This is a genomic window from Stenotrophomonas sp. A3_2, from assembly GCF_036624925.1.
Taxonomy (GTDB): Bacteria; Pseudomonadota; Gammaproteobacteria; order Xanthomonadales; family Xanthomonadaceae; genus Stenotrophomonas; species Stenotrophomonas hibiscicola.
Genome location: NZ_JAZKVY010000380.1, coordinates 1 through 55,116 on the forward strand (window position 1 = coordinate 1; position 55,116 = coordinate 55,116).

Consider the following 55,116-nt stretch of genomic DNA (forward strand, 5'->3'; position numbering starts at 1 on the left):
CACGCGCGCTCTCTCCAGTCGGCGGGTTGTAAGGACGTCCCGTCGGCTGGAGGGGACCGGTCGATTCTCCCTGATCGCAGGCCGCTGCGGTAGCGCGGTCGTGGGGGGGCCCGGCCCAGCCCCGCGGGGGGGCCGGCCCCCCGCCCCCCACGACAGCGCTACCGCAGCGGCCTTCGATCAGGGAGAATCGACCGGTCCCCTCCAGCCGACGGGACGTCCTTACAACCCGCCGACTGGAGAGAGCGCGCGTGGAAGCAACCGTACACTTCATCAACAGCATCATCTGGAGCAAGGCACTGATCTTCGTGTGCCTGGGCGCCGGCCTGTTCTTCAGCCTGCGCACGCGCTTCATGCAGATCCGTGGCTTCTTCGAAATGTGCCGCCTCACCGTCAGGGGTGAGAAATCCGACGCCGGCGTGTCCTCGTTCCAGGCCCTGGCCATGTCGATGGCCGGCCGCATGGGCATCGGCAATATCGCCGGCGTGGCCACCGCCATCGCCTTCGGCGGCCCCGGGGCGATCTTCTGGATGTGGGTGATGGGCTTCCTCGGCGCGTCCACCTCGTACGTGGAATGCACCCTGGCGCAGATCTACAAGACCAAGGACGCCGAAGGCCGCTACCGCGGTGGCCCGGCGTACTACATCGAGAAGGCGATGGGCCTGAAGTGGTATGCGCTGGCCTTCGCCATCGCCACGATCATCGCCGCAGGTTTCCTGATGCCGGGCGTGCAGGCCAATGCCATCGCCGACAGCATCATCAACGCCTGCCGTGGCACCGCGCTGTGCGGGCCGCTCGACGGCCAGGCCTTCGGCATGGAATCGGTGCAGGCGCTGAAGCTGGGCATCGGCATCGTGGTCGCGCTGCTGCTGGGCGTGGTGATCTTCGGTGGCGTCAAACGCATCGCCAACTTCGCCGAAGTGGTGGTGCCGTTCATGGCTGCCGGTTTCATCCTGATGGCCATCATCATCATGGTCATCAACTACGACCGCGTGCCGGAAATGTTCGGCATCATCTTCCAGAGTGCCTTCGGCACGCATGCCGCATTCGGCGCCATGATGGGCCTGGCCGTGGAGTGGGGCATCAAGCGCGGCATCTACGCCAACGAAGCCGGCCAGGGTTCGGGCCCGCATGCAGCGGCCGCCTCGGAAGTCTCGCACCCGGCCAAGCAGGGCTATGTGCAGGCCTTCGCCATCTACTTCGACACCATGATGGTGTGCACCGCCACCGCGTTCCTGATCCTGGCCAGCGGCACCTACAACGTGTACTCGCCGGCAGGTGCCAGCGCACCGCCGATCTTCCAGGGCCTGGCCGGTATTCCCGAAGGCGCCGGTTACGCCCAGGCCGGCGTGGAAGCGGTGCTGCCGGGCTGGGGTTCGGCATTCGTGTCCATCGCCATCTTCTTCTTCGCCTTCACTACCATCATGGCGTACTACTACATGGCCGAGACCAACCTCAGCTATGTAAACCACAACAGGAAGCGCCCGCTGACGGTGCTGGTGCTGCGCCTGGGCATCATCGGCATGGTGGTGTTCGGCGCGTTCCACAATGCCACCCTGGCCTGGGCGCTTGGCGACATCGGCGTGGGCCTGATGGCCTGGCTGAACATCATTGCCATCCTCATCATCCAGAAGCCGGCGATGCTGGCCCTGCGTGACTACGAACGACAGAAGAAGCTGGGCCTGGATCCGGTGTTCGACCCTGATGCCCTGGGCATCAAGGACGCCGATTTCTGGCGCCAGCGCAAGCAGGAGAGTGTGTAAGTGAACAACCCTTGGAACAACCGCCGCCCGTCCGCCCGTCCGCCGCGCGCAACGCCGTTGCCGCGCCCGGAGGTGCCGGCCACGGGCGGTGGTGGGCGCGGTGGCAGCGATGAGCTGCGTCTGTACGGCCTGAATGCCGTGCTGGCTGCGTTCGAAGCGCGGCCGCAGGCGCTGCGCAAGCTGTACCTGCTGGAAGCACGCATTCCGCGCCTGCAGCCGTTGTTGAAGTGGTGCGTGGCCAACCGCGTGGGCTACCGCGTGGTCGAGGATGGCGATCTGAACAAGCTGGCCGGCACCACCCATCACGAAGGCGTGGTGGCCGACATGCTGCGCGCACCGGCACTGCCGCTGGCGCAGTGGCTGCAGCAGGTCGGTGACGGCCCGGCGCTGGCGCTGTGGCTGGATGGCGTGGGCAACCCGCACAACCTCGGCGCGATCCTGCGCTCGGCCGCGCACTTCGGTGCCAAGGCGCTGCTGTTGCCGGCCGGCAGCACGCTGGCCCTGTCCGGCGCCGCCGCGCGCGTGGCCGAAGGCGGCGCCGAAGCGGTGCCGCTGGTGCAGCTGCCGGAGACCGCTCAGGCAATGGCACAACTGCGCGCAGCCGGTTTCGGCCTGGCCGCGACCCTGGTCGAGGGCGGTGATGACGTGTTCCGCGCGTCGTTGCCGGCCCGCCTGGTCTACGTGATGGGCGCGGAAGGTGAAGGCATGGATCGCGGTTTGGCCAGTCAGTGTGACCAGCAGCTGTCGATTCCGGGCAGCGGCGCGGTGGAAAGCCTGAATGTCGCTTCCGCCACGGCCGTGCTGCTGGCGCAGTGGGCGAGCCGCCGCGGCTGAGTGACGCCCGGTGGGTGCGAACCCTGGTTCGCACCGCTCGTGCCGCTGCGCTTGCCGGGCATTGGCCCGACGCTACCGATGCGGGATCTGGCTTGGTGGGTGCGAACCCTGGTTCGCACCGCTCTTCCCGCCGCAAACGCCGGGCATGGCCCGGCGCTACCGCATCATTCGTTCGGCGGCGTGGTCGCCTTGGCCTCGCTGCCGAAGCTGCCATCGGCTTCCGCCGCCAGGTAGGCGAACACAGTGTAGGCGGCCACGTTCTGTGCCAGCGCCTTCGGGTCGATCTTGTCCAGCGTGTCGTCGGCGGTGTGGTGCAGGTGGAAGTAGTCCGAGCCGTCCTGCGCCAGCCACGCCCACGCACCCCCCTTGGCAGCCAGCGGGCCGACGTCCGGGCCCGGGCCACCCTTGTCGGCCTGGTACTCGATGCCCAGCGGCTTCATTACTTCGGCAATCTGCTTCGTCGCTTCGCGCGAGCCTTCCGGATTCGGCGAACCGGTATTGAAGGCGTAGATGCGGCCCGCGCCGAAGTCGCTCTCGGCGGCCAGCTGGTGCAGGGCCACGTCCTTCGCGTGCGCTTCGGCATAGGCCTTGCCGCCATACAGGCCCTGTTCCTCGTTGGCGAAGGCGATCACGCGGATGGTGCGCTTCGGTGCCTGCTTCAGCTGGCCGATCAGGTGGCCTGCGGCCATGGTGATGCCCACGCCCGCGCCGTCATCCACCGCGCCGGTGCCCAAGTCCCACGAATCCAGATGCCCGCCGATCACCACTACTTCCTTCGGCAGGCTGCGGCCGGTGATCTCGCCGATCACGTTGTACGAGGTCGCCGTACCATCCCAGCCGCAGTCCAGCGCCACCTTCACCGTGGTGCTGCCACGGGCCAGCAGGCGGGCCAGCTGGTCGGCATCGGGCACCGACAGTGCCGCAGACGGCACCGGGGTCAGGCCGTCATCGAAACGGGTGATGCCGGTGTGCGGCACGCGGTGCGAGTCGGTGCCGGCCGAACGCATCAGGAAACCGACCGCGCCCTTGCGGATCGCCTCGGATGGGCCCTTGCTGCGGATCGCGCCGCCGCGGCCGTAGTCGCGGCCATCGCGGAACGGCAGCATCTGGTAATCGACGAAGGCGATCTTGCCCTTGAGCGAACCGGCCGGCGCCGCCTGCAGTGCGGCCAGGTCGGTGAAGCGCACCACCTCGGCTTCAACGGTGCCGCCCGGGCTGCCGCCCAGTGCGGTGATCTGCAGCGGCTGCGGATTTTTGCCGGTCACGGCAGCGTGTTCACTGCGGCGCTCCCACTTCGGGAAGGTCACCGGTTCCTTCCACACCTTGTCGAAGCCCAGTGCCTTGAACTTGGCTTCGGCCCAGGCCACGGCGCGGGCGTCAGCCTCGCTGCCGGCGATGCGCGGGCCGATCTCGGTGGTGAGCGATTCGACCACCTTCCAGCCGGTGTCATCGGCCAAGGCCTGGTCGCGCAGCTGTGCGGCGGTGGCCAGCGACGCCGGGGGCAGGGTAGTGGTGTGCGGCGCCGCGAAGGCCGGGGCGGCCAGCAGGGCGAGGGAGGATGCGATGGCAAGAACGCGGCGACGCATGGACAACTCCGGGAAGGGACCTAAGCCTTGGAGCTTAACAGTCGTTCAGCCCGGCGCATGGGCGGGAGGTCATGGCTGGCGCGGATGCTGTTTCCCGCCAGATGCAGCAAAGCGAAAGCCCCGCCGGGGCGGGGCTTTCGCCTGCTTCTGTAGAGCCGCGCCAATGCTCGGCTGCCTGTTGCAGATCAGCCGAGCGTGGGCTCGGCTCTACAGGTGGGAGGGGCGCCCGTCGGCGCCCGATACCTTATTTCTTCAGGCTGTCGCGGATCTCGCGCAGCAGCACCACTTCCTCGGCCGGTGCGGCCGGTGCAGCTTCCTTCTTGCGAGACAGGCGGTTGATCGCCTTGACCACGATGAAGATCGCGAAGGCCACGATCACGAACTGGATCAGGGTGTTGATGAAATCACCGTAGCCGATCACCACCGCCGGAATCTCCTTGCCGTCCGGGCCGATCCGTGCCGGCGACAGCGTCCACGCCAGCTGCGAGAAGTCCACCTTGCCGATCAGCAGGCCCAGCGGCGGCATGATGATCTTCTCGACCAGCGCCGTCACGATCTTGCCGAAGGCCGCGCCGATCACCACGCCGACGGCGAGGTCGATGACGTTGCCGCGCATGGCGAATTCCTTGAACTCGGTGAGCATTCCCATTGTTGTTTTTCTCCGGTGGGGAAGTGGACAGCGCGCAGGGTAGCGCAGGTGACGTCAGCCGGCGATCACGCCGTGGCGCTCGGCCACGTTTTCCAGGCGGGCACTGAAGCGGTCGCCGGGCTTCAGCGCAGCCACCCCGGACGGGGTGCCCATGAACACCAGGTCACCGGCACGCAGCTGCCACAGCTTGGACAGCTCATGCAGGATCTCCGGCACGTTCCAGATCATCTGGTCGAGCAGTGCCTGCTGGCGCACCTCGCCGTTGACCTCCAGCGACAGGTTCAGCGCAGCCAGGTCGCCGACTTCTTCGGCGTGCACGATTTCGCTGATCGGCGCGGAGGCATCGAACCCCTTCGCGGCATCCCAAGGATGGCCCTTGTCCTTGGCTGCGGCCTGCAGATCGCGGCGGGTCAGGTCCAGGCCGACGGCGTAGCCGTAGACCAGCGCATCGGCGTCGGCGACGGCCAGCTCGCCGGCGGGCGCATCGCGACCGATCGCCACCACCAGTTCCACTTCGTGGTGCAGGTTGGCGGTTGCTGGCGGATAGGGGATGGCATCGTCGTGGCCGACCACGATGGCGTCGGCCGGCTTGCTGAAGAACATCGGGCGGCCGCGGTCATCGGCCGCCGGCACCGCCGCGCCCATTTCGCGGGCGTGGTCGGCGAAGTTGCGGCCGACGCAGTAGATACGGTGCACGGGGAAGCTGCCGCCACCGGCTACCGGTACACGCGGCAGGGCTACGGCAGGGATCACATCGGAGACATCGGACATGCGGGCATCCAGGAAGGGCGTGCCCGCAGTCTAGAACGCATGGCGCCCGCCGTCAGCGGGCGCGGAAGGCCTGGATCAGCGCGAGGCCGGCAACACCGGCTTGCGCACCACGCGGTACTCGCCCTCGACCACGGTCGGGTCCACCGGACGCGCGGCGCCCGGCCTGCGCGAGGCCAGCAGCTTCCATGCCAAGCCAACCAGGATCATCGCGGCACCGACGAACACACCGATGAACACCATCGCGGCCAGGATCGCCAGGCCGAGCAGGCCCACGGCAACGCGCACCAGCGGATGGCGCGGCTTGCGCGGCGCGAACAGGGTGCGGAACTGGTTGAAGGCGGATGCGCGATTGAACATGGCGGCTCGATAGGCTGGGATCAGCGAAACCAGAGTATCGGGAGGCGCCACTGTCATTGAGTGAAAAACTCGTTAAATATAGCCTGTGCTTATTACGGATCAATGACTTGTGTTCATGTCGCAGCCAGTCACCTGAGCAGGCATGCGACAATTCCGGTTTACCGTCCGAGCTTTCGCCATGACTATCGCTGCTGCCCTGATCGCCCTTGATGCCATTGCCGATGGCGCGTTTGCCGAGGTCGAAGCGGTGATCGATGGCGATGCCGAATCGCTGGTGCTGTACCGCGACGGCGCGCAGGTGCGCGCATTCCTGAACATCTGCCCGCACGCCGGCCGTCGCCTGGACTGGGCCCCGGGCCAGTTCCTGAAGAGCCGCGAGGGCCACCTGGTGTGCGCCGCGCATGGCGCCTCGTTCACGCTGGACAGCGGCGACTGCATTGCCGGCCCGTGCAAGGGCGACCGCCTGCGTGCGGTGCCGGTCGATATCCGCGATGGGCAGGTCTATCTGGCCTGAGGCCGGAAGCAGTCGAGCACGGCTCGATTCTACAAAGGCTCCACGCATGGCGTGGACCCACCCCGCCATCCCACGGAATGCACGCTGTTGCTGTTGCTGTTGCTGTTGCTTCGGCTTCTGCGGGTGCAGGGCGCAGCCCTGCCAACAAACCCAACCCTCAGAACATCAGGTTGATCATCAACACCACCACGCAGGTGTAGATCAGCGACAACGGTCCGCCGACCCGCCACATCTCGCGCGGGGTGTAATTGGCCGGGCCGGTGATCATCGAAATCACCGGGTTGGAGGCCGTCATCAGGTTGTTGGACGCCGACAGCGCCACGATCAGCGCGAACGCGGTCGGGTTGCCGCCCGCCGCCAGTGCCAGGTTCACCGCGATCGGTACCATCACGATGGTCGCGCCCACATGGCTGATCACCAGCGAGAACGCCGTGGTCAGCAGTGCCAGCGCCACCTCCAGCACCCACACCGGGATGCCGGTGGGCAGCTTGTCGATGGTGTGGCCGGCCACCCATGCCGCCGCACCACTGGAGTCCATCGCCCATCCGAGCGGGATCAGCCCGGCCATCATGAACACCGTTTTCCAGTTGATCGAGGCATACGCCTCGTCCATGCGCAGCACGCCGGTCAGCAGCATGCCGGCCACGCCGGTCATCAGCGTCAGCGCCACCGGCAGCTTGCTGGTCAGCGCGATCAGGATGGTCAGCGCGAAGATCGCCATCGCAATCTTGAACTTGTGCGGGCGCTGCTCGCCGGTCGGATAGTCGGTCACCACCACGAAGTCGCGGCTCTTGGCCGCCTGTGCCAGGTCAGTCCAGATGCTGTGGAAGACCAGCATGTCGCCTGCACGCAACTGCACGTCGCGCACGTCCTCGCGGATCACCTGCTTGTCGCGGTTGATCGCCAGCAGGCTGATGCCACGCTCCTTGCGCAGGCGCAGGTCGGCCGCGCTCTTGCCGATCACGTTCGAGGTCGGCGGTACCACCGCCTCGGAAATACCGGCGCGGCTCGGGTTGAACAGGTCACCCAGGTGCTTCAGGCGCGAAGACATGCGCAGGAACTGGTTCTGCGCGAAATCGTTGATCTGCTGGCGCGGGCCCATCGCACCGAGCACGCTGCCTACCCAGATGCGCATCTCCGCCGGCGGCGCCAGGCGGGTGTCATTACCGGTTTTCAGGGCCAGCAGCAACGGGGCGTCGTGCAGGTTCTCGGCCTCGCCCAGGGTCATGCCCACCAGCGGACTTTCCGCGCTGACCACCAGCTCGAACACATCGCCTTCGATGCCATAGGTCTTGGCGAAATAGCTCTCGGTGCGTGCTGGGGTGACCCCGTCGTTGACCAGGGTTTCTTCCTCGATCAGCTTGCGGTCGCCGTAGTAGCGGAAGTACAGCAGCGAGGCGATCAGCAGTGCCACGCCAATCGGCAGCGGCGCGAACATGCGCAGCGGCTCGATGGTGGCCAGGCCGGAAGGCAGGTTGTTGTTGGCCGAGGCCAGCAGATCGTTCAGCAGGATCAGCGGCGAATTGCCGACCATGGTCAGCGCACCGCCCATCACGATCGCCGCCGAGATCGGCAGCAGCAGGCGCTGCATCGTCAGCCCGGTGCGCGCTGCCAGTCGCGAGGCGACCGGCAGATACAAGGCCATCACCGACGGGTTCTGCATGAAGGACGAGTTCAGGCCGGCGATGGCGGTGGTCATCATCAGCAGCCGCTGTTCGACGCCGTGGCCGCGCCGCAGCAGCCATGCGGCCAGCCGGTTCAGCGCCCCGGTGCGGTCCAGGCCCGCACCGAGGATGGTGGTGGCGATGATGCTCATCACCGCGTTACCGGAGAAACCGCCGAAGATCTCCTCCGGCGCGATCAGGCCGGTGACACCGAGTACCACCAGCACCACCAGCGCGACCACGTCGGCGCGGATGCGCTCGAACAGGAACATCGCCATCGTGAAGCCGACCAGCCCGAGCACGAGCTTCATGTCGTTGGTCAGCGTCAGCGCGGTATCCATGTGGGGCGCGGCGTCCTCAGGCGATCGTCAGGTGCGGTCGTACAGCAGGTCCCAGACGCCGTGGCCGAGTTTCTGGCCGCGGGTCTCGAAGTGGGTCTGCGGGCGCCAGTCCGGACGCGGCACGCTGCCACGCGGGCCGGCGCGGTTGACCAGGCCGGCAGTCGCGTCAAGCACGTCCCACATCTGCTCGGCGTAGTCTTCCCAGTCGGTGGCGCAGTGCAGGCGGCCACCCGGGCGCAGCTTGCGCACCAGCAGCTCGGCAAATGCCGGCTGCAGCAGGCGGCGCTTGTTGTGGCGCTTCTTGTGCCACGGGTCCGGGAAGTAGATGCGCACTTCATCGAGCGCGCCATCGGCGATCTCGTTCTGCAGCACTTCCACCGCGTCATGGTGGTACAGGCGCACGTGGTCGGCATTGTCCTCAGCCAGCGCGTTCAGCAACCGGCCCACGCCGGGGGCGTGCACTTCGATGCCGATGTAGTCGCGCGACGGATCGTGCTGGGCGGCGAAGCGCAGCGCGGCACCGTTGCCGAAGCCGATTTCCAGCACCTTGTGTGCCGGGCGGCCGAAGGTGGCATCCAGGTCACGCGGCTGGCCGGTGTAGTCGAGGCCGAAGCGCGGCCAGCGTTCGTCGAACGCGCGCTGCTGGGCGGGGGTGAAACGTCCCTGGCGCAACACGAAGCTGCGCACCTCGCGGCGGCCCTCGCTTACGGTGAAGGGCTTGGGTGGGGCCTTGGAGCCGGCGCTTTCAAAAGGATTGGTCATCAGCCGATCAGCCCGTCCACCGGAGAGGATGCGCTGGCGTAGCGCTTGCGCGGGATGCGCCCGGCCAGGAAAGCCTCGCGGCCGGCCTCGACTGCCTTGCGCATGGCAGTGGCCATCAGCACCGGGTTGCGCGCACCGGCAATGGCGGTGTTCATCAACACGCCGTCGCAGCCCAGTTCCATCGCGATCGCCGCATCCGACGCGGTGCCCACGCCGGCATCAACAATGATCGGCACCTTGGCGTCTTCGATGATCTGCAGCAGGTTGTACTTGTTCTGGATGCCCAGGCCCGAACCGATCGGCGCGGCCAGCGGCATCACTGCGGCGCAGCCGATCTCTTCCAGGCGCTTGGCCAGGATCGGGTCGTCGGAGGTGTAGACCATCACCTCGAAGCCGTCCTTGACCAGCTGCTCGGCGGCCTTGAGGGTCTGCACCACGTCCGGGTACAGGGTCTTCTGGTCGCCCAGCACTTCCAGCTTGGTCAGGTTGTGGCCGTCCAGCAGCTCACGGGCCAGGCGGCAGGTACGCACCGCGTCTTCGGCGGTGTAGCAGCCAGCGGTGTTGGGCAGGATGGTGAAGCGCTCCGGTGGCAGCACGTCCAGCAGGTTCGGCTCGCCCCGGTTCTGCCCGATGTTGGTGCGGCGGATGGCCACGGTGACGATCTGGGCGCCAGCAGCCTCGGTGGCCAGGCGGGTTTCTTCCAGGTCCTTGAACTTGCCGGTGCCGGTGAGCAGCCGCGAGCCATAGGTCTTGCCGGCGATCACCAGCGAATCGGGGGAGACATGAACGTTCATGGCGCGATTATCGCCTATCCGCCTGAAGATGGGATCACGCAATGGCGTGCCGGCCGTGGATCGGCATGGGTAGTGCCGGCCGCTGGCCGGCAAACCCGGACAGGCCTCAGCCCCCACCCAGCGCGTGCACGATCTCGACAATGTCGCCTTCAGCCAGGACATGCTCGCGATGGCGGCTGCGGCTGACGATCTCGCCGTTGACCTCCACTGCCACCCGGCGCTGCAGCAGCTGCTCGGCCTCGAGCAGGTCGTGAAGGGTCGCCGAGGCGGGCAGGGTGCGGGGTTCGCCGTTGAGCTGGATGTTCATTCCTGCATTGTCGCTTATAGCCCTTCGTGATCGGAACGTTTGCAATTTGATCGGGGCGCCAGCTCCAGCACAGCAGGCTTCGGCGTGCTCAGGCGACAATCCATGCGGCGGCGCAGCGTGAGCAAACGGCGGCCCGGTGAAACCATTGACCGTGCGCCGGCGTACGTGTGCCGGATTCCAACCTATTTACCCCACAGGAGTTCCTAGATGCAGCTCAGCAAACACCCGATCCGCTCCCTGATGGCGGCTGCGATCGCACTCGCCGCGCTGCCGGCCATGGCAGGCGAAAGTCCGTATTCCAAGGCCGTGTTCTTCGGCGACAGCCTCACCGACGCCGGCTATTTCCGGCCGCTGCTCGATCCGGGCGTGCAGCCGGTCACCGGCCAGTTCACCACCAACCCGGGTTGGGTGTGGGCACAGCAGGTCGCCAACTACTACGGCCTCAACGGGGGTGCCAACGGCAACGGCCAGAGTGGCGACAACTACGCCGTGGGCGGTGCCCGGGTATCGGTGGACGAGGCCGGTGGCCTGGGCGTGATTCCGTCGCTGAAGTCGCAAGCAACCCGCTACCTTGCCGCGAACGGTGGCAAGGCTGACGGCAACGCCCTGTACACCGTATGGGGAGGCGCCAATGATCTGTTTGCGGCCACCCGTGCGGCGGCAGGTGGCGCGTCGCAGGCCCAGGTGCAGGGCATCATCGGCGCAGCGGTCACCGACCAGATCGCGCTGGTAGGTGCGCTGAAGCAGGCTGGTGCCCAGTACGTGCTGGTACCGAACCTGCCGGATGTGGGCATCACCCCGCAGTTCCGCGGCCCCAATGCCGCCGCCGCCACCGCACTGTCGGCCGGCTACAACAAGGCGCTGTACGGTGGCCTGAAGCAGGCAGGCATCGAGTTCATTCCGCTCGATACCTTCAGCATCCTGCGCGAAGTGACTGCCAATCCGGGCATGTACGGCTTCACCAACGTCACCAGCACCGCCTGCAGGATCGATCCGAACAACTCCACCGCCAGCATCATCGGCTGCAACCCGACCAGTTACGTCAGCCCGGATGCAGCCAACACCTACCTGTTCGCCGACGGCGTGCATCCGACCACCGCCGGCCATCAGCTGCTGGGCCAGTATGCTGTCTCGGTGCTGGAAGGCCCGCGTCTGCAGCAGGTGCTGAGCCACTCGGCCCAGACCATCGGCCGTTCGCGTGCCGACCAGGTCAGCATGCACCTGGGTGGTCGCCCGGCCGATGGCCTGTCCTGGTGGGGCGGCGTGCGCGGTGACCTGCAGCGTTATGACCATGCCGACCTGTACGACGGCCTGGCGCCCGCCGGCCTGTTCGGTATCGACTGGGCACGCGACGGCATGGTGTTCGGCGGCTTCGCCGGCTTCGGCCGCCTCAACGCAGACTTCGGCAACAGCCGTGGCGACTTCACCCAGAAGGACACCACTGCCGGTCTGTTCGCCGGCTGGTATGGTGACCGCATCTGGATCAATGGCCAGGTCAGCTACACCTGGCTGTCCTATGACGTGAACCGCAAGGTCCAGCTGGGCCCGGCCACTCGTGAGCACGGCGGTTCGCCGGACGGCAGCAACCTGACCGCCGCGCTGAACGCCGGCTACGAGTTCGGCACCGAAGGCGGTTTCCGCCACGGCCCGATTGCTTCGGTGATCTGGCAGAAGGTGAAGATCGATGGCTACACCGAAAGCGCTGCGGCCGGCACCCTGGCCACCGCACTGGGCTACGACCGCCAGAACGTCGATTCGACCGTCGGCCGCATCGGCTGGCAGGCCCGCTTCGATGGCGGCACCGTCAAGCCGTACGCGCAGGTGACCTACGACCACGAGTTCGAAGACACCAAGCAGGCCAGCGCATGGCTGCAGACCCTGCCGGAACTGGGCAGCTATCGCGTGCCGGGCCTGAACTTCGACAAGAACTACGCCACCGTGGTGCTGGGTGCCCGTACCGAGCTGTTCGGCCTGCAGAGCAACTTCGGCCTGAGCGCTTCGGCCGGGCAGAAGCGTGCCCAGGACGCGACGCTGTTCGCCAACTTCAGCGGCAGCTTCTAAGCAGAAACCAGGCGGGGCCGGATCCCTTTCGGGAACGAAGGGGATCCGGCCCCGCTCTGATGCGGGGGCACCATTGCGCAACACCGGCCCCAGCGCATAGACTTTCCACCGCAACGCGGGCGTAGCTCAATGGTAGAGCTGTAGCTTCCCAAGCTACTGACGTGGGTTCGATTCCCATCGCCCGCTCCAATCAAGACCGAGATCCGCGCTAAGTGTCTGGAGGCGCGAGGGTTTTTGGATTGGATAACGGCCTCTCAAACGACCTTCCTGGGTATCGTTTGAGGTATCGCCAAACATGCCAAAGCCATTGCTTTTGGCCAGACCAAGCGGGGTCTATGCCCGTTTTCTCGTCCCGAAAGACTTGCGAGCATTGGTTGGCTCGCGCTTCCTCGTTCGTCCGTTGCACGCTCCCTTCGGAGACGTGGCCAGGCTGGTCGCTGCCCGCATGGGCATGGCACTCTCTCAGGCATTCCAAGCATTGAGACAGGGGCAGGCGGTGGACATCGACGAGGTGTTACGCAGGGTGCGGCGGAATGGTGTTCAGCAGCTGATCTTGAAAGGGATCACGTTCCCCAACGGCGCGGGCGTGACTGAGGTGGAGATCAAAACGCCGGAAGACATGGCGTTCTGGCGCGAGACCCTCGAAAAGATGGCCAGCGCCGATCCAGTAGAAAGCATCGGCCTGCTTCCTGAGCATTTTCTGCTCAAGCAGCAGGAGGCGCATGCGAAGAGGGAGGCGACAGGTCGTTCGGTTGGACTGTCACTGTCTAAGGCCATCGAAAACCACCTGACGGATTTGACCAACGCGAAGTTGCAGCCAAAGACGGTTCTGGAGAGCCGTCACACGTTGCGGTTGTTTGCTGGCGTGGTAGGGGAAGATCTGCCTGTGTCCGAGCTTTCGCAAGATCACGTGCGCGAGTTCTTCAGCGCAATTCGATGGTGGCCTTCGAATGCATCCAAGCGGCCTGCTTACCGAGGAATGCCGGTGCTGGAGGTGATGGCCCTGGCAAAGACCAACGATGAGCCCGAGCCGGCCGCCTGGACCATCAAAAAGCACCGCCAGCGTCTGTCGGTGTTCTTTATCTCCTTGGTCGAGGCCAAGCGAGTGGAGGTCAATCCATTGGCAGGCGTTCGAGCGGTGGCGACCCCGGACGAAGAAGACAGGGGATCTCCCTTCACCGACAGCGAGTTGGGCGCCATTTTTGGAAGCGCGTTTGTTCCCTGGGCGTCGAAGTATCCGCATCGGTGGTTTGGTCCGATGCTCGGGCTCTACAGCGGTGCACGGGTCAACGAAGTGGCTCAGTTGCAAGTGGATGACATCGCAACGGTCGATGGCGTTCCCGGATTCTACGTCCGGGTGGTGGCCAGGGGCCAACGGATCAAGGGCAAGCATTCGCGCCGTTTTATTCCCTTGGCGCAACCCGTGCTGGAGGCCGGGTTCCTGGACTACGTGCAGGAGGCCAAGGCCGCAGGCCATGTGCAGTTGTTCCCCAATCTACCGAACAGCACCGGTCTGGGATTTGGCAGGCAGCTGTCGCGCCAGTTCTCCACCTACATCAAGCGGCAAGGCGTCGAGGAAAAGGGGCAGGGCTTTCACGGTTTTCGCCACACCTTGGCCGATCGCCTCGACGCCGCGGGTGCGTCGGCAGCGGCCATAGGCGCGGTCACCGGCCATGCTGCGGGGCAGACGGTTTTGGAGAAGCACTACATTCACCGCTCCACTCTGCCGGACCGCGTGGCGACGTTGGGCAAGTTCTCGCCGCCGGTTGTGTTGCCGCGCTATCAACCGGGGCAGTTTGACTTGGCGTTGCGCTCGGCCGAGCAGAAGCTGCGGGAAGTTGGTCGGCGCGGAGGAAAGAAAAAGGCCCCCAGGTGAGTGGGGGCCTTCCCGAAGCTGCACTGGAGCTTCTACTCACTTGCTGGCGTTGGCGGTGAGCAGAGCGGTTACCGCTCTACAAGCCCATGCTTACTCCAGCGGGCGAGGAGAGCGTTCCACGCCGCCTGAGAACGTCTCTAGCAGCCCTGCCGCTCGCTTGTCTGCTGACAACAGTTCAGCGGTGCCAAGTTTCGGACGATCCAGCAGTTCCGACGCCCTTGAGTCACCCAGTAAGTAGGCGACCTTGAGATACGCGGCGCTGTCCACCAAGGAGCCATGGCTGGGGTCGTCGTAGTAGATCTTGGATAGCCCATAGTAAGCGAACAAATTGCCTGACTTGGCTTGCTCATAGAGAAGCACGGAGCCTTCCGTGAACTTCCCGGCCTCCAGGGCAATTCTCTCCGCGTAGACAACGGCGGCCGGTCTGTTGCCAGACGCTGCCATCTCTTGGAGGGACTGCAGGCTGGCGGCATGCAACTTGGCGTTTTCCTGTTCGGAGGGATAGCCATGCTGAATCAACCACTGGGCCTCGGCCGGAGAGCGAGCGCTCAGCGGGCCGGCGCTCGCACAGGACGGATCCACCGCAGGGCACAGCCTCTGCTGAACTTCGGCAGAGCGCTCGGCTGCGTTTGCGCCGGCGTTGGAGGATGGCGTGGGGCGTGGGGTCTCGCTTTTGGGTGTATGGTCGTCCCGCTGGGCTTTCTGTTCGGTCGTTTGAACGTCCGCTGCGGGGGGGGACTTATCCGCGCAAGCGGAAAGTGCGCAGGCAAGCATGGCCACGATTGCGAAGTTTTTCATGCGCTCACCTGTCAAGGAATTGAACATTGCTGTTGGTCCAGTTGCGTCCACCATGTTGAGCACTGGGCATCTTCAGAAACAAATTTCCATTTCTCTTTCAGGGATTTCTCCAGCTCAACCGCACCTGCCCCTTGCGGGGTGATGTACTCCTCCACGGGCACGCCGTAGCGACGTGCCCATTCTACGAAGGTCTCGACGAGGCCTGGTGCCCCCACCTCATCGTCTATCGCCTTAAGGATGCCGAGACAGTATGACTCAGGAATGGTGATGTTTATGCCCGCCCTGGTCGCGCTTGATGCTTGAAGCTGCTGTTCGCATGCATGCATAACCGCGTAGCGAAACTCCCCGGTTGCGCTGTTGAAGTCCTTTGTCAGGTTGGCGTAATTCTGGGTTTGGCGTTCCAGGGCGTCCTTCATGGAAGCCTGAGCGTTCGGATCAGGCGGCACGGTTCGACCAAACCCGTGAGTTCGGCCTTCGCTGAAGGAAATCGCCATCAGGACAGTAGACTTTGCCCCCCAAGAAGCGCCAGGCAAGCGATCTTTCGCGTAGCTGGCCCCCGACGGGAACGGGATGCGTGCAGGGCAGGAGGCGGGCTTCCTGGCAATGTGTTCTGCGCAAACCCGCTGTTTCCAAGTGTCTGCCGAGGGGGGGGAGGAACTGCCCCCACCACCACCTCCCTCGCCTGGATCGTAGCCCCCAATTCCGGGAACCGAAGGAGGATCCATGGGGGGGGTGTAGGGGGGGACGTAGGGAGGCGGTATCGCATCAACGGGGGGAAGGTTGGTCGTTCCTCGGTCGTTGGTGGTGTCGGCCATGCCTGATTGGGCTGCGAGCAATGACCCGCCCACGATCAGTGAGATGCGAAGGATGTCGCGGATCTGGCGTTTGAGGTTCTGCGATGTGGAGATGTCTTCGGGAGTTAACGTCGGTTTGTTCTTCATGAATCACCATCAGTCCTTGGGGGCTTCAAAGCGGGCGATGCGAGCTTCTTGCACGTTCCAATGCATGTTTGAATGGCTTCTTCGAGGTCTGTTTTGGAGGGGAGGGGGGATGCGGCGTAGGTCGAGGCAATTCGCCGGGCAAGCGGTGGGGAACAGTTCTCGCTGACGGCCCGCACGGCGTCTTCGGTCACGGCTCCTGTGAACAGCAGGGCGTCAGTTGCCCTGACGTCCAGTTCTCTTCGTGCTTCTTGCCACACGGAGACTAGGGCGCGCGCCGCTGCCAACCACCGCTGCATCCTTGCGGGCTCGGGCGTGTGCTGCCCGGTGAGGGAGGCGTCGTTCCACGAAGCAACGGTTGCCAACTTGTCAAACATCAGCAGCCAGCAAATGTAGAGCGGGAACAAACTGCGTTTGCGAGCGGCGAGCTTGATCAGCAAGGAACGTGTGATCCGTCCGTTTCCATCGGCCAAAGGGTGGATCGTCAGCAGCTGATGCGCCAGCGCCTCGTCGAGGTGCTCGCTGCAGTTGGATTGGTGCTGGGAGAGGGTGGCCAGGAGATTGGCGAGTAGCGGATTGACGACCGCGACCGGTGGCAGCACGAGCACCGCCTCCTTGGGGCCTCGTCCTGCCACCCAGGCACGATCTGATCGAAGCGAAGGTGCCTGTAGACCTGCTGCGGACGCCAGTGAGGCGATCAAGGCGTCGGTTGTGCGCAGATCCGCTGGGCTCAGGGGCGCGATTGCCTTGTGGGCTTTTTCGCCGGCGCTGACGGGCAGCAGGAAGTCCCCGTTGTAAGCTTGGGAGTGAACCCGATTCAGTCGTGACGAAAGCAGCAGGAGCGGGTGAAGGTCCGGCTCCAGGAGCTTGGGCTCGTAAGCCTGCCGCAGCTCAAATGCTTCGGAGCGCAGTGGTTGGGGTTGCGAAACCACGACGCCGTGGGTGCCCCAGATCTGTGCTTCGCCCGCTGATCGGATCAGGGGAGAAGGAATGTAGTGCAGTGTCACGGCGCGTTCCAGGCGAGTGAAGTCCAGCGCCTGAGCGTGCACTGCCGTTCGTTACAGTTGTCACCGTCTTGGATGGTTGTGAGTGGTGTGCTTCCCCACGAAAGCGATCGCAGCGCACGCTCAGCCGAGCTGCATGGTTCAAGGGGCGGGCGGGTGAAAGCGGAACTTGGGAAAAAAATTTCGCCCGATCTGCTTTTCGAAAACGGGAAAAGCGTGCACAAGCTTTTCCTTAAACCCCAATAGCTTTGCCAAAGCCCCCCCCTGCTTTGCCCTTCGGCTGTCGGGTCCCCTCCGTGTCCCCTCCAGCCGAAGGGCAAAGTCTCCCCATACCCCGCTGACTAAAGCGGTGGGGTGACTTGGCCCGTGCGTCGGTCCCGTGGCGGCGACCCCCAGCACTTCAGGGCGCGGTGATTCCCTAATCTGCACCGCTTCGACAGGTTCACGCGATCAGTCGCGCCGGGTCCGGGTCCTGTCACCCCCATGCGAGGGCGTCTCTCCGGTGTTGCTTTACTTTTCCCGTGCCCAGGCGCGTTTTTCCTGGGGCTTCTCCTAGCAACGAACCATTGGTAACGGGACCGCGAATGGGAGACGCTGCTGGGGCCAGATTGAGTACTCCCCAGTTACCATCGACATCTGCGTTACCTGGCTGGCGCGAGTTGCCAGGCCATACCGCGCCCTGTGTCCCCTCGCTTTAAAACCGGTGCACGCTGGTGATGGTCAGTCCAAGCCCGCACTGGGCTCCCAGGATTGCGTTGTGCACCGCCGGTCACTCCACCGGCACCGTGATACGGCTACCAACGGCCTTTGGGCTGACAGACGGGGAGGAGAGGAAGAGAGGGAGGCTTGCGGTCCATCCGAGGCTTGCTAGAGTGGCCTTGAGGGGCCAGTGCCTGGGCATGTCGTAGCTGTCACTACCTTGCTCGCCTCCGAGTCGGTCAAACTCGGGGGCCGTGAACTCAAAGTAAAACGCCCTCGGCTTTTGTCAAGCCGGGGGCGTTTTTTTAGCTGGCGGTTCCGTTCTTCCCCATCAAGATACCTGCAAGCATCAGTAGCGATGCAGTGATTGCGTCCATTGGAAGCATCACTCCCTGCCAAATTTCCAAACATGCGGGTGCTAGGAACACCATGCCCTTAACCTGTAGGGCAATCGACAACGCCTTCCTTCTGTTGCTCTCCACTCTTAACCTCCGTTTGCGCGGATGCGCACTCATAGGCTAAAGGCCTCCAGATGCAGGGAAGTGCTGTAACCGAGGCTATTTTTAGCGGGGTTAGGCCGCATTTTGGATTTGTTGCCTCCTATGACCCTTTAGGAATGGAAGTTGGGCGGATGGGTAAGTTTGTGTCGTTGCTCCACAGGAGGCTGTCGAACAAGAGGGCGTCCCGAAGCGTAAGAATGGGGCGAGGTTGGTCGGCTTCAAACGCGCGGATCTGATCTATGACAGCGTCATATGCGTCCAAGGAAAGCCATTCTTTATGCCCTCCGCTTCCATAGGCTACGTAGTTCGGAGGTGGAACTTTATACGCGGAAAATTCCGAAAGCACTGCTTGTTCAGCTGCAAGGGCTATCGCCCTTTCCCCGCTGAAACTTATTCCTACGCTGCGACCGAGGTCCAGTTCCTCCAGTTTTCCCCTGGAAAAAGCATAGGCACGCTGAGTCCAGTATCCAGATTGTCCAACCTTGAGCTTGGCCTCGGCTGGCACGACAAGGACATAAACTCTGTGGAAAGGGATGTTGATTCGTGCGTATATGTGCGTCGGCACGCGAATTTGGAATCGCTTCAGCAGCGTTGAAACAAATATTGGCTTGAACTTGCTCTTTTCGGCGCTTTTCCTGACCTTGGCCTCTCCAACTTGGGCGACTAAGTATTGAAGCCGCTTTGCGTCCATATCACCATCCACATGGACTCCATAGTTGTCTTCGGGAAGATCAGGGAAGACGGGGGGCGCGGGTGCAATAGACATGCCTTGCCTCAGTGGCCGGGGTTTGGCCGGATTCTAGCGTTGAGCGGTGAGTTAGCGGACGGAGGTAGAGTGGATGAGGCTATAGGCGATGCCGCCCAACATGGGCAGCACCACGTGCGCAGGCACCAGTGCGAGCCCGGCCAGTGCCATCCACCCGCGCACCTGCTCGGGATTGGGCAGCAGTTCGGCGAAGCCGCTGATCAGGAACACTAGCATGTGGACAGCGATGACCCCGGCCCAGGTCCAGAGGAAGCCCCGCCAGAAGCCCCCACGGGGGAGGCCCTGTTCTGCGTAGTGGGGGAACGGCTGGCGGTTGATCCACGCCCGTCGACGGTTGGCCCGCTGGGTGATCTAGAAGAGGAAGGCCAGCACCAGCCAGGTGCCAATGCCTCCCAAGACCGCCAGCCACCCAAATGAGCTTCCGTTCTGGAGCATCTCCAAGCCGCCACCGACGAAGACGAGACCGGCCCCTCCGAGAAGAACAGACGCGCAGCCCACGTTCGCGTAAGAGCTCATAGTCAGGGCCTGTGGGCGGTCCAAGTGCCATGGGACTTGCTGAAACGAACGGGCTCCACGATCGGGCGCACCAGTTCGGCGCCTGACACATTGAGGACCACCTCTCCTCCAAGGTCACAAACGACCCCCTCAGAGGGGGCGGCGTTTCGGCAGTTTGAAAGCGTGAAGTCCCGATAGCCGATCACGGTCATGGATCCACTGGAAACCTGAGTGAAGGTGGCCCCGATGGCAGTTTGGGCTTCTTCGACGGACGGCTGGTTGCTGCTGCATCCAGAAAGGCTCAACGCGGCAACAAGCGATGCGAGCACGGTGCGAACGGGCTTCATGATCAATTCCTTGGCAGTCCACCGGATGGCGGCATCTGCCATTTTGGCAGATGCGTGCCTTATCATGCCAGTCCGTGCAGACTAAGGAGCTGATCCATTGCCCGTCCCCCATGCCCGCTCCGTTGCCCGCAATCTCTGTCTTCGGCCTTCGCCTCCGTGCAGCGCGTCAGGCTGCCGGGTTGTCGCAGGTCGAACTGGGGGCGTTGATCGGCATGAATGAGAAATCGGCTTCTTCACGCCTGTCCCGCTACGAACGTGGGGAGCGAGAGCCCGACGGCGAAACCTTGGAGGCCCTAAGCAAGGCGCTTGGCGTGCCGCCGGCCTACTTCCACGCGAGCTCGGATGTGTTGGCGGAAGTCATTTTGTTGGTGGCCAGACTGCCCGTTGAGCAGCAAAAAGAGGTGTTGGGCCTCATCAAGGGATACACCGGCGACAGCATCGCACCCTGACAGGACGCGCATTTGCGTTCTTAGCGCGGTCCCGGCCGTCGAAGGTGCGGGGGCTTCCACCGCGGAGGCAGAATGCCGGTGTCCGCCCCAGGCTGCTTGCTTGGTGACTGCTCTGTTGCGGGCGACCGCGCCACAGGCGGCCACTGGTCCGGGAACCGGAAGTCCTCCGTGGGATGTGCTTTCTGGAAGGCTTGGAGGAGGCGCTGGCGCTGGTGCTCTGCTTCTTGGGTTGCCTTTTCCTGAGCGGTGATCGCCAAGTGCTCGGCTTGCTTGGCGTAGACCGCCTGCTCTTCGGTCAGTTTCACCGCGTCTTGCAGGTCCCGCAGGGTCCTGGGCGTCCAGCCCAAGCGCTGGGCGAGCCTGTCTTTGCCCTTCAATCCCGCTTCGCCTTGATCGCGGTAGTAGCGGGCGTCGTGTCTGGCCCGTCGGGCCTGTTTGAGGTCGGCCGCCGCTTGGGTTCGTACGACGAGGGTCAACTGGGCTTCTCCCTCGGCAGAGAGGTAGTCCCGGGCCAGCGAGCGGGGCAGGGGATCGGCATGGTTCTGAGCCCAAGCCAGGGCACGCCGGATCAGATCGGCCACGTCTTTTTCCACCTGAGCCAGCCACAGGTTGGCCAGGTGGGCCGCTTGTTCGCTTTCCCTCGTTCCGTTACCGGTGACCCGGGTGTGGACCTGCGGAGGCAGTTTGGCCGCTGCCTCTTTCCCCCGGTGACCGATCACCCGAGTGGTCCTTTTGGGCACTGAGGATCCGGGTTGGAGGGAAGCGCGACGGACCTCACGTGCCGGAACGCCCGTCTTGGCTTTGGGTGGGGTGGGAACGAGAAGGGCGTCGGTCGCAGCCTGCAACCGCTGAGCCCCTGCCTTGCGGCGTTCTACCAGTGCGCGGGCATGCAGGGCTTGTTCGTCCACGGTTGCCAATCGGCCTTCGGCAGCGGCCTTGGCTTTGATTTCCTCGAAGCGACGGGAGTGCTGGTTGAATCGCCGCTCCCCCGCCGTCTTCAAGCGATCGTTGCGTTTTGCTCGAGGGAGGCGCTCGCCCCTTCGGCGGGCTTGGGTGACCGCCTTGCCTTCGTGCCTGGAGGGCTGGCGGTCCAGCTTGGCGGCGGCGCAGAAATCGCCCGCTTCGATGGCGCTGCCTTGCTGGTCGCGCAGGCTGCGGTGGTCCACGCGTGCCGATTGGCTGGCAGCGCTCAGGGCATCGTTGATGCGCTCACCGATCAAGGCCCGTAGTGCTTTCAGCTCCTGAGCACCTGCCTTGAACTCATCCAGGACCTTGGCCGCGCTGTCGCCAAACCCGGTTGAGCCCACTTGGCGAGGGGTCATGAGAATGTGCGCGTGGTAGTTCCGCTCATCGCCTCCCTTGTCCGGGGCGTGGAGACCGATCTGCACAGCCACGCTGTAACGTTCCACCAACAGTTGGCCGACGTCCCGAGCCAGCGCCCGGCGTTGTTCGGGCGTAAGTTCGTGGGGCAGGGCCATCAGCATCTCGCGCGCGACACGCGCGTTCTTCCGCGTCTCGTGTTCTTCAACCTTGGACCAGAGTTGGTGCGGATCCAGTGCCCACGCCGGCGCCTTAGTGGGGGCCAGCATGTCCACGGAAAGCACGCCGGTTTTGCGGCTGTAGCTGTGGCGTGCACCGCTGGGATCGTCCAGGTCGAGACCAGCCCGGTAAGCGGCGGCAGCGGTCGCGCTGTCGCCCTTCCCTCGGCTGAGACTTTTCACTTGAACGCTGTAGATCGCCACTGCCCAAAGCTCCGATGCACCGCAGCCCCCTATGGGGGCGAGGATTGGGGAGAAGGCGACGCGCAAGGCGTGGCGTTCGGGTGTCGGGGCGAAGCCCTGACCGCACGGTTTTGCGAAGCAAAACCATAAGTGCGCTATTGCTGGGTTGTTGGGGGCGAAATCGCCCCCTGCCAACTGCATAGAACCGGGCCGCTCGCTGCCGCTCGCCGGGCCCCCTTCTCAGGGTTACATGCACGTCAGAACTGTCAACTTTTTAGCCAAGAGCAAAAGCGATGCTCGCTAACCGCTCGCATCCATGATGGGGCAGGCCCCCCCTTGCGCTCCGCGCCATTTCTGGTTGCATGGATCAACGAAGCAAGAGCAAGCGTGCTGTGGGAAACGTTGAAAAGCAGAAGCTGAAGTTGGAGCGGATGGTCGGAGCGCTGGCCAAGGAGCAAGCCAAGCTGCTGCTCGTCGAACGCGAAGAGCAACGCAAGCGCCGGCGTGCAGAACTGAAGCAACGCGAAGCGGATCGCCGTGCCGATGCCCACCGGAAGATCGAACTGGGTGGTCTGGTAATCGCTGCCGGGGTGGACAGTTGGGATCCGGCAGAAGTTGTCGGAGGATTGTTGGTTGTGAGCGAGCAGCTGTTGCTACAACCGACCCGACGAAATGCCCTGCGCGAGAAAGGCATCGCCCATTTGGAGGCGAGGGCTGCCACTCGAAGGGCAGGGCAATCATGACTTGGACGCCATTACACGAGGCCGTGGTCATGGGCGATGTTGCCGCGCTCAACGCTGCACTGGCCGCGACCATCTTTCCTGATCCGCGCGATCGCCACGGTCAGACACCGCTCCACTTCGCCGCCCATCTGGGAAACGTTGAGGCAGTGTCCGCGCTGTTGCTGGCCGGTGCTTCCCCGAATGCACGTGATCGCCATGCCCAGACCCCGCTTCACTTGGCAGCACGCTCAGATCACTTTGGGTCTTCCGGACCCGCCGCGGCGGCTCTGGCCGCGCTGGCCGATGGGCGCCCCTGGACGTCCGTTCACGCCACTAGGTTTCTGGATGCGTGGGAACGGCGTGACCCTGCCGCCACGTGTGCGACGCTCCTTGCCGCAGGCGCTGAGCCAAACGCCCCGAATTGCCGACACGAGACGCCGTTCGGTCTGGCTTACCCGCGAGCTTTGAAGGCTTTCCTCTCGGCGTGAATTGAGACGCGTTTGCGACATCCGCGGCTGCGGAGTGAATTGGCGTGTTTCTTTGTGAATTAACTATATCTGGTGTTGATTTTGTAATTTTTACACAAGATCATGGGTTTGGGCGGTCGTCGCCCAAAACCATTGTCGAGGTCGAAATGGGCAAGAATCAGCACGTGGTGAAGCGGCCGGATGGCTGGGCGGTGCGTGGCGAAGGCAACTCGCGCGATACCTCTCACCACCGGACCCAGGAAGAGGCAAGGCAGCATGCGCGTGAGATCGCCATCAACCAGCGCAGCGAAGTGGTGATCCACGACCGTCAGGGCCTTATCCGGGACAAGGACAGTTACGGGAACGACCCAAATCCTCCCAAGGGTTGATCAACAAGGCCGCCGTTTGGCGGCCTTGTCTTTTGCTGGAGCTTGGTTTGCCGACGGGGCAATGCGCACCCGAGCCATCCCCAGCAGTGGGAGCAAGTGGGACGCATTGCCCCGCTGCTTGCTGGCCCTTCTGCAAGCCTGTTAGGCTTCCAGGTATCGTTTGAGGTATCGTTTTTTTAGTCGAATGTTCCGGGGATTTTCTTATGGGACAGTCGGTTAGGTGGATTTGGGTTCGATTCCCATCGCCCGCTCCATGTCTCCAGGGTATTCACCCCCGGCAGACGCGGCGTACTCGATGCACCACACCCAGCTCGAGCGTGTGGCAGCAGCGCCGCAATCTCCTTCTCAGTGTTGGGCTGTGGCCCCTTCGAACCATAGCTCGAGTGGCTTATGCGCCCGCTTGCGGCCGGGCGAAGTCCACCAGGTCGGAAGGATAGTGCGGGCAGGTGCGCAGCGCTGCATCGTCGCCGCCATACAGCACCACCAGCGCTGCTACCTCCAGCGCCCAGTAACCCCATGCATGCGGTCCGGTCAGCCGTCGGGTCCGCTTCTGAGCCTGGGGCGACAGTAGAAAGAAGTCACGGTAGTGCACCTGCAGGTAGCCGGTCAGCAGGGATGGAACGAACGCTTCACCGTCGCGCAACGGCGCGAACAGCTCGGCGAACGGGCGCGGATGGAATATCGCATCGCTGGCTTCGGCAAGGCCCAGTGCCGGTGCGCTGAGGTAGTCCAGCACGCGGTCGGTGTCGAAGCAGAGCACCTTCTCCACCAACGCTGGAAGACGGTCCTGCGCATCCAGCAGCACGCCCAGTGACAACAGCTGCAGGGCGTACTCGTAGTGCTGCGTTGTGCGCGGTTGCAACGGCGCGGCCAGCGCGATGTCGTGGCCCTGCTGTTGCAGGCTGTTCCGGGCAATGGCCAGCAAACGTGCATGCTCGAGCCAGAGTTCTGCAACGTCGGCATGCATCTGCTGCAATGCCGTGGGGGCGAATCCACGGTCGATGCCTTTCAGCAGCAGGTTGCTGCCGGTCTGGGCAACCGCTTCCCAGCCGTACGCATGTTCCAGCGCCGCATGCCCCTGCAGCGGTTCCTCCGCAGGGTCACCGCCATTGCGCGCATGACGCGCAAGCAGGGCCATGCCCGCGTTCCAGTCTGCCTGCCAGTCCGGCAGGCGAAGCATGCGGCGCGGTACTCCCGGATCCTTGGCCAGTGCTCTCCATCGCGGTAGTACGTCCAGCAGCAGATTCCGGCGGTTCACGGCAGTCATCGGTTCCATCATCAGGGAAAGTCTAGCGGCAATGCCGGTTCGACCCCCATTGCCTGGCACCGCGTTGAAGGTTTGAATGGTGCGCAATCGCAGTCACCATGCCCGCATGACCGTTGATCGAATCGCCCTCCGCCGTTTCACCCAGTGGCTGCCGTTCCTGGTCCTGGTCGCCATCTGCGTGGCCTGGTGGTCGCCGCTGGGCGTGGTTGTCGCCCTGGCCGCGTGCCTTGCAGTGGGTGGTGTGCTGCAGCGCCTTGATCTGGTCGGCGATACCGTAGGCGGCGCACTGCTGCGCTCGCGGGCGACGCTGCCCTTTGCTACCCGGCCGCCCACGCATGATGTCCTGTTGGATTGGGGCGAACTGGGCATGGGGGGTCCGGCCTACAGCACCCAGATGCTGCGCGATGGAGCCATTGTCGAGGGCGTATCCACTGGAGGCCGCCACGACGCCAGTGGCGAGTGGCAGACGCTGGCGGGAAGCGGGCTGCGTGTGGCCAGTGGCTATGTTGATCGCAGCGAAGCGGTGATCGTCTACGACGAAGCGGACAAGCGGGTGATGCACCTGCAGGCGATTGTTCCCAGCCTGTTCTGGCAGGAACTGCACGAGCGCCGGCAGCTTGGCGGGGATGCCGAAGCCGCAATGTGGTTGCGGGATATCCCCTGTCGATCGACCACGCTGCGGCCCTGCCGGGGTCTATGGCTGGAACCGGAGCATCCCGCGCTGGCCGCCGGGTTGCCGCAGGCATTGCGGCATGTCCTGCCGGATGCCCGGGTGCTGCAGGCCATACCGCTGCTGCCCGACGATCTGCGCCTGACCGCGCATCCGACGCTGTTCGCGCGCATCTGCCCGTACGCGCTCTGTCTTGATGGCGAGCCCAGTGACCGTCACGCCTGCGATCTGGAAACGGTGATCACCAGCCCGTCCGGACGGTGCGTGGCGGTGGCGGGCAGCGTGCTTGATGGGGATCTGCGTCCCATCGAGGGCGTATGGCTCGTCCACTGGCAGGGGTGTTGGCAGGCCATTGGCCGCCGTGCGACGGGCGGCAGCGGCAAGGCCCGCAGTGGTGCCTGGATCGATGTGATCGAGGCCGGCGATGACGGTTCGCTTCGCTGCGAAGCCTATGAGGAACACTGGACGTTCGACGCGATCACACGCATCCCCACGCCACACACGGCGCTCGCCCTGCCTGTGGAATGGCGGGAAACCGCGCTGGCCGTGCGTGTCCGCGATGGGCACTTCTCGCTGCGCCTGCCCCCGCGCTGATCAGCGGCTGCAGGCATCCCTTGGATGAGCCATGAGGATGTCCCCAGCGACGGTGCGGTCATCGCCGGAGACGGTGCGGCGGCTATCGGCTGTCAGTCTGAGTAGAAGCCGTTGCCAAGGATGCCGGGCAGGCTGGGTTCCGGCCACGGCATCAGTGATGTGCAGGCGTCATACAGCGTGCAGAAGTCCTGCCGCAGTTGCGCAGGCACCCAGCTGCCGTAGGACACGTCGGTCGAGTCGCCCTGGCAGGCGTAGGAAACATCGATCCAGCGGGTGTTGGCGTGTGAGGCAACGCCTTGGTGCTGTGTCTTGCCCGTGCAGTAGCGCAGGCCCTGGCCGATCAGGGTGTTGTTGGCATCGAAGTAGAGCCGGGAGACTGCGTGGGTCGGCGCAGCCCGTACGTCTGCGGCGCCTCCCACCAGGCCAAACAGCAACAACAGCGGAATTCCCATTCGCATCTGTGGTTCTCCTTGGATTGTGCAAGCCGGCCGTTTATGTCCATCAGCCGGCAACGGCATATTCGCACAGCCCCAGCAGGCATGCAGATGCGGTGGCCTGCGGGGCATCATCCACCCGCCACACGCCCGCGCTATGCTGCGCGCCTGCCGCCCGATCCTGCCGCGATGAAGCTCGCCATCCTGTCCCGCAACAGTTCCCTGTATTCCACCCGCCGGCTGGTCGAGGCGGCACGCACGCGTGGCCATACCGTTCGCATCCTCGACCCGCTGCGCTGCTACATGCGCATCGCCGCCGATGGTTTTTCGATGCACTACAAGGGCCGGCCGATGACCGGCGTGGACATGGTCATCCCGCGCATCGGTGCCTCGATCACCCGCTATGGCACCGCCGTGCTGCGGCAGTTCGAGCTGATGGGCGCACGCACCCCAAACCCCTCCGACGCGATCCTGCGTTCGCGCGACAAACTGCGTGCGCACCAGCTGCTGGCCGCCAAGGGCATCGACATGCCTGTCACCGTGTTCGGTGACAACCCGGATGACACCGTCGACCTGTTGTCCATGCTCGGCCCGCCGCCCCACGTGGTGAAGCTCAACGAGGGCACCCAGGGGCGGGGCGTGATCCTCACCGAAAAGGCCAGCGCATCGCGCGGTATCGTCGAGGCCCTGCGCGGGCTGTATGCCAATTTCCTGATGCAGGAGTTCATCGGTGAGGCCAAGGGCGCCGACCTGCGCTGCTTCGTGGTGGGCGACCAGGTGGTGGCCTCGATGCAACGCCAGGCGCCGGAAGGCGACTTCCGCTCCAACCTGCATGCCGGTGGCACTGCGGTGGCGGCCAAGGCCAGCCGCGCCGAACAGCAGGTGGCGGTGCGTTCGGCCAAGGCGCTGGGCCTGTCGGTGTGCGGGGTGGACCTGATCCGCTCCGCGCGCGGCCCGCTGGTGCTGGAGGTCAACTCCACGCCGGGGCTGGAGGGGATCGAAGCCGCCTGCGGGGTAGATGTGGCCACGCGCATCATCGAGCACGTCGAGAAGCTGAAAAAGCCATGACAAATCAATATTTTGAGATTCTCATGGGCAAATGAGGCCGGCTTTAACATGCCTTTAATCGGCGCCGGCGTAGCCTTCAGCGAACCGCAGCTCTGCCTCTCAGCAGGATCGGTATCGGGATACGACTTCAGACCCAGGCGGGCCACCGCCTGGGTCTTTTTTATACCTGCCGGAAGTCCCTTGTGGAGGCCGCGTGACGGCCGTAGAGTGGCCATCGTTCCTGGATGGATCCGGAGGCTGGCGATGTACCGCATCACGATGATCGCGTTGTTGCTGGGGTTGTCTGGCACTGTCTCCGCCAAGCCGGAGAAGACCGCCATACAGATGGACGGGCAGGCACCGGTGGCCGAGCAGGTCCGGCGGGTTGAAAGGGCCCTTGATGACGGCGAGTACAGCGAGATTTCCGCTGACGACCGCGCCCAGGTGCAGCAGGCCCTGGCGCGCATCACCCAGCGCATGGGGGACCACAGCACGCTTCAGGAGCTCCCGCCGCAGGTCCAGGCAGAGGTCTTCAACGACCAGGAGCGGATCAACACCGTTCTTGTCCGCGCCCACGAAGACAGCCGCCAGATCTGCCAGCACACCCGCACCACGGGCAGCAACATGCCCAAGAGCCGCTGCCTGACGGTGGCCGAGCGCCGCCGGATCGAGGAAAAGGGCAAGGCCCTGCTCAACGACCAGCGCACCTTCAACAATCTCACGCCTCCCAGTAACCGCTAGCCGGGCCGATTGCCGCCCGAGCGACCGGCACTTGCTCGCGTGAAGGCGGTGCGAATACAGTCAACCCTCAACTCAAACAAGGATTCGTTTGTCATGAAGTCCCTCCTGATGTCGGCGGTCCTGGTCTCGGGCCTGACCCTGGCCACCGCCGCCTCCGCATCCAACCAGGCCGGTGAGGTCTTTATTCCGGGCAAGCCGCTGCAGCAGCAGATCGAGCGCATCGAAATCGAACTCAACGATGGCGAGACCTACAGCGAGCTGAAACAGGCCGACCGCAGCCGCGTGCGCGAGGCGCTGGTGCGCATGCGTACGGCCGTCGAGCAGCATCCCGACCGCGATTCCATGCCTGAACAGGTACGAACCGATGTCTTCAACGACCAGCAGATCGTGAACACGGTTTTGACACAGGCCCGTGAAGATAGTCGTCTAATATGCCAACGTGAAAAGGCCACGGGTTCGAACCGGTCCACGACGCAGTGCACGACCGTAGCCGAGCGCGCGCGACGGAAGGACAAGGCACAGCGTGATATGGGCCAGGCCCAGCGCGTCGGCAAATTCGTCAATTAGAGGTGACAGTGAGAATCCTGGTAATCGAAGACAACAGCGACATTGCGGCCAACCTGGGCGACTACCTGGAGGACCGGGGCCACACCGTGGACTTCGCGGCTGACGGGGTTACCGGTCTGCATCTGGCCGTGGTGCACGAGTTCGACGCGATCGTGCTGGATCTCAACCTGCCAGGCATGGACGGCATCGAGGTCTGCCGCAAGCTGCGCAACGAAGCGCGCAAGCAGACCCCGGTACTGATGCTCACCGCCCGCGACTCGCTGGACAACAAGCTGGCCGGCTTCGATTCCGGCGCGGACGACTACCTGATCAAGCCGTTCGCGCTGCAGGAAGTGGAAGTGCGTCTGAACGCCCTGTCGCGACGCGGCAAGGGCGTGCAGACCCGCGTGCTGGAAACCGGCGATCTGGAATACAACCTGGATACGCTGGAAGTGCGCCGCCAGGGCAAGCTGCTGCAGCTCAACCCGACTGCACTGAAGATCCTGCAGGCGCTGATGGAAGCGGCCCCGGCCGTGGTGACCCGCCAAGAACTGGAAACCCGCGTGTGGGGCGAAGAACTGCCCGATTCGGATTCCCTGCGCGTGCACATCCACGGCCTGCGTGCGGTGGTCGACAAGCCGTTTGAAGTGCCGCTGATCCAGACCCGCCATGGCATCGGATACCGCATCGCCACCCCGGAAGCCTGATTCGGTGGCAAGCAAGGGGGAGCGCCGGCGCACGCCGTATCGGCGGCGCCTGCGCAGCCGCATCATCGTTTCGTTCGTGTTGTTGGGCTTCTGCCTGACAACGCTGTTCGCGTTCGCCACCAACTGGGCCCGCCTGCGCGTGGAAAACCAGCTGGTGGAAGAGCTGATGAACCGCAACATCGACGAGTATGCGCGCCGCTATTACGAGCACCCCGGGCATAACCCGGATGCACCGGTGCTGCAGATCAGGGCTTATGCCTATTCGAAGGACAAGTTCGACCGGGTGCGCGAAGAACGCGCGCAGTGGGCGGGCTTCTCCGATGGCATCCACAGCGTCAGCGGTGATGAGCACGGCGAGCCGTACTCCTACAAGCTGGCCGTGCGCAAGACGCCGGACGCCTGGTTCTTCCTCGCCTATGACATGACCGACAGCGTGCGCGGCGGCAAGCAGCTCAACCGCGCGCTGGTGCTGTCGGTGCTGGTGTTCAGCCTGCTGTCACTTGTGCTGGGCTGGTGGTCGGCCTCGAAGGTGATGAAGCCGGTATCGGACCTGGCCGCACGGTTGCGCGCCTACCGTGGTGGTACCAGTGACCCTGAGCCGCTGGCGCCGCGTTTCCCCGATGACGAAGTGGGGCAGCTGGCACAGGCACTGGACGACTATTCCTCGCGGCTGACCGAAGTTGTGCAGCGCGACCGTGAGTTCAATGCCGACGTCAGCCATGAGCTGCGCACGCCGCTGGCGGTGATCCGGGGTGCCACCGAGCTGCTGCTGACCCGGCCCGGCCTGGACGAAAAGGTGCTGCAGCGCCTGCAGCGCATCCAGCGTGCCGAACAGCAGTGCAGCGATCTGATCGGCGCGTTGTTGCTGCTGTCGCGCAATGAGCGTGGGCAGGGCACCAGCAACGTCGCCCGCGTGGCCGAGCAGCTGCTGGACGCGCACCGTGCGCAGCTGGGCGGCAAGCCGCTGGAGCTGGTGCTCGAAGGTGAGCGCAACCTGGTGATCGACGCGCCCGAGGCGGCGCTGTCGGTGGCACTGGGCAACCTGATCGGCAATGCGGTGAAGTACTCGCAGGACGGCGAGGTGCGCGTGTTCGTCGGCGCCAATTCGGTCTCGGTGACCGACAGTGGCCCGGGCCTGAGCGAGGAAGATGCCGCCAAGCTGTTCCAGCGTGGCTACCGCGGCACGCATGCTGGCCATTCGCAGGGCGGCGGCATCGGCTTGTCGATCGTCAGCCGCCTGTGTGATCTGTACGGCTGGCAGGTGAGCGTGCGCCCCGGTGGCGAGCGTGGCGTGATCGCCACCCTGACGTTCTCGCCGAAGCCGTTGTAAGGGCCCCTGCTTTGGTGGGTGCCGACCTTGGTCGGCACGGACCCTGCCGACCTTGCATCGCGCTCTGTGTCGCTTGTGCCACTGAATTACCCTCGCGCGATGATCAGGCATCAGGCCCAACGCGACACCACTGTGATCGCTGCCGCGCCCCGCGCGTGTTCCAGTGCACGCATTGGCAAGCCCGCGCCGCACTTGAGAATTTCCTTACAGATCGCCGCGTGCGGCGATGGCCTGATGACCTGGCCGGGGCAGGTGCCTTGGCCGGGATTGGCGTCCTGAAATCAACTGTTAGATGGAAAGCTTCCGATGCCTCGCGCGGCATCGCGGACAATGCACTGTGCCCGCTTCATGGCGGGCGGTGCGTGGGGATTCCCGGGAATCCGCCGGAGTTTCCATCCATCTGGGAGTTGTCCGGTACGCCAACCCGCACCGTCCGCCACCTTGCATCTGCAGGTGGCCTGCCGACTGCGAGGAGCTCCACCATGTCCACCCGCCCGCTGTTCCCCCAGCTGCACGCCCTGATCGGCGATGCGGCCCACCTGCTGCCTGCCGACGTCGCCGAGCGTGTCGAAGTGCTGCTGGATGACCCCAAGGACCTGCTGCCCGCCCTGCTGGCGCGCATGGATGGCCGCGACGCCGCCGACGGCCAGCGGCTGGACGTGCAGGGGGCCAGCCCGGCGCAGGCCGCCACGATGGCCGGCCTCAGCCGCACGCTTGCCGGTCTGAACACCCTGATCCAGCTACTGCACGCCGCCGAAATCGCGCGGGAGCAGGGCGGTGCCCGCCAGCAGCTCAATCCCGATGTCGTCGACGGCCTGCTGCTCGGCGCCCGCGAATTGGCCCGCTACGCCCGCCTGCAGCTGGAGTAGATCCACGCCACGCGTGGATGCAGAGCGTTTTGTAGAGCCGAGGCGCTGGTCGGGGTGTTTGGGAGCGCGCTGCGGTGGTCGGGATTGTGGTTCCCCCCCGCGGGGGGCGTGGGCTCTACAGCAGATCCCCAGATCCATGCCATGCGTGGATGCACTTCGGTAGCGCGGGCCGCTGGCCGGCAACCCGGCCTCAACCCCCGGCCAACCCCAGATACCGCGCATGCAGCTGTTCCACCTGCACCTGCAGGTCCTCCGGCTGCCCATCATTGACCACCACGTCATCGGCCAGCGCCAACCGCTGCGCGCGGCTGGCCTGGGCAGCAATCATCCGGTCGGCCAGCGCCGCGTCGATACCATCGCGCTGCATCAGCCGGGCGTGCTGCACGGCTTCGGGCGCATCCACCAGCAACACCCGGTCCAGCCATGGGTAGGCCTTCCGCCCGCCCACCTCGGTCAGCAGCGGAATGGCGGCAACCGCATAGGGGCTCTCAGCCTGCTCGCACTGCTGCTGCATCAGCAGGCGGATGGCCGGGTGGGTGATCGCTTCCAGCGCCGTCCGTTCGGCCGGGTCGGCGAACACGTGAGCGCGCAGGCGGGCCCGGTCCAGGCTGCCATCGGCCAGCAGCATGTCGGCGCCGAAGCGCTCGGCGATGCGGGCCAGCGCCGGGCTGCCGGCGGCCACCACGGCCCGTGCGGCCAGATCGGCATCGGCCACCACAATGCCCAGCGCCTCGAAGCGCCGGGTCACTTCGGTCTTGCCGGAAGCGATGCCCCCGGTCAGGCCAACCACATAGCGGCTCATGGGGACTCCCCTCAGCGCAGCCCGCTCATCACCAGGTACTGATCCACCAGCGGTGCGCCCCACATGAAGTACAGCCAGCCGGCGATGGCCAGATACGGCCCGAAGGGAATGGGCGTGGCGCGGTCACGGCCCCGGCTGTACAGCCAGATCGAGCCGATGATGGCGCCCAGCACCGACGACAGCAGGATGATCGGCAGGATGCCCTTCAGCCCGCACCAGGCGCCGAGCGCGGCCAGCAGCTTGAAATCACCGTGGCCCATGCCTTCCTTGCCGGTCAGCTGCTTGAACAGCCACCAGACCATCCACAGCGACAGGTAGCCCACCGCCGCGCCGACCAATGCAGGCTTTGCCGGCATGTACAGGTTGTCGATGTTGCCTATCAGGCCCAGCCACATCAGTGGCAGGGTCAACTGATCGGGCAGCAGCTGGGTGCGCAGGTCGATGCCGGACAGGGCGATCAGGAAGCAGGTCAGCACGATGGCGCCGAAGCCCTGCCAGCCGAAGCCGAACTGCCAGACGCAAGCCAGCACCAGCACCGAGGTCAGCGCCTCCACCAGCGGGTACTGCAGCGAGATCGGCGCCTTGCAGTGGCGGCACTTGCCGCCCTGGATGATCCAGCTGAACAGCGGGATGTTCTCGTACCAGCTCAGCTTGTGCTTGCAGTGCGGGCAGTGCGAGGGCTCCACCACGATCCCCGGTGGGGGTGGCTCATAGAAGTCCGGTTCCTCCAGGACTTCGCGCGCATCGCGCTTCCACTGCCACTCCAGCCGCTTGGGCAGGCGCAGGATGACCACGTTCAGGAAACTGCCCAGCAGCAGTCCCAGGGCGGCCGCGGCGGGGTAGCCGAGGCCGGGGTGCTGGTCGAGAAATGCCATTGATACCTTTAGCCGACGACGGCGCCGAGTTTGAAGATGGGCAGGTACATCGCGATGACCAAGCCACCGACAATGGTACCAATGAACACCATGATCATCGGTTCCAGCAGGCTGCTCAAGGCATCCACGGCATTGTTCACTTCCTGCTCGTAGTATTCAGCCACCTTGAACAGCATGGCGTCCAGGGCGCCCGCTTCTTCGCCGATGCCGGTCATCTGGATGACCATGTGCGGGAACAGGTTCAGCTGCTTCATGGCCATGTTGACCGGGTAGCCGACCGAGACGTCATCGCGCATGCGCAACACGGACTCCTCGTAGACCTTGTTGCCGGTCGCGCCGGCCACAATGCCCAGCGCCTCCACCAAGGGAACACCGGCCTTGAACGTCACTGCCGTGGTACGGGCAAAGCGGGCGATGGCACTGTTGTGCATGATCTGCCCGATCACCGGTACCTTCAGAATGGCCCGATCCAAGCCATGCTGCATCTTTGGCGATCGCTTGTAGGCCATGATCGTTCCAACGACCGCAACGACGATCACGATCACGATAGGCAGCCACCAGCTAACCATGAATCGAGATAGTCCTACGACCATCTTGGTGAAGGCCGGAAGGTCGGCACCGAAGCTAGTGAACACTTCTTCGAATTGGGGAACGACCCATACGAGCAGGATCGTACTGACCAGGAAGGCCACCACTAGAATCATGGCGGGGTAGAACAGGGCCTTCTTGATCTTGCCCTTCAGCGCTTCGATGTTCTCCTTATAGGAGGCGATGGTGTCCAGCACCGTTTCCAGAACACCGGCGCTTTCACCTGCGCGAACCAGATTGCGGTAGAGCTCGTCGAACTGGACAGGATGACGGCTGATCGCCTCGTTCAGCGAAGAGCCGCCCTCGATGTCAGCCCGGATTCCATCCACCATTTTCTTCATGCGCGGGTTCTTGTGCCCGCTGGCAATGATCTCCAGTGCCGAAACGATCGGCACGCCGGACTTCATCATCGTGGCCATCTGCCGGCTGAAGAATGCAATGTCCTTGGCATTCACCGCCTTGCCGGCTGCGCCGAACAGCGGCTTCGGCTTAGGCTTGACCTGGCCGGGATTGATCCCCTGCTTGCGCAGTTCGGCGCGCACCAGATTGGCGTTCTTCGCCAACTGCTCGCCTTTCATCTTGATTCCCCGCTTGTCGGTCCCCTCCCAGACAAACGGCTGCAGCTCCATGGTGCTACGCGCCACGGGCTCTTTCTTGATCGCACTGCGACTGACAGACATGTTGGCTCCCCAAGGCCCGCCATCCCCAGGCGGGCATCCTGACCAGCGATGGTAGCGGGTTCAGGGGCGTCCGGGGAGCCTGCTGGCGTGACGCCGCGCAGGGTTTTCGACCTGACGAGACGAAAGGTGACGTACCGCGTCACATTGCCGCGTCCATCGCAGATTGGTCTCAGGGGGGTTCCCATCCGCGAAATTGCTGCCATCATTGGCGCGGGGAAATCGGGGAGACGCTGCCATGGCAGTTTGGCACGTAACCTGCGTTGATCCACCCGCGGGGACGGGCAGCCTGCTCATCCGGTCATCTGGCCGGCCGGCAGCCTCCCCGACATCAACCACCACTTATCTTGGGGATGTACCACCATGAAGAACCAGAAGGGCTTCACCCTGATTGAACTGATGATCGTCGTCGCGATCATCGCTATCCTGGCCGCTATCGCGCTGCCGGCGTACTCCGATTACACCAAGAAGTCGAAGGTCTCGGAAGTCGTGCTGGCCGCTTCGGCCCTGCGCACTGCCGTTGCTGAATACGCGTCGTCGAACAACTCGCTGCCGGGCAGTGGTTGGAGTGGCTTCGAGGCCCAGTCGTCGAAGTACGTGAGCAGCGTCGGCTGGAACGGTTCGGTCATCACCGCAACCGCGCAGGGCATTGGTGCTGGCGTCGATACCTCGACCATCACCCTGACCGCCTCGCTGAACTCGACCAATGGCACCGTGGGCTGGACCTGTGGCGGTTCGATCCCGGCTAAGTACCGTCCGGGTAGCTGCCAGTAACTGTCGTCTGCTGGCTTTTGCTAGCACACTACACAGTATTGTAGCGGTCCAGAAGCAGCCCCGCATAAAGCGGGGTTTGCTTTTCATGGGGAATATTGGGGACGCGTTGTGGGGATGTCGACACTGCGCAGGCTTGCGCCATGGTGCTTTGCGCTGGCGCTTGTTATCTATCTGCGGCCATATACGGGAATACGCCATGATGCCACCTTGTATCTGGCGCAGGCATTGCGTCTGCTCGACCCGGATATCTTCAACCGTGACTTGTTCTTCGTTGCCGGCAGCCAGGCCGACTTCACCCTGTTCCCGCAGTTGCTGGCGTCCTTGCTACGTCACTTCCAACCTGGCGACCTTTTTCTCGTCCTGAGCCTGCTTGGACGCATCGCATTCTACGGCGCCAGCTGGTATCTGATTCGCGCGCTGTTCCCCCCAGCTTGGCGCTGGCCGTCATTGTTGGCACTCATCGTGATGCCGACACGCTATGGCGCCTACAGCATTTTTGCGTATGCAGAGCCCTTCCTTACGTCGCGTCCCTATGCAGAGGCGATGGCGCTTTTCGGACTGGGGTTTCTGGTGCGGCGCAAGCACATGGCTGGCATCTTGGTGCTCGGCGCAGCCGGCATTCTTCATCCGCTGCAGGGGTTTGCCGCAGTGCTGCTGGCATGGTGCTGGCTGGTCCTGCACGACCGCCGCTGGCTTTGGTCGCTGTTGGCGCTAATTCCCGTCATTGCCCTCGCGGCATTTCGTGTCGGGCCCTTTGCAGGCTTGGTGATAGCGATTGACTATGACTGGTGGGAACTCATCTACATGTCTAGTGGCCAGATCTATCTGGGTACATGGGAGCCCAGGGACTGGTGCATTGTCCTAGCTGATTTCTACTTCCTCTACCTGCTAAGCCGGCGTGCGCAAGCCGACAGCCTGCTCGCGCAGTTCTGTGCCGCTGCTTTGGCCGCGTTTGCTATCGGCATGACGTTCAGCGCTGTGCTTGCAGATTTGCTGCAGCTAGTATTGCCCGTTGGCCTGCAGTCTTGGCGGGTGCTGTGGCTTGTGCATTGGCTCGCAATGGCAGGTATTCCCTATCTAGTCTGGGAGCAGTGGCAACGTACGCCTCGTGAATGGGTGCCCGTGGTGCTTTTGGTGGCTATTGCGCTGACGGGCGCGAGCATCTCGCGTATTACGCTTCCCTGGGCGGTGCTCGGTCTCATCCCACTTCACATTCTGTGGCCGCATGTGACACGCAAAGTGAGTGCGCCAACTAGGGCCATCGTATTGGTAGGCTTAGTTGCGGTTATTGTCGCGGCCACATTCCGCTATCAGATGCGTGCTTGGCTGGTGTTCGAGGTGTTTGGGGGTGATTTCGAGCGAGTTCGCCAAGACGTCGTGATCTTGGGCTATCCCTTGTTTGCCGGAGCGCTGAGTTTCGGTCTGGTCTGGCTTTATGGGCGTGGCCCTCGATGGGGAGCGCTGCTCGGAGCTTTGAGTATTGTTGGGCTGGTGGGCTCGTTCTTGCTCTGGGACTCCAGAAGTCCGTGGACGCGGGTAATGGAGGGATCCCCTGGCACCAACGTGTTTGGTGTCGCATTGCCGCGCGATGCAAGCGTGTACTGGTATGCAACCGAACCTTCACCGCTAGGGCCGTGGCTGGTGCTCAATCGCGCCAATTACTTCAGCATCTTCCAACTGTCAGGGCAGATGTTCAATCGCGGCACATCTATGCAGGGCATCCAGCGTCAGCTCCAGGTCGGGCCGGTCAACAGCCAAGGCGAGATCTGTGACATGGTCAACGCCGTCAACAAGGACCCGCATGCCTGTTGGATCGGAAAGCCAGGCCTGCAATACATGTGCTCGCCCTACAGGGACGTGCCAGCGCCGGACTATTTCGTTCTGCCGTTCCGGCAGCAGGAGCATGTACTGGGAAGCTGGACGCCGCGGCATCCAGACAGCGGGACGCCGCTGGGCACGTTCTATCTCTACCGATGCAGTGACTGGGCCGGGCAGGGAATTCCAGAAAGTGAGAATCGGCTTCTCGCTCCGGAGGGTTTGAATGAAGCCTGATCGTGCCGCTCGAGGCTTGCTGCAGTACATGCAATCTCGCTTCGCAATCGTTGCCGAAGGCACACGCTATCTGATGGCATCGGCCGTTGCGTTGTGCGTGGACCTTGGTACTTTTGCTTTGTTCTCGTGGTGGTGGGGCGGTTGGTACTACGCCGCTGCAGGCGGCTTTCTCGCAGGAAGTGTGGTGGCCTATTTGATCAGCGTTCGCTGGGTGTTTGCTCGGCGCGTGGTCAGCTCTGCTTCGGCGGAATTGGCCATATTCGTGCTGATCGGTTGCTTCGGTCTGCTGGTTGTCCAAGGCGTCATGTGGGTCTGCATTGAGTGGCTTGGTATGCCGGGGAGCATTGCCAGGCTGGTTGCGGTCGGGTTCTCGTTCACGTCGAACTTCGCATTGCGCAAGTTGATTCTTTTCCGGTCGCGGGGGCGCGAACGGGCCATCGGGGAGGTGGCATGAGCAAGCATGTTGTAATCATCGGTGCGGGTCCGGCGGGCTTGACCGCCGCGTTGGAGCTGGTTGGGCAGCCGGGTGTAAAGGTGACGGTGCTGGAGGCGGATGACTGCGTGGGTGGCATCTCACGCACTGTTAACCACAATGGCAACCGCATCGATATTGGCGGGCACCGGTTCTTTTCCAAATCGGACTGGGTGATGCAGTGGTGGGCCAACCTGATGCCCATCGAACACACAGGCGACGTTCCGTTGAACCTTCGCTACCATGGCCAGGCGCGTGAGGGCTTGCCAACGGGGGCGCCTGTGGCAGATGGCTCGCTGCCGACTGCGATGCTGGTGCGCAATCGCCTGTCGCGCATCTATTTCAATCGGCGCTTTTTCTCTTACCCGTTGAAGTTGAATGCGGACAGTTTCCGCAACCTGGGTGTGGGCAAGTCCGTATTGTTCGGTTTCAGCTATCTGCGCTCGCAGGTCAGCAAGATTGAGCCGGAAGTGAGTCTTGAAGACTTTCTCGTCAACCGCTTCGGGCAGCGTCTTTATCGCCAGTTCTTCAAAGAGTACACCGAGAAGGTCTGGGGTGTGCCCTGCAACCAGATCAGTGCAGAGTGGGGCGCGCAACGCATCAAAAGCCTGTCGATCACCAAGGCGGTGCTGCATGCTGCGCGAAGCGCGCTGGGCTTGAACGGGAAGGCTGAACAGACTTCGTTGATCGAGAACTTCCTGTATCCGAAGCATGGCCCCGGTGAGATGTGGGAAACAGCTGCTCAGCAGTTCGTCGCGCGTGGCGGCACATTGCTGATGAAGCATCGTGCCGTCGGACTGGAAGTGGGCGATGACCAAGTGCACAGCGTCACCGTACAGTCCGGGACAGGCGAAGCCTTCAAGCTCGAGTGCTCGCACGTGGTCTCGACCATGCCCGTGCGTGAGCTTGTATCCGCATCGCGGACAAGCTGGCCCGAAGATGTGGCAATGATTGCGGATGGGCTGCAGTACCGTGATTTCATCACCGTCGGCCTGCTTTACGATGCGTCCGATCTTCCTCGGGCATTGGGCGACAACTGGATCTACATTCAAGAGCCGGGTGTGAACGTAGGGCGTGTACAGGTCTTCAACAATTGGAGCCCGTACATGGTTCGCGACGCATCGAAAGTATGGATGGGGCTTGAGTTCTTTTGCCGTGAGACTGATCCGCTGTGGAACATGGGTGATGCAGACCTTCAGGCACTGGCCCAGCGCGAGATGCTCCAGATCGGCCTGGTCACCGCCGAGCGTGCGCAGGATGCGGTTGTGATCCGAGTACCCAAAGCCTATCCGGGCTACTTTGGTGAAGCCTACGCCCAGTTCGATCGATTGCGGTCCGCGTTGGATCAGGTGCAGAACCTGTTCCTGGTGGGGCGCAATGGGATGCACCGTTACAACAATCAGGATCACTCGATGCTGACAGCCAAAGAGGCTGCCGATCAGATCCTGTCCGGTAACGTGGACAAGAGTCGGCTGTGGTCAATCAATGTGGACGATGAGTACCACGAAGAGGCCAAGGCCTGAGCCCAAGCTGCCCTCAGGCCTCCTTCCCGGCACTTGCCGGGATTGGGGAGGACGGTCGCCAGGTGCGGTATTCGATCTGACGTGGAGTCATGCAGATGTGGAACGTCCTTGTTTGTGGAGGGGCGGGTTACATCGGTAGCCACATGTCACAGTGGCTGGCCGAACAGGGTCATGCCGTAACCGTGTTGGACAACCTGTCCACCGGTCACCGGCAGGCAGTGAAATGGGGAGAGTTGATCCAGGCAGATCTGCTTGACGAGTCTTCGCTGGAGCGTGCGTTCAGCGGGCGGCGTTATGACGTGGTGATGCATTTCGCTGCGAGTTCGTTGGTTGCGTCTTCCGTCGCCGATCCATTTTCCACCTATCGGAACAATGTGGCCGGAACTCTGAATCTGCTGGCGCAGCTGCGGTACCGGGATATAGGCAAGGTGGTCTTTTCATCCACGGCCGCTGTGTTCGGGCCGTCATCGGCTTCCCTAGTTGACGAACAGCAGCCGATGCAGCCGATCAATCCCTATGGTGCCAGCAAGTTGATGGTTGAGCGGATGCTTGCAGACGCTTGGGAAGCGTATGGCTTGTCGTCGGTAGTTCTTCGCTACTTCAATGCTGCTGGCGCTCTTCCTGAACACGGCATAGGTGAAGCGCATGCCTGTGAGACTCATCTGATTCCGAACGTGCTCAGGGCCGCCGCCGGACAGGCGCCTCCGCTGAAGGTATTTGGTGCGGACTACCCCACACCTGACGGAACCTGTGTACGGGACTACGTACATGTGCAGGATCTCGCGCGTGCCCACGGCTTGGCGATGAACCTGATGGAGCGGAGTCCTGGAACCCATGACTTCAATCTGGGCAGTGAGCAGGGCTACTCAGTCATGGATATCGTTGAGGCCGCCGCGCAGGTGGTCGGGCGCGCAGTACCTTTCGAGGTCGTCGGCCGTCGGGCCGGGGATCCAGCCCGGCTGGTGGCCTCCAGCGCCAAGGCGCAACGGGAGCTGGGATGGGAGCGAAGTTGGCAGGACCTGGTCGCCATCATCAAAAGCGCCTGGGATTGGCATCGGGAGCAGCCGTTCTGAAAGCGGAATGTGGGTGTCTGGACAAGCGTTCACACGGGGTGCGCGGTTAATATGTCACCCCTGTAGACAACACTATGGCCGCCATGGCGGCCGTCTTGGGTCAGTAGAGGAAGCGTATGAGCGCAGTCACCACCCCCAACCTCGTCGGCATCACCGGCCTGGCCCGCCGCCTGGTCCAGGACGGTGCCCTGGACGAGGCTTCCGCCCGAGACGCCATGGCCAAGGCCACGGCGGCCCGCCAGCCGCTGCCGACGTGGTTCGCGCAGAACAAGCTGGTCAGTGCTTCGCAGCTTGCCGCCGCCAACTCGGTCGAGTTCGGCATGCCCTTGTTCGACGTGTCCACCTTCGATGCCAGCCAGAACGCGATGAGCCTGGTCAGCGAGGAGCTGCTGCGCAAGCACAACGTGCTGCCGCTGTTCAAACGCGGCGGCAAGCTGTTCGTGGGTACCAGCAATCCGACCCATGCGCTGGACGAGATCAAGTTCCATACCAACCTGGTGGTGGAGCCGATCCTGGTCGATGAGGACCAGATCCGCCGCACGCTGGAACAGTGGCACGCCAGCCATGACACCATCGGCGACGCGCTGGGCGGCGACGACGAGGGCATGGCCAACCTCGATGTCGGCCTGGGCGACGACGAAGGCGCGGGCACCGACGCCGGCATCGACGCCAAGGGCGACGACACCCCGGTAGTGAAGTTCGTCAACAAGGTGCTGGTCGACGCGATCCGCAAGGGCGCCTCGGATATCCACTTCGAGCCCTACGAAGACGATTACCGCGTGCGCCTGCGCATCGACGGCCTGCTGAAGATGGTGGCGCGCGCGCCGGTTAAGTTGAACCAGCGCATTGCCGCGCGCCTGAAGGTGATGGCGCAGCTGGACATCGCCGAAAAGCGCGTGCCGCAGGACGGGCGCATCAAGCTCAACCTGTCCAAGACCAAGCAGATCGATTTCCGCGTCAGCACGCTGCCGACCCTGTTCGGTGAAAAGGTGGTGCTGCGTATCCTGGATGGCAGCGCGGCCAAGCTGGGCATCGACAAACTGGGCTACGAGCCGGACCAGCAGAAGCTGTTCCTGGATGCGATCCACAAGCCTTACGGCATGGTGCTGGTGACCGGCCCCACCGGTTCGGGCAAGACCGTTTCGCTGTATACCGCGCTGGGCATCCTCAACGACGAGACGCGCAACATTTCCACCGCCGAAGACCCGGTGGAAATCCGCCTGCCCGGCGTCAACCAGGTGCAGCAGAACAACAAGCGTGGCATGACGTTCGCTGCGGCGCTGCGCTCGTTCCTGCGACAGGATCCGGACATCATCATGGTCGGCGAAATCCGCGACCTGGAGACGGCCGAGATTGCGATCAAGGCGGCGCAGACCGGCCACATGGTGCTGTCCACGCTGCATACCAACGACGCGCCGCAGACCATCGCGCGTCTGATGAACATGGGCATCGCGCCGTACAACATCACCAGCTCGGTGACGCTGGTGATCGCGCAGCGCCTGGCACGCCGGTTGTGCCCGAACTGCAAGCGCCCGGCGAACCTGCCGGAGCACGCACTGCTGGCCGAGGGCTTCACCCAGGCGCAGCTGGATGCGGGCATCCAGTTGTATGAGGCGGTGGGCTGCGATGAGTGTACCGAGGGCTACAAGGGCCGAACGGGTATCTATCAGGTGATGCCGATGACCGATGAGATCGCCACCATCGTGCTGGCCGGTGGCAATGCACTGCAGATTGCAGAGGCGGCGCAGCAGATCGGGGTGAACGACCTGCGGCAGTCTGCGTTGATGAAAGCTGCGGCCGGGATCACCAGCCTGGCGGAGATCAATCGCGTTACCAAGGATTGAGGTAGAGCCGAGCCCATGCTCGGCTGAGGTACCGAAGAGCAGCCGAGCGTGGGCTCGGCTCTACAGTAGATCCACGCCATGCGCGGATGATCGGCCACGGATCCCATAGTAGTTCCACGCCATGCGTGGATGGCGCGGTCCCGAGAGCAGCCGAGCGTGGGCTCGGCTCTACAGTAGATCCACGCCATGCGTGGATGATCGGCCACGGATCCCATAGTAGTTCCACGCCGTGCGTGGATGGCGCGGTCCCGACCACCGCGCAGCCGGGCATGGGCTCGGCTCTACTCCATCCCCAGCTTCTTCAGTTTGTAGCGCAGCGCGCGGAAGGTAATCCCCAACTGCGCAGCCGTGCGGGTCTTGTTCCAGCGGTTCTCTTCCAGCGCGCGCTGGATGGCGCTGCGCTCCAGCTGCTCGATGTACGAGGGCAGGGCGGCGCTGCCGGGCTGCAGGTCGGCCACGGCTTCGGCGGGCGCGGCACTGCCCGGCGCACGCGGGGCGTGCTGCGGCAGGCGCAGGTCGTCGGCACCGATGCGGTCTTCTTCGGCCAGTGCCAGCGCGCGTTCCAGAATGTTCTCCAGCTCGCGCACATTGCCCGGGAACGCATAGTGGGCCAGCGCTTCCAGCGCCGACGGCGCCAGCAGCGGGGTGGCGCGGCCGTGGCTGCGGGCCAGCCGCGCCAACACGGCAGCGGCCAGTTCCGGCAGGTCCTGGCGGCGCTCGCGCAGTGGCGGCACCTTCAACTCGATCACGTTGATGCGGTAGTACAGATCGTGGCGGAAGCGCCCGTCCTCGACCAGCTCGGCCAGGTCCTTGTGGGTGGCCGATAGGATGCGTACGTCCACCGGCTCTTCGTTGGCCGCACCGACCGCGCGCACCGACTTTTCCTGGATGGCGCGCAGCAGTTTCACCTGCATCTGCAGCGGCAGCTCGGCCACTTCGTCCAGGAACAGGGTGCCGCCGTGCGCGGCCTGGAACAGGCCGGGCTTGTCGGCATGCGCGCCGCTGAAGCTGCCTTTGCGGTGACCGAAGAATTCGCTTTCCATCAGCTCGCCGGGAATGGCGCCGCAGTTGACCGGCACGAACGGCCCGGCCGCGCGCGCGCCCTGGGCGTGGATGGTGCGAGCAACCAGTTCCTTGCCAACCCCGGATTCACCGAGGATGTAGACCGGCGCCTGGCTGCGCGCGACCTTGCTGATGGTGGTGCGCAGTACGTCCATGGCCGGCGAAGCGCCGAGCAGGCGTGCTGCCTGTTCGGTGGCGGGGCCGGGCGCAGGGCGTTCGCTGTTGTTGAGTTCCAGCGCGTGCTTGACCAGGCCACGCAGTACCGAGATGTCCACCGGCTTGCTGACGAAGTCGAAGGCACCGGCCTTCAGCGCTTCCACGGCCAGGTCCATGCTGCCGAACGCGGTGATCATCGCCACCGGCGTGCGCGGGTAGTGCTGGGCGATCTCGCTGACCAGCTCGATACCGTTGCCATCCGGAAGCCGCATGTCGGTGATGCACAGATCGTACGGATTGCTGGCCAGCAGCTCGCGTGCTTCGGCCAGGTTGGCGGCGGTACTGATGCGCAGGCCCATGCGGCCAAGGGTCAGTACCAGCAGTTCGCGGATGTCGCGTTCATCGTCGACGACGAGGGCGCTGCGGGTTTCGTTCATGGGCGTGAAAGATAAACGAGGGGGCTGGAAGCGACAAATGTTTGACGCACAGATCTGCAATCAGGTGGGCAGCAGCGTGTGGGGGCCGGGCAGCACCAGGCGGAAGCAGGAGCCGCCGGCGGGCACGGGAATGTAGTCCAGGCGTGCCTGGTTGGCCCGGCACAACTCGCGGGCGATATACAGGCCCAGCCCGGTGCCGTGCTCGGAGGTGGTGAAGAACGGACGGAACAGCTGTGCGGCCACGCTCTCGGGAATGCCCGGGCCACGGTCCATCACGTCGATCACCGCGCTGCGCTCGTGCTGGGCCACGCGCAGGCGCACCCGCGCCGGCTGCTGGCCGATGCGGCCGTACTTCAATGCGTTGTGCACCAGTACGGTGAGCACCTGGTACAGGTGCTTGGTATCGACCTGCGCCATCACCGCCGTACCGCTGATGATCGGTTCGATGCTGTCGGTTTCCAGCGTCTGGCCTTGTTTGTACTCCAGCACGAAGCGGCGCACGAAGGCGACCAGGTCGACGTTCTCGGGCGTGGCGCGTTCGCGCCGTGCCAGCCCCAGCACGCTTTCGACGATGCCATTGGTGCGCTGGCATTGCTGGCGGATGATCTGCAGCAGGCGGCGGTCGCTTTCGTTGAAGCCGGTGCCTTCTTCCAGCAGCTGCACGGCATAGTTGATCGCCGCCAGCGGGTTGCGGATTTCATGGGCGAGGCTGGCGGAGAAGCGGCCCATGGCCGACAGGGTGAGCGATTCGGCGCGCCGCGAGACCACGCTGGAATCGTCCAGGAACACCAGGGCCAGCTCGCTGCCCGCCAGCAGGCGGGCGAAGCGCGGTTGCACTTCCGGCTGGTCGGGGTTGAGCTGCAGCGGCAGTTCGTCCTGCGCCCAGCCGTTGCGCCAGCGCTGCAGGCGGCGCGCCAGTTCCGGCGCGGCACTGGCCAGATCCAGGCGTCCTGTCTCACCGATGCCGTCATTGTCACCGAGCAGCATCGAGGCCGCTTCATTGGCCAGGGTGATGCGGTTGTCGGCGTCTACCACCAGCACGCCAGTGCGCATGCGGCGGATGATCAGTTCGTTGATCTGGAACAGGTTGGCTACTTCGTCGCCGCGCTGGTTGGCCAGCTGCTGGTTGCGGCGTGCGCGGCTGCCCACCTGGTAGCTGATGAAGGCCAGCGCCAGGTAGCTGGTGGCGAACATGGCCAGCTCGGCCAGCGTGCGGGTGGGATCGCCGCCTTCCAGCACTTTCCACAGGTATTCGGTACCGGTGGCCAGGCTGGCCGCGACTGCCAGGCCCAGCCCCCAGCTCAGCGGCAGCAGGGTGGCGGCCGCGGCGATGTTGAACAGCAGCGACATCGAGATGCCGGCGCTGGCGCCGGGCAGGGCGTGCGCCAGCAGGGTGGCGGCGATGATATCCACCAGCACGCTGGTGACCACGATGGGGCGCAGCCAGCGTTCGTTGCGGCCGATCGCCAGGGCCAGCAGCGACAGCACCAGATAGATGGCCGCAACGGTATCGGCCAGGCGCGGGTGGTGGGCCTCGCCGACCATGCCGGACAGGGGGCTGTAGAGCAGGCCGGCGATGACTGCGGCGATCAGCACCCGGTACAGCGCGAAGAAGTACAGCTCACGCCGCGGAATCGATTCGATGCGGTCGATCAATGAAGCACTGGGTGACACGCCGGAACTCCCCTTCTGGCTGCCTGGGTCTGGAATCTGCGGCGGGCCTGCCTGGCATCCCCTGAGGCCGGGCGGGCACGTCGCGTCGATGTAGTGTCGAGCGTGCTCGAGAGGGCCAGTATAGGGCCCCTGCGCTGGCGCCGCGGGACCGTCCCGCATCGCGCATTTGGCCCGCCGCGGAGACCGGAGGCCAGCGCCAGGGCGGGCGCAACTGCCTGAATGACCGCGAAAATCCGCCCGCGTCTGGCGTTTTGTACAGACTTCTTTGCGCCCCGGCGCCGGCTCGGCCACAATAGTGGGCCCGCCGCGGTCCGTGCCGGTGCCTCTTCCAGGGGCCCTGAGGAATTGCGTGCGGTCGTTCCTATTCCCACGGTGACGCATGAATTTCCACGAATACCAGGCAAAACAACTGCTTGCCGAATACGGCATCCCGGTCCCGGCCGGCAAGGTCGCGGCGACCCCGGACGAGGCGGTTGAAGTCGCCCAGTCGCTGGGCCAGGGCCCCTGGATGGTCAAGGCGCAGATCCACGCTGGCGGCCGCGGCAAGGCTGGCGGCGTCAAGTTCTGCAAGACCGTCGATGATGTGAAGGCCGCAGCGGCCAAGATGCTCGGCACCAAGATGGCCACCTACCAGACCGCCGGCGTCGAGCTGCCGATCAACCTGGTGCTGGTGACCACCGCCGGTGAGATCGTCAAGGAGCTGTACCTGTCGGTCCTGGTGGATCGCGGCACCCGCACCATCAGCTACATCGCCTCTTCCGAAGGCGGCATGGAAATCGAGCAGGTCGCTGCCGAGACCCCGGACAAGATCCACACCCTGAACGTGGACTTCGTCGAAGGCGTGCAGGGTTACCACGGCCGTGACATCGGCTTCAAGATGGGCCTGACCGCCAAGCAGGCCGGCCAGTTCGCCAACATCATGGTGAACCTGTACCGCATCTTCAACGAAAAGGACCTGGCGCTGGTTGAGATCAACCCGCTGGCCATCCTGGACGATGGCAACCTGTACGCGCTGGACGGCAAGTTCAACAGCGACGACAACGCCAACTTCCGCCACAAGGAACTGGTCGCGATGCGCGACAAGTCCCAGGAAGACGAAACCGAAGTGACTGCTTCGGAGCTGGACATCAACTACGTCACCATGGACGGCAACATCGGCTGCATGGTGAACGGTGCCGGCCTGGCCATGGCCACCATGGACGTCATCAAGCTCAACGGCGGCGAGCCGGCGAACTTCCTGGACGTGGGCGGCGGTGCCAACAAGCAGCGCGTCATCGAAGCGTTCAAGCTGATCCTGTCCTCGGACAAGGTCGAAGGCATCTTCGTCAACATCTTCGGCGGCATCGTCCGCTGCGACATGATTGCCGAAGGCATCATCGCCGCCGTGAAGGAAGTGGGCGTCAAGGTTCCGGTCGTGGTGCGCCTGGAAGGCACCAACGTGGAAGAAGGCAAGCAGCTGCTGCGTGACAGCGGCATGGCCATCATCCCGGCTGACAACATCAACGACGGCGCCAAGAAGGTCGTTGAAGCGGTCAAGAACGCCGCCTGATCCACGACACCGAAGGAAATTCCCATGTCTGTTTTGATTAACAAGAACACCAAGGTGATCGTGCAGGGCTTCACCGGCCAGCAGGGCACCTTCCACGCCACTCAGATGATCGAGTACGGCACCCAGGTTGTTGGCGGCGTGACCCCGGGCAAGGGTGGCACCACCCACATCGACCTGCCGGTCTTCAACACCGTTGCCGACGCCGTGCAGAGCACCGGCGCCAACGCGTCGGTCATCTACGTGCCGCCGCCGTTCGCGGCCGATGCGATCCTGGAAGCCGCTGCTGCCGGCATCAAGGTCATCGTCTGCATCACCGAAGGCATCCCGGTGCTGGACATGCTGCGCGTCAAGAACGTGCTGACCCGTTCCTACCCGGACACCGTCCTGATCGGTCCGAACTGCCCGGGTGTCATCACCCCGGGTGAGTGCAAGATCGGCATCATGCCGGGCCACATCCACAAGCCGGGCAAGATCGGCATCGTGTCGCGTTCGGGCACCCTGACCTATGAAGCGGTCAAGCAGACCACCGAAGTCGGCCTGGGCCAGTCCACCTGCATCGGCATCGGTGGCGACCCGATCAATGGCCTGAACTTCGTCGACTGCCTGAAGCTGTTCAACGAAGACCCGCAGACCGAAGGCATCATCATGGTCGGCGAAATCGGCGGTGACGCCGAGGAAGCCGGTGCCGAGTACATCAAGAACCACGTGAAGAAGCCGGTCGTCGGTTTCATCGCCGGTGCGTCGGCTCCGGCCGGCAAGCGCATGGGCCACGCCGGCGCCATCGCCTCGGGCGGCAAGGGCACTGCCGAAGGCAAGTTCGCCGCCATGGAAGCTGCTGGCGTCGTCACCGTCCGTTCGCCGGGCGACCTGGGCGCCGCCATCGCCAAGCTGGTGAAATAAGAACGACTGCCTCTGGCAGCCGATTCTGTAGAGCCGAGCCCACGCTCGGCTTGCTTTGGAAAAGCCGCCCTCGGGCGGCTTTTCTGCGTCTGGCGGCCGCCTGGTCGGCCCATCCACGCATGGCGTGGATCTACTGAGCCGGGGCTGTCCACGCAGTGAACGCCCCCGGCACGGGCACGACGCGGCGCTACAATGGGCGCATTGCAACCACAGGCTGGATTCCCATGGCTTCGATCCGCATCGCGATGGCGCAATTCGATTTCCCGGTCGGCGATGTCGCCGGCAACACCGAGCGCATCATCGAGATGATCGGACAGGCGCGCGACGAGTATGGCGCCGAGCTGGTGATGTTCCCCGAGCTGGCAGTGAGCGGTTATCCGCCGGAGGACCTGCTGCTGCGTCCCGGCTTCCTGTACGAATGCGAGCAGGCGATGGGCCGTATCGCTGCTGCCTGCCGTGGCATCACCGCCGTGGTCGGCTGGCCGCAGGCGGCTGGTGCGGTGGTCTACAACGCCGCCAGCGTGCTGCGCGATGGCCTGCTGGAGCAGACCTACCGCAAGCGCGAGCTGCCCAACTACGCGGTGTTCGACGAGCGTCGCTACTTCGATGTCGATCCGGACGGCGGCAGCTGTGTGTTCGAGGTCAATGGCATTCCGGTGGGTTTGCTGATCTGCGAGGACCTTTGGTTCGCCGAGCCGCTGGCCGACACCGTGCGCGCGGGGGCGCAACTGGTGGTAGTGCCCAATGCCTCGCCGTACGAGCGGGGCAAGCACGCCCAGCGCGACGCGGTGCTGGCCGCACGCACCCGCGAGAGCGGGGCGGCCATCGCCTATCTCAACGTGGTCGGTGGCCAGGATGCGCTGGTGTTCGACGGCGCGTCGGTGGTGGCAGATGGTGACGGCACGGTACACCCGGCTGCCGCTGCCTTCGTCGACCAGTGGCTGGTGGTGGAGTACGACGGTGAGACCCGCCGCTTCATGCCGCACGTGTGGATGGACGATGGCGACGAGAGCATGGACGCGCTGGCCTGGCGTGCCGTGACCCGTGGCATCCAGGACTACTGCCGCAAGAACGGCTTCAAGAAGGTGTGGCTGGGGCTGTCCGGTGGCATTGATTCGGCGCTGGTACTGGCGCTGGCGGTCGACGCGCTCGGCGCTGGGAACGTTACCGCCGTGCGCCTGCCGTCGCGCTATACCGCCGGCATGTCCAACGACCTGGCCGCCGAGCAGTGCCAGGCACTGGGCGTGAAGCTGGAAGCGGTCTCGATCGAGCCGGCGTTCAAGGGCCTGATGGAATCGCTGGCGCCGATGTTCGAAGGCACCGCGCCGGACGTGACCGAAGAGAACCTGCAGTCGCGCAGCCGCGGGGTGATCCTGATGGCACTGGCCAACAAGTTCGGCGGCCTGTTGCTGACCACCGGCAACAAGAGCGAGTACGCCGTCGGCTACGCCACCATCTACGGCGACATGTGCGGTGGCTATGCGCCGTTGAAGGACCTGTACAAGACCGAGGTGTTCGGCCTGTCCAAATGGCGCAATACCGTGGGCGGCGCGCCGGTGATTCCGCCGGCGGTGATCAGCCGCCCGCCATCGGCCGAGCTGCGCGAGAACCAGCTGGACCAGGATTCGCTGCCGGCCTATGACGTGCTGGACGGCATCCTGTACCGCTACATCGACCAGGAACAGTCGCGCACGGAGATCGTGGCCGCCGGCTACGACGCGGCCGTGGTTGACCGCGTGCTGCGCCTGGTACGCATCAGCGAGTGGAAGCGGCACCAGGCCGCGCCGGGGCCGAAGGTGTCGCGCCGGGCGTTCGGTCGCGAGCGTCGCTACCCGATCAGCAACGGCTACAAGGGCTGAGGCAACGGAGGGTGGGCAGTGCCGGCCGCTGGCCGGCAACCCGTCGGCCCTCTCCGGTGGGTGCGGACCTTGGTCCGCACGGTGGTCGAAGATCATCCACGCGTGGCATGGATCTACGGGACTTCGTCGAGCAGCTGTTCGATGCCGGCAGTTTCCGCAGCGTCGCTGAAGTGGCCATCCTCAAACCGCGCACGTACGAACGCCAGGCCATCCGCCGCCGCCGCGTCCAGCGTGCCGCGGTGATCGACCGGATAGCGCCGGAACGCGACCGGCTCGCCTCGCAGGGCCAGGCCTGCGGCATACAGCAGGGTGGTCAGATACGGCACATCGCGGTCCTCGCTGCCGTGGCCCAGCATCAGCGGTTGGCTGAAGCCGCGGCGCGGTACGCCAAGGTAGTCGTACAGCACGGCCCAGATGCCCGGCACGTGGGTCAGCGGTGCAGTGAACATGCTGCCGGTGTCCGCGCCGTCCAGGGTGACGGCCAGTTCGCCCAGGCACTGCTCGCGTGCCACCGCCACCCGCGCGCGGCCTTCATCGCTGAGGACGCGGTCGATCTGCGGCGCGGCCTGCAGCAGGCCATCGAGCAGATACGCGTGATACGCGTTGAGCGCGCCCGGATTGGCGGTGCGGTTGTCGGGCTTCATCACTAGCGCGGTCAGTTCGACTGCGGTGGGCGTTCCGGTGGTGAAGCTGCCGCGGTACTGCAACGACGGCCCACCATAGGAGGGGGCGATGTGGCCCGCCGTGAGCGCGGCGGCACCGCCCTGCGAATGGCCGACCGAGACCCAGCGCGGCGACAGCGTCCCGTTGCCGAGGTACTGGCGGCTGGCCTTGATCATGTCGATGGCGTTGCGCGCGGCAGTGCGCACATGCAGATAGGCATGGCTGCCTGGACTGCCCAACCCCTGGTAATCCGCCGCGACCACGGCATAGCCCTGCGCCAGGAACTGATCGAGGAAGCGCCCGTCGCGCGCGGGCTGGTACGGGCCGGAGACCGAAGGCGCACAGCGATCGGCGATGCCCTGCGTGCCATGCGCCCAGGACACGACCGGCCAGCCGCCCGCCGGCGCCGTGCCGGCGGGCAGGTACAGCAGGCCAGTGCCTTCGGCCAGTTGGCCGCGATGATCCGGGGTACGGTAGTACAGCTTGTAGGCGTGCGCGGCCTTGGAGGGCACCCACGACGCGCGATAGGGGGCTGCAGACAGCAGATCGCCCGGTGCTGCCGGTGCGGCAGCCAGGGAGGCCGAGGACAGCGCCAGCAGGGCAGTGGCGAGGAGGCAGGCGCGGGGACGGAAATGGCGTGGCGGTGGGGTCATGAGGCGCTCCTTCACGGCCGGGATGGCCGTTGCGCCGCAGTGTGGAGGGGCTCGCCCGCGCCGATTGGGACCGGCGTCGCATCCGCCGGGGATTCGTAGAATTCCTAGTGTCGTGGTCCATGGGCGCACGAACCATCCACGCATGGCGTGGATAACCGACAAAGAAAAGGCCCCTTGCGGGGCCTTTTTCTTATTTCTTTTCCAGTCGCGCGTTGCGCTGGCCGGTGCTGGCGGACTTCTCGCCAGCGAACGGGTTCAGCTTGCGGATCATCCATGGGTACTTCGGCCACTTGCCTTCCAGCCACGGGTGGTCCGGCTGGTTCAACTGCAGGACGCGGCGCGCATCATCGGCCAGGGTCTTGTTGCCCAGGTGGGTGTAGGAATCGGCCAGGACAGCGACGGCGTCGTACTGGAACGCGCTCTGCGGATAGGTTTCCAGCAGGTAGTTGGCGCGGCCGGCGGCCGAGACCCAGGCGCCGCGGCGCATGTAGTACAGGGCGTTGTCCAGTTCGTGCTGGGCGAATACGTCACGCAGTTCCAGCATGCGCTGGCGCGCATCGGCGGCGTAGCGGCTGTTCGGATAGCGGTCCACCACGATGTTGAAGTCCGAATACGCCTGGTGCGGCGTGGACAGGTCGCGGCGGCTGGCATCCAACGCCCATACGCGACGCAGGAAAACCGTACTGCGGTTGGAGTTCGCCAGGCCGCGCAGGTAGTACAGGTACGCGATGTTGCGGTGGGTCGGGTAGGTACGGATGAAGCGGTCGATGCTGGACACCGCGTCATCGTGCTTGCCGGCCTTGTACTGGGCGTAGGCGGTCTCGATCATCGCCTGCTCGGTGTACGGACCGTACGGATACTGGGCCACCAGGCGGCGGAAGCTGGCCTCGGCGCCGCTCCAGTTGCCGCCCTGCATCAGCTTGTGGCTTTTCTCGTACAGCTGTTCGACCGGCACGCCTTCATCGGGGCGATCACCCTTCTTGGCGCCGCGATGGCAGCCGGTGGCGGCGATGACCAGCACCAGCAGCAGGGCGGTGAGGCGGACGGGCGCGGAGAGCATGGCGGAGCGTCGGATCATGGGGTCGAGGCGGGACGCGGCTGGAATACGAAGGGTCGATGATAGCCTAGTGTCCTGTCCAGCGACTGAAACCGGCCGCCGGGACCCCAAAATTTCAAAGAATGCCCCCTGCCATGTCTGAACAACCCTCTGAATCGGCCCGCCAGGCCATCGTCCCCGACACCGCTGCCGGGCGCCGTTTCGACGCCGTCGTGGCCGAACTGTTCCCCGAATACTCGCGTTCGCGCCTGACCGAATGGATCAAGGCCGGGGAGGTGCTGCTGGACGGTGCCCAGGTGCGCCCGCGCGATCCGCTGCGCGGCGGCGAGGTGGTGACCCTCAACGTGGTACTGGAAACCCAGACCGACGCCCAGCCGGAGGACATCCCGCTGGACGTGCTGTTCGAGGACGAGCACCTGCTGGTGATCAACAAGCCGGTCGGCCTGGTGGTACACCCGGGCGCGGGCAACCACAGCGGCACCCTGGTCAACGCCCTGCTGTTCCGCGACCCGTCGGTGGCGGTGCTGCCGCGCGCCGGCATCGTGCACCGCCTGGACAAGGACACCAGCGGCGTGATGGTGGTGGCCAGGACCCTGGAAGCGCAGACCGCGCTGGTCGAGCAGCTGGCGGCACGTGACGTGCACCGTCAGTACCTGGCCATCGTGATGGGCGCGCTGGTGGCCGGTGGTACTGCCGATGCCCCGATCGACCGCCACCCGCGCGATCGCCTGAAGATGGCGGTGCGTGAGGACGGCAAGGAAGCGGTGACCCACTACCGCCTGCGCGAGCGCTTCCGGGCACACACCGCGCTGGAGTGCCGCCTGGAAACCGGTCGTACCCACCAGATCCGCGTGCACATGGCGCACGTGCGCCATCCGATCATCGGCGACCCGCTGTATGGCGGCGCGCTGAAGCTGCCCAAGGGCGCCAGCGACGAGCTGGTGGCCGCGCTGCGCGGCTTCAAGCGCCAGGCCCTGCATGCCGAGACGCTGGAGTTCATGCACCCGATCACCGGTGAACCGGTGCGCAACACCGCGCCGGTGCCGGAGGACATGCTGCACCTGATGAAGGTGCTGCGCGAAGACAGCGAAGCCTTCGCCGCACGCGAGCGGGACCGCTGGTGATGGCCGCCGCGCTGCCCTTGCTGCAGGCGGACTGGCCGGCGCCTGCGGGCGTCCATGCGCTGACCACGCGCCGGCACGGTGCGGGCATCTCGCCGGCGCCGTTCGCGCAGTTCAACCTGGGCAACCGGCACGCGGCCGATGGTGATACCCCCGCCAACGTCGAGCACAACCGCCAGCTGCTGCAGCAGGGGTTGGCGCTGCCGTCGGCCCCGCACTGGCTGCGCCAGGTGCACAGCAGCACCGTGCTGCGATTCAACGCGCCGCCGGTGCCGGGTGCCGCCGAGCCGGTGGCCGACGCCACGGTGACCTCGGTGCCCGGCGTGGTGCTGGCGATCCTGACCGCCGACTGCCTGCCGGTGGTGTTCGCCGCCGCTGATGGCAGTGAGGTGGGCGCGGCGCATGCCGGCTGGCGTGGCCTGGCCGACGGCATGCTGGAGGCCACCGTGGCGGCCATGCAGACGCCGCCGGCGCAGTTGCGCGCCTGGCTGGGACCGGCAGCCGGGCCGGCCGATTACGAGATCGGTGAAGAGGTCTACCACGCCTTCGTCGGACACGATCCGGCCGCCGAGGTGGCGTTCGCAGCGACCCGCGCAGGTCATTGGAAGGTGGACCTGTTCGCGTTGGCCCGCCAGCGCCTGCAGGCGGCGGGCATGGACCCGGCGCAGGTATACGGCGGCACGGTGTCGACCATGGCCGATCCGGACCTGTACTCGCACCGGCGCGACCGCCGCACCGGACGCATGGCGACGTTGGCCTGGATCGCACCCTGACTACGCCCCTGTTTGCACGGGTGCTGGGGCCGGCCTTCGCCACCCTGGCACCGCCGGTGCAGGCGCTGCACGCCGCACCACAGCCGTGCCGCTACGTGGGGAAGGCGCGGATCCAGCGCGGGCGTCACGGGCTGGTGCCGCTGCTGGCCGCAGTGGCACGGTTGCCGAAGAGCGGCGACGCGCTGCCAACCGAAGTGGTATTCAGCACACACGGGCAGGGCGAGCAATGGGCGCGGCGGTTCGGCCGCTGGCCAATGGTGTCGCGGCTGTGGGCGCACGACGGGCATCTGCGCGAGCAGTTGGGCGCGGTGCGCTTCGAATTTGATCTGCAGGCCCGCGAGGGTGGCATCGACTGGTCGGTGCGCCGGGCCTGGGCGTTCGGGCTGCTGCCGCTGCCAAGGCGCTGGTTTGATGGCGCGCGTTGCCGCGAAGCCTGGCAGGGCGAGCGCTACACTTTCCTGGTCGATGTGACGCTGCCCTGGGTGGGAGCCCTGATCCGCTATGAAGGCTGGCTCGAACCGCGGTGAGGCCGCCGCCGAGGCTGGGACCGCGGTGATCGTATTCGATGGCGTATGCGCGCTGTGCAACCGCTGGGTGCGCTTCCTGCTGCGCTTCGACGGCAGGGGGCGCTATCGCTTTGCAGCGATGCAGGGGCAGAAGGGCAGCGCGATGCTGCGCGCGCACGGGCTTGATCCGCAGGACCCGATGTCGTTCCTGCTGCTGGACGCACAGGGTGCCTGGACCGATACCGATGCG

At 64.6% G+C, this 55,116-nt stretch carries 53 protein-coding genes and 1 tRNA gene (1 of these 54 only partly in view); 30 read left to right on the plus strand and 24 right to left on the minus strand.

What is annotated here, in order from left to right; genetic code table 11:
* The first annotated feature begins 248 nt into the window (after positions 1 to 248).
* Entirely contained in the window at positions 249 to 1,760 is a 1,512-nt protein-coding gene (locus R5H29_RS22185) for an alanine/glycine:cation symporter family protein (RefSeq protein WP_332329870.1), read from the plus strand.
* On the plus strand, positions 1,761 to 2,594 hold the full coding sequence (locus tag R5H29_RS22190; RefSeq protein ID WP_019660193.1) for a TrmH family RNA methyltransferase: 834 nt from the start codon (positions 1,761 to 1,763) through the stop codon (positions 2,592 to 2,594).
* A gap of 164 nt (positions 2,595 to 2,758) precedes the next feature.
* Here R5H29_RS22190 and R5H29_RS22195 read toward each other — a convergent pair whose 3' ends face one another.
* The 4 genes from R5H29_RS22195 to R5H29_RS22210 all read right to left on the minus strand — a co-directional run bounded on the left by R5H29_RS22195 (position 2,759) and on the right by R5H29_RS22210 (position 5,957).
* Positions 2,759 to 4,180, minus strand: a complete 1,422-nt coding sequence (locus tag R5H29_RS22195) for a M28 family peptidase (protein ID WP_329843465.1) — start codon at positions 4,178 to 4,180, stop codon at positions 2,759 to 2,761.
* Between the two features lie 244 nt (positions 4,181 to 4,424).
* Positions 4,425 to 4,829 carry a large-conductance mechanosensitive channel protein MscL gene (gene mscL / locus R5H29_RS22200; protein ID WP_019660191.1) on the minus strand — a complete coding sequence of 135 codons (405 nt, stop codon included), beginning with the start codon at positions 4,827 to 4,829 and terminating at the stop codon, positions 4,425 to 4,427.
* 54 nt (positions 4,830 to 4,883) lie between these two features.
* Positions 4,884 to 5,600, minus strand: a complete 717-nt coding sequence (locus R5H29_RS22205; RefSeq protein WP_019660190.1) for a fumarylacetoacetate hydrolase family protein — start codon at positions 5,598 to 5,600, stop codon at positions 4,884 to 4,886.
* Between the two features lie 75 nt (positions 5,601 to 5,675).
* Positions 5,676 to 5,957: a hypothetical protein gene (locus R5H29_RS22210; RefSeq protein WP_332329871.1), complete on the minus strand. Its 282-nt coding sequence runs from the start codon at positions 5,955 to 5,957 to the stop codon at positions 5,676 to 5,678.
* A 178-nt stretch (positions 5,958 to 6,135) separates the two neighbouring features.
* Here R5H29_RS22210 and R5H29_RS22215 point away from each other — a divergent pair, with 178 nt between their 5' ends.
* The gene (locus R5H29_RS22215; protein ID WP_111098281.1) at positions 6,136 to 6,471 is read left to right on the plus strand and encodes a Rieske (2Fe-2S) protein; all 336 of its coding nucleotides are present in this window, start codon (positions 6,136 to 6,138) and stop codon (positions 6,469 to 6,471) included.
* Between the two features lie 157 nt (positions 6,472 to 6,628).
* Here R5H29_RS22215 and R5H29_RS22220 read toward each other — a convergent pair whose 3' ends face one another.
* The 4 genes from R5H29_RS22220 to thiS form a co-directional block, all read right to left on the minus strand.
* A complete protein-coding gene (locus tag R5H29_RS22220; RefSeq protein WP_019660187.1) occupies positions 6,629 to 8,476 on the minus strand; it encodes an SLC13 family permease in 1,848 nt (615 codons plus the stop codon).
* A gap of 27 nt (positions 8,477 to 8,503) precedes the next feature.
* Complete coding sequence (gene trmB / locus R5H29_RS22225) at positions 8,504 to 9,238, minus strand: tRNA (guanosine(46)-N7)-methyltransferase TrmB (RefSeq protein WP_329843466.1); 735 nt, start codon at positions 9,236 to 9,238, stop codon at positions 8,504 to 8,506.
* Positions 9,238 to 10,032 carry a thiazole synthase gene (locus tag R5H29_RS22230; protein ID WP_164144899.1) on the minus strand — a complete coding sequence of 265 codons (795 nt, stop codon included), beginning with the start codon at positions 10,030 to 10,032 and terminating at the stop codon, positions 9,238 to 9,240. Before R5H29_RS22230 ends, trmB begins: the two co-directional genes overlap by 1 nt.
* 106 nt (positions 10,033 to 10,138) lie before the next feature.
* Positions 10,139 to 10,339, minus strand: coding sequence for a sulfur carrier protein ThiS (gene thiS, locus R5H29_RS22235; RefSeq protein WP_019660184.1), 201 nt, complete (start codon positions 10,337 to 10,339; stop codon positions 10,139 to 10,141).
* A 240-nt stretch (positions 10,340 to 10,579) separates the two neighbouring features.
* On the opposite strand from thiS, the gene R5H29_RS22240 reads away from it, so the two are divergent.
* From R5H29_RS22240 to R5H29_RS22250, 3 genes are all read left to right on the plus strand, one after another.
* Complete coding sequence (locus R5H29_RS22240; protein ID WP_026347045.1) at positions 10,580 to 12,400, plus strand: autotransporter domain-containing esterase; 1,821 nt, start codon at positions 10,580 to 10,582, stop codon at positions 12,398 to 12,400.
* Between the two features lie 115 nt (positions 12,401 to 12,515).
* Positions 12,516 to 12,589, plus strand: a tRNA-Gly gene (locus tag R5H29_RS22245).
* 106 nt (positions 12,590 to 12,695) lie between these two features.
* Positions 12,696 to 14,276 (plus strand): site-specific integrase, encoded by a 1,581-nt coding sequence (locus tag R5H29_RS22250; RefSeq protein ID WP_099476067.1) that lies wholly within the window; start codon positions 12,696 to 12,698, stop codon positions 14,274 to 14,276.
* A gap of 90 nt (positions 14,277 to 14,366) precedes the next feature.
* Here the strand turns inward: R5H29_RS22250 and R5H29_RS22255 are convergent, their stop codons facing one another.
* From R5H29_RS22255 to R5H29_RS22280, 6 genes are all read right to left on the minus strand, one after another.
* A complete protein-coding gene (locus R5H29_RS22255) occupies positions 14,367 to 15,101 on the minus strand; it encodes a hypothetical protein (RefSeq protein WP_143570068.1) in 735 nt (244 codons plus the stop codon).
* Positions 15,086 to 16,015 (minus strand): hypothetical protein, encoded by a 930-nt coding sequence (locus R5H29_RS22260; protein ID WP_188250283.1) that lies wholly within the window; start codon positions 16,013 to 16,015, stop codon positions 15,086 to 15,088. Before R5H29_RS22260 ends, R5H29_RS22255 begins: the two co-directional genes overlap by 16 nt.
* Positions 16,012 to 17,019, minus strand: coding sequence for a hypothetical protein (locus R5H29_RS22265; protein WP_329848893.1), 1,008 nt, complete (start codon positions 17,017 to 17,019; stop codon positions 16,012 to 16,014). Before R5H29_RS22265 ends, R5H29_RS22260 begins: the two co-directional genes overlap by 4 nt.
* Before the next feature lie 1,296 nt (positions 17,020 to 18,315).
* On the minus strand, positions 18,316 to 18,981 hold the full coding sequence (locus R5H29_RS22270; RefSeq protein WP_329848895.1) for a hypothetical protein: 666 nt from the start codon (positions 18,979 to 18,981) through the stop codon (positions 18,316 to 18,318).
* Positions 18,982 to 19,032: 51 nt separating this feature from the next.
* Positions 19,033 to 19,197 carry a hypothetical protein gene (locus R5H29_RS22275; protein WP_329848897.1) on the minus strand — a complete coding sequence of 55 codons (165 nt, stop codon included), beginning with the start codon at positions 19,195 to 19,197 and terminating at the stop codon, positions 19,033 to 19,035.
* A 302-nt stretch (positions 19,198 to 19,499) separates the two neighbouring features.
* On the minus strand, positions 19,500 to 19,865 hold the full coding sequence (locus tag R5H29_RS22280; protein ID WP_143570044.1) for a hypothetical protein: 366 nt from the start codon (positions 19,863 to 19,865) through the stop codon (positions 19,500 to 19,502).
* 68 nt (positions 19,866 to 19,933) lie between these two features.
* On the opposite strand from R5H29_RS22280, the gene R5H29_RS22285 reads away from it, so the two are divergent.
* Positions 19,934 to 20,272, plus strand: coding sequence for a helix-turn-helix transcriptional regulator (locus R5H29_RS22285; protein WP_329848900.1), 339 nt, complete (start codon positions 19,934 to 19,936; stop codon positions 20,270 to 20,272).
* Between the two features lie 20 nt (positions 20,273 to 20,292).
* Here R5H29_RS22285 and R5H29_RS22290 read toward each other — a convergent pair whose 3' ends face one another.
* The gene (locus tag R5H29_RS22290) at positions 20,293 to 22,014 is read right to left on the minus strand and encodes a MobA/MobL family protein (RefSeq protein ID WP_329848902.1); all 1,722 of its coding nucleotides are present in this window, start codon (positions 22,012 to 22,014) and stop codon (positions 20,293 to 20,295) included.
* Between the two features lie 341 nt (positions 22,015 to 22,355).
* Between R5H29_RS22290 and R5H29_RS22295 the strand changes: the two genes are divergently transcribed.
* From R5H29_RS22295 to R5H29_RS22300, 3 genes are all read left to right on the plus strand, one after another.
* Positions 22,356 to 22,736 (plus strand): conjugal transfer protein TraD, encoded by a 381-nt coding sequence (locus tag R5H29_RS22295; RefSeq protein WP_231298785.1) that lies wholly within the window; start codon positions 22,356 to 22,358, stop codon positions 22,734 to 22,736.
* Positions 22,733 to 23,203: an ankyrin repeat domain-containing protein gene (locus R5H29_RS23045; RefSeq protein ID WP_099475868.1), complete on the plus strand. Its 471-nt coding sequence runs from the start codon at positions 22,733 to 22,735 to the stop codon at positions 23,201 to 23,203. Before R5H29_RS22295 ends, R5H29_RS23045 begins: the two co-directional genes overlap by 4 nt.
* A 146-nt stretch (positions 23,204 to 23,349) precedes the next feature.
* The gene (locus R5H29_RS22300) at positions 23,350 to 23,571 is read left to right on the plus strand and encodes a DUF2188 domain-containing protein (RefSeq protein ID WP_010481480.1); all 222 of its coding nucleotides are present in this window, start codon (positions 23,350 to 23,352) and stop codon (positions 23,569 to 23,571) included.
* Between the two features lie 388 nt (positions 23,572 to 23,959).
* On the opposite strand, the gene R5H29_RS22305 is transcribed toward R5H29_RS22300, so the two are convergent.
* Positions 23,960 to 24,829: a PoNe immunity protein domain-containing protein gene (locus R5H29_RS22305; RefSeq protein WP_332329872.1), complete on the minus strand. Its 870-nt coding sequence runs from the start codon at positions 24,827 to 24,829 to the stop codon at positions 23,960 to 23,962.
* Between the two features lie 115 nt (positions 24,830 to 24,944).
* Here R5H29_RS22305 and R5H29_RS22310 point away from each other — a divergent pair, with 115 nt between their 5' ends.
* Complete coding sequence (locus R5H29_RS22310) at positions 24,945 to 26,102, plus strand: hypothetical protein (protein WP_253900972.1); 1,158 nt, start codon at positions 24,945 to 24,947, stop codon at positions 26,100 to 26,102.
* A 92-nt stretch (positions 26,103 to 26,194) separates the two neighbouring features.
* Here R5H29_RS22310 and R5H29_RS22315 read toward each other — a convergent pair whose 3' ends face one another.
* Positions 26,195 to 26,560, minus strand: a complete 366-nt coding sequence (locus R5H29_RS22315; RefSeq protein ID WP_332329873.1) for a hypothetical protein — start codon at positions 26,558 to 26,560, stop codon at positions 26,195 to 26,197.
* A gap of 165 nt (positions 26,561 to 26,725) precedes the next feature.
* On the opposite strand from R5H29_RS22315, the gene rimK reads away from it, so the two are divergent.
* From rimK to R5H29_RS22345, 6 genes are all read left to right on the plus strand, one after another.
* Positions 26,726 to 27,604, plus strand: coding sequence for a 30S ribosomal protein S6--L-glutamate ligase (rimK, locus tag R5H29_RS22320; protein ID WP_026347043.1), 879 nt, complete (start codon positions 26,726 to 26,728; stop codon positions 27,602 to 27,604).
* Between the two features lie 243 nt (positions 27,605 to 27,847).
* On the plus strand, positions 27,848 to 28,324 hold the full coding sequence (locus tag R5H29_RS22325; protein WP_019660178.1) for a hypothetical protein: 477 nt from the start codon (positions 27,848 to 27,850) through the stop codon (positions 28,322 to 28,324).
* A gap of 93 nt (positions 28,325 to 28,417) precedes the next feature.
* Positions 28,418 to 28,891, plus strand: coding sequence for a hypothetical protein (locus tag R5H29_RS22330; RefSeq protein WP_019660177.1), 474 nt, complete (start codon positions 28,418 to 28,420; stop codon positions 28,889 to 28,891).
* Between the two features lie 8 nt (positions 28,892 to 28,899).
* Positions 28,900 to 29,577, plus strand: coding sequence for a response regulator transcription factor (locus R5H29_RS22335; protein ID WP_005410804.1), 678 nt, complete (start codon positions 28,900 to 28,902; stop codon positions 29,575 to 29,577).
* Positions 29,540 to 30,907 (plus strand): HAMP domain-containing sensor histidine kinase, encoded by a 1,368-nt coding sequence (locus R5H29_RS22340; RefSeq protein ID WP_031269244.1) that lies wholly within the window; start codon positions 29,540 to 29,542, stop codon positions 30,905 to 30,907. The genes R5H29_RS22335 and R5H29_RS22340 overlap by 38 nt, the downstream gene beginning before the upstream one ends.
* A gap of 482 nt (positions 30,908 to 31,389) precedes the next feature.
* On the plus strand, positions 31,390 to 31,776 hold the full coding sequence (locus R5H29_RS22345) for a hypothetical protein (protein ID WP_019660175.1): 387 nt from the start codon (positions 31,390 to 31,392) through the stop codon (positions 31,774 to 31,776).
* Positions 31,777 to 31,966: 190 nt separating this feature from the next.
* Here R5H29_RS22345 and coaE read toward each other — a convergent pair whose 3' ends face one another.
* The 3 genes from coaE to R5H29_RS22360 are packed head-to-tail and all read right to left on the minus strand — an operon-like array spanning position 31,967 to position 34,721.
* On the minus strand, positions 31,967 to 32,578 hold the full coding sequence (gene coaE / locus R5H29_RS22350) for a dephospho-CoA kinase (protein WP_155030019.1): 612 nt from the start codon (positions 32,576 to 32,578) through the stop codon (positions 31,967 to 31,969).
* An 11-nt stretch (positions 32,579 to 32,589) separates the two neighbouring features.
* Positions 32,590 to 33,453, minus strand: a complete 864-nt coding sequence (locus tag R5H29_RS22355; protein ID WP_058981943.1) for an A24 family peptidase — start codon at positions 33,451 to 33,453, stop codon at positions 32,590 to 32,592.
* Positions 33,454 to 33,461: 8 nt separating this feature from the next.
* The gene (locus R5H29_RS22360) at positions 33,462 to 34,721 is read right to left on the minus strand and encodes a type II secretion system F family protein (RefSeq protein WP_171953458.1); all 1,260 of its coding nucleotides are present in this window, start codon (positions 34,719 to 34,721) and stop codon (positions 33,462 to 33,464) included.
* Between the two features lie 360 nt (positions 34,722 to 35,081).
* On the opposite strand from R5H29_RS22360, the gene R5H29_RS22365 reads away from it, so the two are divergent.
* The 6 genes from R5H29_RS22365 (at position 35,082) to pilB (ending at position 42,456) form a co-directional block, all read left to right on the plus strand.
* A complete protein-coding gene (locus tag R5H29_RS22365; protein WP_088479593.1) occupies positions 35,082 to 35,492 on the plus strand; it encodes a pilin in 411 nt (136 codons plus the stop codon).
* 114 nt (positions 35,493 to 35,606) lie between these two features.
* Complete coding sequence (locus tag R5H29_RS22370) at positions 35,607 to 37,544, plus strand: hypothetical protein (protein ID WP_171953459.1); 1,938 nt, start codon at positions 35,607 to 35,609, stop codon at positions 37,542 to 37,544.
* Positions 37,534 to 37,998, plus strand: a complete 465-nt coding sequence (locus tag R5H29_RS22375) for a GtrA family protein (protein WP_171953460.1) — start codon at positions 37,534 to 37,536, stop codon at positions 37,996 to 37,998. The genes R5H29_RS22370 and R5H29_RS22375 overlap by 11 nt, the downstream gene beginning before the upstream one ends.
* Positions 37,995 to 39,539: an NAD(P)/FAD-dependent oxidoreductase gene (locus R5H29_RS22380; protein WP_171953461.1), complete on the plus strand. Its 1,545-nt coding sequence runs from the start codon at positions 37,995 to 37,997 to the stop codon at positions 39,537 to 39,539. The genes R5H29_RS22375 and R5H29_RS22380 overlap by 4 nt, the downstream gene beginning before the upstream one ends.
* Positions 39,540 to 39,634: 95 nt before the next feature.
* The gene (gene galE / locus R5H29_RS22385; protein ID WP_332329887.1) at positions 39,635 to 40,612 is read left to right on the plus strand and encodes a UDP-glucose 4-epimerase GalE; all 978 of its coding nucleotides are present in this window, start codon (positions 39,635 to 39,637) and stop codon (positions 40,610 to 40,612) included.
* 116 nt (positions 40,613 to 40,728) lie between these two features.
* Entirely contained in the window at positions 40,729 to 42,456 is a 1,728-nt protein-coding gene (gene pilB / locus R5H29_RS22390) for a type IV-A pilus assembly ATPase PilB (protein ID WP_332329874.1), read from the plus strand.
* Positions 42,457 to 42,737: 281 nt separating this feature from the next.
* Here pilB and R5H29_RS22395 read toward each other — a convergent pair whose 3' ends face one another.
* Complete coding sequence (locus tag R5H29_RS22395; protein WP_021204206.1) at positions 42,738 to 44,111, minus strand: sigma-54 dependent transcriptional regulator; 1,374 nt, start codon at positions 44,109 to 44,111, stop codon at positions 42,738 to 42,740.
* Positions 44,112 to 44,171: 60 nt separating this feature from the next.
* The gene (locus tag R5H29_RS22400) at positions 44,172 to 45,785 is read right to left on the minus strand and encodes a PAS domain-containing sensor histidine kinase (RefSeq protein WP_111098288.1); all 1,614 of its coding nucleotides are present in this window, start codon (positions 45,783 to 45,785) and stop codon (positions 44,172 to 44,174) included.
* A 379-nt stretch (positions 45,786 to 46,164) separates the two neighbouring features.
* Between R5H29_RS22400 and sucC the strand changes: the two genes are divergently transcribed.
* The 3 genes from sucC (at position 46,165) to R5H29_RS22415 (ending at position 50,093) form a co-directional block, all read left to right on the plus strand.
* Positions 46,165 to 47,334, plus strand: a complete 1,170-nt coding sequence (gene sucC / locus R5H29_RS22405; RefSeq protein ID WP_005418614.1) for an ADP-forming succinate--CoA ligase subunit beta — start codon at positions 46,165 to 46,167, stop codon at positions 47,332 to 47,334.
* A 24-nt stretch (positions 47,335 to 47,358) separates the two neighbouring features.
* Positions 47,359 to 48,234 (plus strand): succinate--CoA ligase subunit alpha, encoded by an 876-nt coding sequence (gene sucD / locus R5H29_RS22410; RefSeq protein WP_005418610.1) that lies wholly within the window; start codon positions 47,359 to 47,361, stop codon positions 48,232 to 48,234.
* Between the two features lie 224 nt (positions 48,235 to 48,458).
* On the plus strand, positions 48,459 to 50,093 hold the full coding sequence (locus R5H29_RS22415) for an NAD+ synthase (protein WP_021204204.1): 1,635 nt from the start codon (positions 48,459 to 48,461) through the stop codon (positions 50,091 to 50,093).
* A gap of 113 nt (positions 50,094 to 50,206) precedes the next feature.
* Here the strand turns inward: R5H29_RS22415 and R5H29_RS22420 are convergent, their stop codons facing one another.
* Together R5H29_RS22420 and R5H29_RS22425 are read right to left on the minus strand one after the other, a co-directional pair.
* Positions 50,207 to 51,409 carry a lipase family protein gene (locus tag R5H29_RS22420; RefSeq protein ID WP_206621696.1) on the minus strand — a complete coding sequence of 401 codons (1,203 nt, stop codon included), beginning with the start codon at positions 51,407 to 51,409 and terminating at the stop codon, positions 50,207 to 50,209.
* Between the two features lie 190 nt (positions 51,410 to 51,599).
* A complete protein-coding gene (locus R5H29_RS22425) occupies positions 51,600 to 52,487 on the minus strand; it encodes an outer membrane protein assembly factor BamD (RefSeq protein ID WP_031270743.1) in 888 nt (295 codons plus the stop codon).
* 113 nt (positions 52,488 to 52,600) lie between these two features.
* On the opposite strand from R5H29_RS22425, the gene rluD reads away from it, so the two are divergent.
* The 4 genes in view from rluD to R5H29_RS22445 are tightly spaced (at most 20 nt apart) and all read left to right on the plus strand, a layout consistent with a single transcriptional unit that may run on beyond the window.
* Positions 52,601 to 53,590, plus strand: a complete 990-nt coding sequence (gene rluD, locus R5H29_RS22430; RefSeq protein ID WP_021204201.1) for a 23S rRNA pseudouridine(1911/1915/1917) synthase RluD — start codon at positions 52,601 to 52,603, stop codon at positions 53,588 to 53,590.
* Positions 53,590 to 54,360 carry a peptidoglycan editing factor PgeF gene (pgeF, locus tag R5H29_RS22435; RefSeq protein ID WP_332329875.1) on the plus strand — a complete coding sequence of 257 codons (771 nt, stop codon included), beginning with the start codon at positions 53,590 to 53,592 and terminating at the stop codon, positions 54,358 to 54,360. The genes rluD and pgeF overlap by 1 nt, the downstream gene beginning before the upstream one ends.
* A 20-nt stretch (positions 54,361 to 54,380) precedes the next feature.
* Positions 54,381 to 54,887, plus strand: coding sequence for a DUF4166 domain-containing protein (locus R5H29_RS22440; protein ID WP_332329876.1), 507 nt, complete (start codon positions 54,381 to 54,383; stop codon positions 54,885 to 54,887).
* Positions 54,862 to 55,116, plus strand: the 5' portion of a protein-coding gene (locus tag R5H29_RS22445; protein ID WP_171953466.1) for a thiol-disulfide oxidoreductase DCC family protein. It continues 183 nt past the right edge of the window; the window shows 255 of its 438 coding nt (coding positions 1-255); its start codon is at positions 54,862 to 54,864; its stop codon lies off the right edge, out of view. The genes R5H29_RS22440 and R5H29_RS22445 overlap by 26 nt, the downstream gene beginning before the upstream one ends.

Excerpts from the sequence above, each read along its gene's own strand:
- R5H29_RS22195 (WP_329843465.1), bottom strand. The coding sequence starts at position 4,180 with ATGCGTCGCCGCGTTCTTGCCATCGCATCCTCCCTCGCCCTGCTGGCC.
- mscL (WP_019660191.1), bottom strand. The coding sequence starts at position 4,829 with ATGGGAATGCTCACCGAGTTCAAGGAATTCGCCATGCGCGGCAACGTC.
- R5H29_RS22205 (WP_019660190.1), bottom strand. The coding sequence starts at position 5,600 with ATGTCCGATGTCTCCGATGTGATCCCTGCCGTAGCCCTGCCGCGTGTA.
- R5H29_RS22210 (WP_332329871.1), bottom strand. The coding sequence starts at position 5,957 with ATGTTCAATCGCGCATCCGCCTTCAACCAGTTCCGCACCCTGTTCGCG.
- R5H29_RS22215 (WP_111098281.1), top strand. The coding sequence starts at position 6,136 with ATGACTATCGCTGCTGCCCTGATCGCCCTTGATGCCATTGCCGATGGC.
- R5H29_RS22220 (WP_019660187.1), bottom strand. The coding sequence starts at position 8,476 with ATGGATACCGCGCTGACGCTGACCAACGACATGAAGCTCGTGCTCGGG.
- trmB (WP_329843466.1), bottom strand. The coding sequence starts at position 9,238 with ATGACCAATCCTTTTGAAAGCGCCGGCTCCAAGGCCCCACCCAAGCCC.
- R5H29_RS22230 (WP_164144899.1), bottom strand. The coding sequence starts at position 10,032 with ATGAACGTTCATGTCTCCCCCGATTCGCTGGTGATCGCCGGCAAGACC.
- thiS (WP_019660184.1), bottom strand. The coding sequence starts at position 10,339 with ATGAACATCCAGCTCAACGGCGAACCCCGCACCCTGCCCGCCTCGGCG.
- R5H29_RS22240 (WP_026347045.1), top strand. The coding sequence starts at position 10,580 with ATGGCGGCTGCGATCGCACTCGCCGCGCTGCCGGCCATGGCAGGCGAA.
- R5H29_RS22250 (WP_099476067.1), top strand. The coding sequence starts at position 12,696 with ATGCCAAAGCCATTGCTTTTGGCCAGACCAAGCGGGGTCTATGCCCGT.
- R5H29_RS22255 (WP_143570068.1), bottom strand. The coding sequence starts at position 15,101 with ATGTTCAATTCCTTGACAGGTGAGCGCATGAAAAACTTCGCAATCGTG.
- R5H29_RS22260 (WP_188250283.1), bottom strand. The coding sequence starts at position 16,015 with ATGAAGAACAAACCGACGTTAACTCCCGAAGACATCTCCACATCGCAG.
- R5H29_RS22270 (WP_329848895.1), bottom strand. The coding sequence starts at position 18,981 with ATGTCTATTGCACCCGCGCCCCCCGTCTTCCCTGATCTTCCCGAAGAC.
- R5H29_RS22275 (WP_329848897.1), bottom strand. The coding sequence starts at position 19,197 with ATGCTAGTGTTCCTGATCAGCGGCTTCGCCGAACTGCTGCCCAATCCC.
- R5H29_RS22280 (WP_143570044.1), bottom strand. The coding sequence starts at position 19,865 with ATGGCAGATGCCGCCATCCGGTGGACTGCCAAGGAATTGATCATGAAG.
- R5H29_RS22285 (WP_329848900.1), top strand. The coding sequence starts at position 19,934 with ATGCCCGCTCCGTTGCCCGCAATCTCTGTCTTCGGCCTTCGCCTCCGT.
- R5H29_RS22295 (WP_231298785.1), top strand. The coding sequence starts at position 22,356 with ATGGATCAACGAAGCAAGAGCAAGCGTGCTGTGGGAAACGTTGAAAAG.
- R5H29_RS23045 (WP_099475868.1), top strand. The coding sequence starts at position 22,733 with ATGACTTGGACGCCATTACACGAGGCCGTGGTCATGGGCGATGTTGCC.
- R5H29_RS22300 (WP_010481480.1), top strand. The coding sequence starts at position 23,350 with ATGGGCAAGAATCAGCACGTGGTGAAGCGGCCGGATGGCTGGGCGGTG.
- R5H29_RS22310 (WP_253900972.1), top strand. The coding sequence starts at position 24,945 with ATGACCGTTGATCGAATCGCCCTCCGCCGTTTCACCCAGTGGCTGCCG.
- R5H29_RS22315 (WP_332329873.1), bottom strand. The coding sequence starts at position 26,560 with ATGCGAATGGGAATTCCGCTGTTGTTGCTGTTTGGCCTGGTGGGAGGC.
- rimK (WP_026347043.1), top strand. The coding sequence starts at position 26,726 with ATGAAGCTCGCCATCCTGTCCCGCAACAGTTCCCTGTATTCCACCCGC.
- R5H29_RS22325 (WP_019660178.1), top strand. The coding sequence starts at position 27,848 with ATGTACCGCATCACGATGATCGCGTTGTTGCTGGGGTTGTCTGGCACT.
- R5H29_RS22330 (WP_019660177.1), top strand. The coding sequence starts at position 28,418 with ATGAAGTCCCTCCTGATGTCGGCGGTCCTGGTCTCGGGCCTGACCCTG.
- R5H29_RS22340 (WP_031269244.1), top strand. The coding sequence starts at position 29,540 with ATGGCATCGGATACCGCATCGCCACCCCGGAAGCCTGATTCGGTGGCA.
- R5H29_RS22345 (WP_019660175.1), top strand. The coding sequence starts at position 31,390 with ATGTCCACCCGCCCGCTGTTCCCCCAGCTGCACGCCCTGATCGGCGAT.
- coaE (WP_155030019.1), bottom strand. The coding sequence starts at position 32,578 with ATGAGCCGCTATGTGGTTGGCCTGACCGGGGGCATCGCTTCCGGCAAG.
- R5H29_RS22355 (WP_058981943.1), bottom strand. The coding sequence starts at position 33,453 with ATGGCATTTCTCGACCAGCACCCCGGCCTCGGCTACCCCGCCGCGGCC.
- R5H29_RS22360 (WP_171953458.1), bottom strand. The coding sequence starts at position 34,721 with ATGTCTGTCAGTCGCAGTGCGATCAAGAAAGAGCCCGTGGCGCGTAGC.
- R5H29_RS22365 (WP_088479593.1), top strand. The coding sequence starts at position 35,082 with ATGAAGAACCAGAAGGGCTTCACCCTGATTGAACTGATGATCGTCGTC.
- R5H29_RS22370 (WP_171953459.1), top strand. The coding sequence starts at position 35,607 with ATGTCGACACTGCGCAGGCTTGCGCCATGGTGCTTTGCGCTGGCGCTT.
- R5H29_RS22375 (WP_171953460.1), top strand. The coding sequence starts at position 37,534 with ATGAAGCCTGATCGTGCCGCTCGAGGCTTGCTGCAGTACATGCAATCT.
- R5H29_RS22380 (WP_171953461.1), top strand. The coding sequence starts at position 37,995 with ATGAGCAAGCATGTTGTAATCATCGGTGCGGGTCCGGCGGGCTTGACC.
- galE (WP_332329887.1), top strand. The coding sequence starts at position 39,635 with ATGTGGAACGTCCTTGTTTGTGGAGGGGCGGGTTACATCGGTAGCCAC.
- pilB (WP_332329874.1), top strand. The coding sequence starts at position 40,729 with ATGAGCGCAGTCACCACCCCCAACCTCGTCGGCATCACCGGCCTGGCC.
- R5H29_RS22395 (WP_021204206.1), bottom strand. The coding sequence starts at position 44,111 with ATGAACGAAACCCGCAGCGCCCTCGTCGTCGACGATGAACGCGACATC.
- sucC (WP_005418614.1), top strand. The coding sequence starts at position 46,165 with ATGAATTTCCACGAATACCAGGCAAAACAACTGCTTGCCGAATACGGC.
- sucD (WP_005418610.1), top strand. The coding sequence starts at position 47,359 with ATGTCTGTTTTGATTAACAAGAACACCAAGGTGATCGTGCAGGGCTTC.
- R5H29_RS22415 (WP_021204204.1), top strand. The coding sequence starts at position 48,459 with ATGGCTTCGATCCGCATCGCGATGGCGCAATTCGATTTCCCGGTCGGC.
- R5H29_RS22420 (WP_206621696.1), bottom strand. The coding sequence starts at position 51,409 with ATGACCCCACCGCCACGCCATTTCCGTCCCCGCGCCTGCCTCCTCGCC.
- R5H29_RS22425 (WP_031270743.1), bottom strand. The coding sequence starts at position 52,487 with ATGATCCGACGCTCCGCCATGCTCTCCGCGCCCGTCCGCCTCACCGCC.
- rluD (WP_021204201.1), top strand. The coding sequence starts at position 52,601 with ATGTCTGAACAACCCTCTGAATCGGCCCGCCAGGCCATCGTCCCCGAC.
- pgeF (WP_332329875.1), top strand. The coding sequence starts at position 53,590 with ATGGCCGCCGCGCTGCCCTTGCTGCAGGCGGACTGGCCGGCGCCTGCG.